General features: G+C 68.6%; 54 protein-coding genes (1 of these 54 cut by a window edge). 22 read left to right on the top strand and 32 right to left on the bottom strand.

Features of this window, described 5'->3' with window-relative positions; translation table 11 throughout:
- From LADH09A_RS09540 to LADH09A_RS09480, 13 genes are all read right to left on the bottom strand, one after another.
- Window positions 1-1,491, bottom strand: the 5' portion of a protein-coding gene (locus LADH09A_RS09540) for a non-ribosomal peptide synthetase (RefSeq protein WP_274529282.1). The gene continues 3,591 nt to the left of window position 1, outside the view; 1,491 of the gene's 5,082 nt are visible here — the first part of the coding sequence; it begins with the start codon at window positions 1,489-1,491; the stop codon falls past the left edge of the window.
- Window positions 1,492-1,603: 112 nt separating this feature from the next.
- Entirely contained in the window at window positions 1,604-2,101 is a 498-nt protein-coding gene (locus tag LADH09A_RS09535; protein WP_238644514.1) for a CYTH domain-containing protein, read from the bottom strand.
- A complete protein-coding gene (locus LADH09A_RS09530) occupies window positions 2,085-2,801 on the bottom strand; it encodes an HAD family hydrolase (RefSeq protein WP_238644513.1) in 717 nt (238 codons plus the stop codon). The genes LADH09A_RS09535 and LADH09A_RS09530 overlap by 17 nt, the downstream gene beginning before the upstream one ends.
- Window positions 2,798-3,463 (bottom strand): hypothetical protein, encoded by a 666-nt coding sequence (locus LADH09A_RS09525; protein ID WP_238644512.1) that lies wholly within the window; start codon window positions 3,461-3,463, stop codon window positions 2,798-2,800. Before LADH09A_RS09525 ends, LADH09A_RS09530 begins: the two co-directional genes overlap by 4 nt.
- The gene (locus tag LADH09A_RS09520) at window positions 3,460-4,110 is read right to left on the bottom strand and encodes an MOSC domain-containing protein (protein WP_238644511.1); all 651 of its coding nucleotides are present in this window, start codon (window positions 4,108-4,110) and stop codon (window positions 3,460-3,462) included. The genes LADH09A_RS09525 and LADH09A_RS09520 overlap by 4 nt, the downstream gene beginning before the upstream one ends.
- Window positions 4,107-5,078 (bottom strand): nucleoside-diphosphate kinase, encoded by a 972-nt coding sequence (locus LADH09A_RS09515; RefSeq protein ID WP_238644510.1) that lies wholly within the window; start codon window positions 5,076-5,078, stop codon window positions 4,107-4,109. The genes LADH09A_RS09520 and LADH09A_RS09515 overlap by 4 nt, the downstream gene beginning before the upstream one ends.
- A complete protein-coding gene (locus LADH09A_RS09510; RefSeq protein ID WP_238644509.1) occupies window positions 5,075-6,052 on the bottom strand; it encodes an acetylxylan esterase in 978 nt (325 codons plus the stop codon). Before LADH09A_RS09510 ends, LADH09A_RS09515 begins: the two co-directional genes overlap by 4 nt.
- Window positions 6,039-6,257, bottom strand: coding sequence for a (2Fe-2S)-binding protein (locus LADH09A_RS09505; protein WP_238644508.1), 219 nt, complete (start codon window positions 6,255-6,257; stop codon window positions 6,039-6,041). The genes LADH09A_RS09510 and LADH09A_RS09505 overlap by 14 nt, the downstream gene beginning before the upstream one ends.
- On the bottom strand, window positions 6,254-7,225 hold the full coding sequence (locus tag LADH09A_RS09500; protein ID WP_238644507.1) for a nucleoside-diphosphate kinase: 972 nt from the start codon (window positions 7,223-7,225) through the stop codon (window positions 6,254-6,256). The genes LADH09A_RS09505 and LADH09A_RS09500 overlap by 4 nt, the downstream gene beginning before the upstream one ends.
- A gap of 19 nt (window positions 7,226-7,244) precedes the next feature.
- Window positions 7,245-8,516, bottom strand: coding sequence for a hypothetical protein (locus LADH09A_RS09495; protein WP_238644506.1), 1,272 nt, complete (start codon window positions 8,514-8,516; stop codon window positions 7,245-7,247).
- A gap of 151 nt (window positions 8,517-8,667) precedes the next feature.
- The gene (locus tag LADH09A_RS09490; protein ID WP_238644505.1) at window positions 8,668-8,907 is read right to left on the bottom strand and encodes a hypothetical protein; all 240 of its coding nucleotides are present in this window, start codon (window positions 8,905-8,907) and stop codon (window positions 8,668-8,670) included.
- Window positions 8,908-9,169: 262 nt separating this feature from the next.
- Window positions 9,170-9,439, bottom strand: coding sequence for a hypothetical protein (locus LADH09A_RS09485; RefSeq protein ID WP_238644504.1), 270 nt, complete (start codon window positions 9,437-9,439; stop codon window positions 9,170-9,172).
- 52 nt (window positions 9,440-9,491) lie between these two features.
- Complete coding sequence (locus tag LADH09A_RS09480; protein WP_238644503.1) at window positions 9,492-9,629, bottom strand: hypothetical protein; 138 nt, start codon at window positions 9,627-9,629, stop codon at window positions 9,492-9,494.
- A 253-nt stretch (window positions 9,630-9,882) separates the two neighbouring features.
- Here LADH09A_RS09480 and LADH09A_RS09475 point away from each other — a divergent pair, with 253 nt between their 5' ends.
- A complete protein-coding gene (locus LADH09A_RS09475; protein ID WP_238644502.1) occupies window positions 9,883-10,365 on the top strand; it encodes a GNAT family N-acetyltransferase in 483 nt (160 codons plus the stop codon).
- Between the two features lie 323 nt (window positions 10,366-10,688).
- Here LADH09A_RS09475 and LADH09A_RS09470 read toward each other — a convergent pair whose 3' ends face one another.
- On the bottom strand, window positions 10,689-11,198 hold the full coding sequence (locus tag LADH09A_RS09470; RefSeq protein ID WP_238644501.1) for a hypothetical protein: 510 nt from the start codon (window positions 11,196-11,198) through the stop codon (window positions 10,689-10,691).
- Window positions 11,199-11,376: 178 nt separating this feature from the next.
- Between LADH09A_RS09470 and LADH09A_RS09465 the strand changes: the two genes are divergently transcribed.
- Window positions 11,377-11,631 (top strand): hypothetical protein, encoded by a 255-nt coding sequence (locus LADH09A_RS09465; RefSeq protein WP_238644500.1) that lies wholly within the window; start codon window positions 11,377-11,379, stop codon window positions 11,629-11,631.
- Window positions 11,632-11,917: 286 nt separating this feature from the next.
- Here LADH09A_RS09465 and LADH09A_RS09460 read toward each other — a convergent pair whose 3' ends face one another.
- The 5 genes from LADH09A_RS09460 to LADH09A_RS09440 all read right to left on the bottom strand — a co-directional run bounded on the left by LADH09A_RS09460 (window position 11,918) and on the right by LADH09A_RS09440 (window position 17,306).
- A complete protein-coding gene (locus tag LADH09A_RS09460) occupies window positions 11,918-12,673 on the bottom strand; it encodes a hypothetical protein (protein WP_238644499.1) in 756 nt (251 codons plus the stop codon).
- A 106-nt stretch (window positions 12,674-12,779) separates the two neighbouring features.
- Complete coding sequence (locus tag LADH09A_RS09455) at window positions 12,780-13,400, bottom strand: DUF4240 domain-containing protein (protein ID WP_238644498.1); 621 nt, start codon at window positions 13,398-13,400, stop codon at window positions 12,780-12,782.
- A gap of 285 nt (window positions 13,401-13,685) precedes the next feature.
- The gene (locus LADH09A_RS09450; protein ID WP_238644497.1) at window positions 13,686-14,189 is read right to left on the bottom strand and encodes a hypothetical protein; all 504 of its coding nucleotides are present in this window, start codon (window positions 14,187-14,189) and stop codon (window positions 13,686-13,688) included.
- 964 nt (window positions 14,190-15,153) lie between these two features.
- Complete coding sequence (locus LADH09A_RS09445; protein ID WP_238644496.1) at window positions 15,154-15,651, bottom strand: LURP-one-related/scramblase family protein; 498 nt, start codon at window positions 15,649-15,651, stop codon at window positions 15,154-15,156.
- 41 nt (window positions 15,652-15,692) lie between these two features.
- Window positions 15,693-17,306: an FAD-binding oxidoreductase gene (locus LADH09A_RS09440; protein ID WP_238644495.1), complete on the bottom strand. Its 1,614-nt coding sequence runs from the start codon at window positions 17,304-17,306 to the stop codon at window positions 15,693-15,695.
- 162 nt (window positions 17,307-17,468) lie between these two features.
- Here LADH09A_RS09440 and LADH09A_RS09435 point away from each other — a divergent pair, with 162 nt between their 5' ends.
- Window positions 17,469-18,731 (top strand): glycoside hydrolase domain-containing protein, encoded by a 1,263-nt coding sequence (locus LADH09A_RS09435; protein ID WP_238644494.1) that lies wholly within the window; start codon window positions 17,469-17,471, stop codon window positions 18,729-18,731.
- Between the two features lie 72 nt (window positions 18,732-18,803).
- Here the strand turns inward: LADH09A_RS09435 and LADH09A_RS09430 are convergent, their stop codons facing one another.
- The 5 genes from LADH09A_RS09430 to LADH09A_RS31620 are packed head-to-tail and all read right to left on the bottom strand — an operon-like array spanning window position 18,804 to window position 26,577.
- Window positions 18,804-19,880, bottom strand: coding sequence for a DUF5682 family protein (locus LADH09A_RS09430; protein WP_238644493.1), 1,077 nt, complete (start codon window positions 19,878-19,880; stop codon window positions 18,804-18,806).
- The gene (locus LADH09A_RS09425) at window positions 19,864-20,979 is read right to left on the bottom strand and encodes an ATP-binding protein (RefSeq protein ID WP_238644492.1); all 1,116 of its coding nucleotides are present in this window, start codon (window positions 20,977-20,979) and stop codon (window positions 19,864-19,866) included. Before LADH09A_RS09425 ends, LADH09A_RS09430 begins: the two co-directional genes overlap by 17 nt.
- Window positions 20,976-25,706 carry a hypothetical protein gene (locus tag LADH09A_RS09420; RefSeq protein WP_238644491.1) on the bottom strand — a complete coding sequence of 1,577 codons (4,731 nt, stop codon included), beginning with the start codon at window positions 25,704-25,706 and terminating at the stop codon, window positions 20,976-20,978. Before LADH09A_RS09420 ends, LADH09A_RS09425 begins: the two co-directional genes overlap by 4 nt.
- A complete protein-coding gene (locus tag LADH09A_RS31625) occupies window positions 25,703-26,206 on the bottom strand; it encodes a DUF4132 domain-containing protein (RefSeq protein ID WP_308194517.1) in 504 nt (167 codons plus the stop codon). Before LADH09A_RS31625 ends, LADH09A_RS09420 begins: the two co-directional genes overlap by 4 nt.
- Window positions 26,128-26,577 carry a DUF4132 domain-containing protein gene (locus LADH09A_RS31620; RefSeq protein WP_274529277.1) on the bottom strand — a complete coding sequence of 150 codons (450 nt, stop codon included), beginning with the start codon at window positions 26,575-26,577 and terminating at the stop codon, window positions 26,128-26,130. Before LADH09A_RS31620 ends, LADH09A_RS31625 begins: the two co-directional genes overlap by 79 nt.
- Window positions 26,578-26,894: 317 nt before the next feature.
- Between LADH09A_RS31620 and LADH09A_RS31615 the strand changes: the two genes are divergently transcribed.
- Window positions 26,895-27,029 (top strand): hypothetical protein, encoded by a 135-nt coding sequence (locus LADH09A_RS31615; protein WP_255473660.1) that lies wholly within the window; start codon window positions 26,895-26,897, stop codon window positions 27,027-27,029.
- Window positions 27,030-27,221: 192 nt separating this feature from the next.
- Here the strand turns inward: LADH09A_RS31615 and LADH09A_RS09410 are convergent, their stop codons facing one another.
- From LADH09A_RS09410 to LADH09A_RS09400, 3 genes are all read right to left on the bottom strand, one after another.
- Window positions 27,222-27,992 (bottom strand): alpha/beta fold hydrolase, encoded by a 771-nt coding sequence (locus tag LADH09A_RS09410; RefSeq protein ID WP_238644596.1) that lies wholly within the window; start codon window positions 27,990-27,992, stop codon window positions 27,222-27,224.
- Between the two features lie 97 nt (window positions 27,993-28,089).
- Window positions 28,090-28,659, bottom strand: a complete 570-nt coding sequence (locus tag LADH09A_RS09405) for a DJ-1/PfpI family protein (protein ID WP_238644490.1) — start codon at window positions 28,657-28,659, stop codon at window positions 28,090-28,092.
- A gap of 91 nt (window positions 28,660-28,750) precedes the next feature.
- On the bottom strand, window positions 28,751-29,494 hold the full coding sequence (locus LADH09A_RS09400; RefSeq protein ID WP_238644489.1) for a GntR family transcriptional regulator: 744 nt from the start codon (window positions 29,492-29,494) through the stop codon (window positions 28,751-28,753).
- 438 nt (window positions 29,495-29,932) lie between these two features.
- Between LADH09A_RS09400 and LADH09A_RS09395 the strand changes: the two genes are divergently transcribed.
- The 8 genes from LADH09A_RS09395 (at window position 29,933) to cspE (ending at window position 38,965) form a co-directional block, all read left to right on the top strand.
- Window positions 29,933-31,318 carry an extracellular solute-binding protein gene (locus tag LADH09A_RS09395; protein ID WP_238644488.1) on the top strand — a complete coding sequence of 462 codons (1,386 nt, stop codon included), beginning with the start codon at window positions 29,933-29,935 and terminating at the stop codon, window positions 31,316-31,318.
- A 38-nt stretch (window positions 31,319-31,356) separates the two neighbouring features.
- Entirely contained in the window at window positions 31,357-32,265 is a 909-nt protein-coding gene (locus LADH09A_RS09390; protein ID WP_238644487.1) for a carbohydrate ABC transporter permease, read from the top strand.
- Entirely contained in the window at window positions 32,265-33,176 is a 912-nt protein-coding gene (locus LADH09A_RS09385) for a carbohydrate ABC transporter permease (RefSeq protein WP_238644486.1), read from the top strand. Before LADH09A_RS09390 ends, LADH09A_RS09385 begins: the two co-directional genes overlap by 1 nt.
- Window positions 33,176-34,243, top strand: coding sequence for an ABC transporter ATP-binding protein (locus tag LADH09A_RS09380; RefSeq protein WP_238644485.1), 1,068 nt, complete (start codon window positions 33,176-33,178; stop codon window positions 34,241-34,243). Before LADH09A_RS09385 ends, LADH09A_RS09380 begins: the two co-directional genes overlap by 1 nt.
- Window positions 34,243-35,319, top strand: coding sequence for an ABC transporter ATP-binding protein (locus LADH09A_RS09375; RefSeq protein WP_238644484.1), 1,077 nt, complete (start codon window positions 34,243-34,245; stop codon window positions 35,317-35,319). The genes LADH09A_RS09380 and LADH09A_RS09375 overlap by 1 nt, the downstream gene beginning before the upstream one ends.
- A 245-nt stretch (window positions 35,320-35,564) precedes the next feature.
- Window positions 35,565-37,025, top strand: coding sequence for an NAD-dependent succinate-semialdehyde dehydrogenase (locus tag LADH09A_RS09370; RefSeq protein ID WP_238644483.1), 1,461 nt, complete (start codon window positions 35,565-35,567; stop codon window positions 37,023-37,025).
- 153 nt (window positions 37,026-37,178) lie between these two features.
- A complete protein-coding gene (locus LADH09A_RS09365; RefSeq protein ID WP_238644482.1) occupies window positions 37,179-38,438 on the top strand; it encodes an iron-containing alcohol dehydrogenase in 1,260 nt (419 codons plus the stop codon).
- Between the two features lie 323 nt (window positions 38,439-38,761).
- Window positions 38,762-38,965 (top strand): transcription antiterminator/RNA stability regulator CspE, encoded by a 204-nt coding sequence (gene cspE, locus LADH09A_RS09360; protein WP_013283833.1) that lies wholly within the window; start codon window positions 38,762-38,764, stop codon window positions 38,963-38,965.
- 106 nt (window positions 38,966-39,071) lie between these two features.
- Here cspE and LADH09A_RS09355 read toward each other — a convergent pair whose 3' ends face one another.
- Entirely contained in the window at window positions 39,072-39,926 is an 855-nt protein-coding gene (locus LADH09A_RS09355) for a serine hydrolase domain-containing protein (protein WP_238644481.1), read from the bottom strand.
- A 67-nt stretch (window positions 39,927-39,993) separates the two neighbouring features.
- Here LADH09A_RS09355 and LADH09A_RS09350 point away from each other — a divergent pair, with 67 nt between their 5' ends.
- From LADH09A_RS09350 to LADH09A_RS09340, 3 genes are all read left to right on the top strand, one after another.
- Window positions 39,994-41,286: a serpin family protein gene (locus LADH09A_RS09350; RefSeq protein ID WP_238644480.1), complete on the top strand. Its 1,293-nt coding sequence runs from the start codon at window positions 39,994-39,996 to the stop codon at window positions 41,284-41,286.
- Between the two features lie 118 nt (window positions 41,287-41,404).
- The gene (locus LADH09A_RS09345; protein ID WP_238644479.1) at window positions 41,405-42,292 is read left to right on the top strand and encodes a hypothetical protein; all 888 of its coding nucleotides are present in this window, start codon (window positions 41,405-41,407) and stop codon (window positions 42,290-42,292) included.
- A gap of 198 nt (window positions 42,293-42,490) precedes the next feature.
- Window positions 42,491-43,357, top strand: a complete 867-nt coding sequence (locus tag LADH09A_RS09340) for an aminotransferase class IV (protein WP_238644478.1) — start codon at window positions 42,491-42,493, stop codon at window positions 43,355-43,357.
- Window positions 43,358-43,655: 298 nt separating this feature from the next.
- On the opposite strand, the gene LADH09A_RS09335 is transcribed toward LADH09A_RS09340, so the two are convergent.
- On the bottom strand, window positions 43,656-44,612 hold the full coding sequence (locus tag LADH09A_RS09335; protein ID WP_238644477.1) for an SdrD B-like domain-containing protein: 957 nt from the start codon (window positions 44,610-44,612) through the stop codon (window positions 43,656-43,658).
- 530 nt (window positions 44,613-45,142) lie between these two features.
- On the opposite strand from LADH09A_RS09335, the gene LADH09A_RS09330 reads away from it, so the two are divergent.
- From LADH09A_RS09330 to LADH09A_RS09315, 4 genes are all read left to right on the top strand, one after another.
- Window positions 45,143-45,418, top strand: coding sequence for a hypothetical protein (locus LADH09A_RS09330; RefSeq protein ID WP_238644476.1), 276 nt, complete (start codon window positions 45,143-45,145; stop codon window positions 45,416-45,418).
- Complete coding sequence (locus LADH09A_RS09325) at window positions 45,412-45,885, top strand: hypothetical protein (protein ID WP_238644475.1); 474 nt, start codon at window positions 45,412-45,414, stop codon at window positions 45,883-45,885. The genes LADH09A_RS09330 and LADH09A_RS09325 overlap by 7 nt, the downstream gene beginning before the upstream one ends.
- A gap of 186 nt (window positions 45,886-46,071) precedes the next feature.
- Window positions 46,072-47,169 carry a hypothetical protein gene (locus tag LADH09A_RS09320; protein WP_238644474.1) on the top strand — a complete coding sequence of 366 codons (1,098 nt, stop codon included), beginning with the start codon at window positions 46,072-46,074 and terminating at the stop codon, window positions 47,167-47,169.
- Between the two features lie 136 nt (window positions 47,170-47,305).
- On the top strand, window positions 47,306-47,764 hold the full coding sequence (locus LADH09A_RS09315; RefSeq protein WP_238644473.1) for a hypothetical protein: 459 nt from the start codon (window positions 47,306-47,308) through the stop codon (window positions 47,762-47,764).
- A 206-nt stretch (window positions 47,765-47,970) separates the two neighbouring features.
- Here LADH09A_RS09315 and LADH09A_RS09310 read toward each other — a convergent pair whose 3' ends face one another.
- From LADH09A_RS09310 to LADH09A_RS09300, 3 genes are all read right to left on the bottom strand, one after another.
- Window positions 47,971-50,190, bottom strand: coding sequence for an ATP-binding protein (locus tag LADH09A_RS09310; protein ID WP_238644472.1), 2,220 nt, complete (start codon window positions 50,188-50,190; stop codon window positions 47,971-47,973).
- A gap of 83 nt (window positions 50,191-50,273) precedes the next feature.
- Window positions 50,274-50,741, bottom strand: a complete 468-nt coding sequence (locus tag LADH09A_RS09305) for a hypothetical protein (RefSeq protein WP_238644471.1) — start codon at window positions 50,739-50,741, stop codon at window positions 50,274-50,276.
- Between the two features lie 166 nt (window positions 50,742-50,907).
- Window positions 50,908-52,434 carry an FAD-dependent oxidoreductase gene (locus LADH09A_RS09300; RefSeq protein WP_238644470.1) on the bottom strand — a complete coding sequence of 509 codons (1,527 nt, stop codon included), beginning with the start codon at window positions 52,432-52,434 and terminating at the stop codon, window positions 50,908-50,910.
- Window positions 52,435-52,521: 87 nt separating this feature from the next.
- On the opposite strand from LADH09A_RS09300, the gene LADH09A_RS09295 reads away from it, so the two are divergent.
- From LADH09A_RS09295 to LADH09A_RS09285, 3 genes are all read left to right on the top strand, one after another.
- Complete coding sequence (locus tag LADH09A_RS09295; protein WP_238644469.1) at window positions 52,522-53,196, top strand: TetR/AcrR family transcriptional regulator; 675 nt, start codon at window positions 52,522-52,524, stop codon at window positions 53,194-53,196.
- 490 nt (window positions 53,197-53,686) lie between these two features.
- Entirely contained in the window at window positions 53,687-55,369 is a 1,683-nt protein-coding gene (locus LADH09A_RS09290; protein ID WP_238644468.1) for a hypothetical protein, read from the top strand.
- Window positions 55,370-56,028: 659 nt separating this feature from the next.
- The coding region (locus tag LADH09A_RS09285; protein ID WP_238644467.1) for a glycoside hydrolase family 5 protein at window positions 56,029-57,076 on the top strand (1,048 nt) is incomplete at its 3' end.

Genomic DNA, 57,076 nt, shown 5'->3' with positions numbered 1-57,076 from the left:
CTTGCCGTTGGGCGTCAACGGCAGCCGGTCGAGGTTGACGACCGTCCACGGAACCATGTAGTCGGGCAGCGCCTTGGCGAGCAGTGCGCGGGCCTCCGCCGGCTCGGGCAGGTCTCCGACAGCGCCGACCAGGTACAACACGATGCGCCGGTCGCCGGGGCGATCCTCGCGAAGCAGGGCCACCGCGCGGGTGACGCCCGGTACAACCGTCGCGGCGGCCTCGACCTCACCCAACTCCACCCGGAAGCCGCGGATCTTGACCTGTGTGTCGGCCCGGCCCACGAACTCGAGATCCCCGTCCGGACGCTGCCGCACGAGGTCGCCCGTCCGGTACATCCGGGTGCCCGGCGCGCCGTTCGGATCCGCCACGAAACGCTGGGCGCTCAGAGCGGGTTGCCCAAGGTAGCCACGAGCGACGCCGGTACCGCTGATGTAGAGCTCACCGACGACGCCGACGGCGACCGGGGTGAGCTTCTCGTCGAGCACGCGGATTCCGGTCTGCCGGATCGGGGTGCCGATCGGCACCGTTACGTCGTGCAGTTCGAGCGCGTCGTCCAGCTTGCGGGCGGTCGACCAGATCGTCGTCTCCGTCGGTCCGTAGACGTTCGTCGCCTCCGCCGCGGCAGCTCGTAGCCGGCGCGCCAGCAGCGGCGGCAGAGATTCGCCACCGACGAGAACCCGGATGCCGCTGAGATCCGGTTCCGCCGCGTCGAGAAGGCTCTGCCACATGGCCGGCGTCGCCTGGGCGACCGTGATGTCCCGCGTGAGAAGCGACGCCAGCGCGATCGGATCGCCCTGTTCCTCCTGCGTGGCCAGCACCAGTCGCGCGCCACTCATCAGCGGGGCGAACAGTTCGAGACCTGCGATGTCGAAGCCGATGGTGGTGACGGCCAGGAAGCGGTCGCCGGTGGTCAGGGCGAGCCGTGCCACGAAGTCGTCGAGGAGGTTCATCAGATTGCCGAGGGTGTTGACCACCCCCTTGGGCACTCCGGTGGATCCCGAGGTGTAGAGAACGTAGAAGGCGTGCGCTGCGGACACGTCCGGCCGCGGCGGCTGCCGTACCAGATCCTGGTCTTCGCCAGGCACGTCGATCAGGACGCGTCGCGCCTGATCGGCGAACGTGATCGTGGTTTCGGTGCCGCTGTCGGTCACCAGCAGCGACGGCCGCGCGGCCTCCACGATGCGCCGGTTGCGAGCGCTGGGGTGCGCCGGGTCCAGCGGCAGGTACGCGGCGCCGGTCTTGCCGATGGCCAGCAGGGTGACGACCAGTTCGACGGTGCGCGGCAACGCGACCGCGATCAGCCGCTCCGGGCCCGAGCCGGCGGCCGCGAGCCGGGCGGCGAGGTCGTCCGACGCTTCGTCGAGCTGCCGATAGGTCATGCTGCGTCCACCGCAGACGACAGCGAGCGATGAGGGCGAGGACCTTGCCCACTCGGAGACGAGGCGAGCCGGTGTACGCCGGGTCGCTCGGCGATCAGGCTCTTCGGTCATTCCAGCCCCCTTGTCGGTTCCCATGAGTCAGGTCGGACAGCGCGCAGGTGGGGCCCCGGGCTCTCGGCCCCGATGTGGCCGATCGACCTACCCTCCGAGGCGTCCCACGACCTCATGCGCCTGAACGACAACCGGATGGCTCGCTCTGCGGCAGACCGGCGTGAGCGAGCGTGCGGTTCTTGTACGCCTCCGCGCCCGTGATCTCCGGCCCGAGCCAGGACGGTGGCCGAAAATCCTCCGCCTCCGACTCGGATCCGAACTCGATCTCCGCGGTCAGGAGTCCCGCCAGCTCACCGCGGTACTGGTCGATGTAGAACACCGCGCCGTCGCGGCTGACGACATGACGGGTCTTGCAGAGCCGCGTGCCCGCGGTTGCCGGCCACAGGTCACCGAACTCCTCCTCGCTGATCGGAAGTTCGACCTCCACGCGGGACATCGCTCCGACCTTGCGCTTCACACCCAGCAGAAGCTCCGATCCGCTGCGGCGCAACCGGACCTCGATGCCGTTGGCACCCGCCGCGAGGTAGCCCTGTTCGAGTTCGATGCGAGCGCAGCCCGCCGGCGCGACGAAGTCGTCGATGAGGAACTTGCGCTCAATTTCGAGAGCCATGCACGCTCTCCCGCCCTGCGGACGCCGTGACCAGACGGGGCAGATCACGCATGTCGGTGAACACCGTCGTGCCCGGCTGCTCGAGCCAGTCCGCCGGGGTCAGGCCACCCGCGTAGCCGAAGCAGCGCATCCCGGCCGCGGCGGCCGCCTGCACCCCGTAACGGCTGTCCTCGATGACGACACATCGCCGCGGCTCCACGCCGAGGCTGCGCGCGGCATACAGGAAGAGGTCGGGCGCGGGCTTGCCCTGCCGGACCTCGTGCGCGCTGAAGATCCTGCCCTGGAACCTCGGGTAGAGCCCGGTGCGGCCGAGGGTGTGGCGCATCTTCTCCTGGCTCCCGCTGGACGCGATGCAACGACGGTCGGCCCCCAGTCCCATCGCCTCCAGGGCGTCGAGCGCCTCGTCGATGCCGTCCACGATGGACAGGTCCGCATCGACGGACTCGGCGTGTCCCACCCGGAAACGCTCGTCCCAGTCGAGCGCGACCGCCTCGCCCAGCCGCTCGGCGATCTGAGCATTGATGGAGGTGGTCGAACGGCCGATGAAGAGCTGGACGACCTCGTCGGCGGTGAGCGGCCAGCCCATCTCCGCGCCGATCGCGACGTGTGTGCGAACAGCGATGGGCTCACTGTCGACCAGGACGCCGTCGCAGTCGAAGATCAGGAGGTCCACCGGCTCCTGAAGCGTGGCCTGGGTCACTTGATGACGTCCTGGCTGATCAGGAGTTGCCGGATCTCCTCGACCCGTTCCGCGCCGAGACGCCGTTTCGCCTGGTCCTCCGGCTTCTCCGCCTTCTGCCCGTACTGCCACCAGGCCTCGCCGGTATTCCGGTTCATGACCAGGAAGCGGTCCTTCGCGGCAGGGCCACGGACGATGAGCGACGTCGTGCCCGGAGGCGAGGCGACCGTGTGCACCATGGTGTGGCGGATGAGGTAGCCGGAGCCGGCCTTCTCCTCGCGCACGAGGGCCGGCGTGCCGATCCGCGTCTCGGGGGTGAGCTCCTCGTAGTCACCGAACAGGTAGTGGTGGTAGCTACCGTGCAACAGGCGGCTACCGAAGCTCCACCGGTGGTTGTGCGGCCGGTCGAAGTCGCTGCCGGTGAAGAGGTGCAGACGTACGCGAACGTCGCTGTTCTTGTCGCTGACCAGCACCACCCGGTCGAGTTCCTGCAGCCGCTCACACTGGTTGAGCAGTTCCGGAGTGCGCAGCACGTGGTCGAAGGCATCGTTGAGCCAGGTCGGGGAGCTGGCCAGGTCATCCAGAAGCTCCTCCATCGGACCGAGCAGCTTCGGCATGTCCGTCCAGTCCAGTGCGGCCAGGCGGGCGGGGTCGATCAGTGGAGCACCGGTCGTCTGTGTCATGCGCCTATCTCCTTCTTCTGTGCGGCCAACCAGTGGCGGGCCTTCTCGTGGTGTTTGGGAAGCATTTCCGGAGCGTTGAGGAACAGCGGGAGCAGGTGCCTTTCCGACGTCAGCGCCCGCAACATGATGTTGATGGTCACGCCGTGTCCCGGCTTCTTGACGATGTCGATCGGATCCCCGGCACCGACCGTTCCCTCTCGGAGAACACGCAGGTAGGCGCCCGGCGCACCGTTCGCGATGAAGCGCTTCACCAGGTCCGGAACATCCCAGAAGCCGGCGAAGACCTGACAGGGTTTGCGTGCGCGAATGACTTCGAACACCGCTTCGCCGATGGCCCACTGCTCACCCACCTCGGCGTTGGTGATGTCCAGGCCCTCGGTGCTGAAGTTCTCTCCGAAGTTGCCCGGCGGAATCGGGCGTTGCAGCTCTTTCTCCCAGAAGACCGCGTCCTCCCGGGCGAATGCGTAGACGGCCTTGTTCGGACCACCGTGCACCGCGAGGTTCGCGACGAGGTCGCCCTCCAGACCGTGGGTCCGGGCCATGACCCGATGCGGCACGGGCCGCTTGTCGATGCCGCTACGGCCGACGCCGGTCCAGGCGCCGCGTCGCTCGACGCCGAGATTGAGGGTGGAGAGGATCGCGCTCATGATGCGGCTGAACCTGTTGCTCTGCGACGCCACTCCTCGGTGACGTTCGGCACCGTGGGCGTCACCCCGGGGATGTTCATGTCACCGAGCAGGTGCGTGACCACCGTGAGCAGATCCCACCTCCCGGGCGCCTCGACGGGCACCGCACGAGTGAGTGCCAGCAGCTCGTCCAGCGACGGCGTGTCGCCTCGCGCCCGACGCTGGGCAGCCTCGGCCGTCGGCCCCTCCCCCGCCGCCAGCCTCGTCCAGCTGCGCTCGATGTCGAAGTCGTGCGGGGGGTGCCGCGCCTCGAGATCGGCGAAGATCTCCAGCACCTCCGCACGCGCGTCGTGGTTCGCCAGGATCCGTTCCCGGGTCTGCGTGCGACGCGCCTCGTCACTGATCACGGCCAACTCACGCATGACGTCGGCGAGTTCGTCGGAGATGTGGGTGAAGTTGAACAGGCCCTGCACGACACCGAGCTGGTGACGCAGGTGGGTGGGTTGGCGTAGGGCGGGATCGGCGGGTCCTTTGAGGGCGTTGAGCCGAACCGCCGCCGGCACCGCCCCGGGCGTCCAGCGCTCGTCGCGCAGGACGAGAGCGACCGTGTCGATGCTGGGCAGGATGGCGTCCATCGCCTCGACCCGATGCCGGGTGGCGATGTTGAACTGGTAGCGCCACACCTCCCGGATGGTCATCCGGTCGTGTCGGAAGCGAATGGCATCGACCGGGCGGAATCCCGCCTGCTCGAGGGCGCGCAGCGCGGGAACCAGCCGGCGACCGGCGGTTGCCTCCGCCTTGAGCATGCACAGAGAGATGCTTCGCATCTCGGCGACGATGTCCCCGAAAGCCCAGTAGGCCTCGCGGAAGTAGTGGTCGACCGCGTAGAGATCGGCCTTCTCGCTGGACCAGGTCACCGCGTGGCGGACATCGCGCGGAATCTCACTGAGCCGGTCCACCGGTGACCCCTCCTGACGAAGCGCCGTCATCGAACATGTCCTTCCTGCGCGAGAATCGGAGGGCCGGCACTGTCGCGCCGCTCGGAGAGAACCTCCGCAAGGAAGTCGGCCTCGGCCAGCCGCAGCGGAGTGTTCGGGGCGGCGTGCTCGGCGAGCGGCCAGACGTGCAGGCGTTTGTCCGCGGTGTAGGCAGCGTGAGCCGCCCGGCCGGTTTCCGGCGCACAGCGTTCGTCCCGTCCGGCGACGGAGAAGAGGGCCGGGCACCTGCCGTACGCCGCCAACGTGGTGACATCGAAGAATCCGAGTGTGTTTGAGGCCCTGGGCAGCAGGTCCGGATAACTTCCGGCGAAGCGAAGCATCTCGCGGTACGGCTGGCGGTCCGGTAGCCGGTTCAGATCCCCGACGTCGGAGAGGAAGGGCGATTCGATGAGAGCCGCGGCGACACCGGGGCTCAGCACCGCCGCGGCCAGTGCCAACTGGCCACCTTGGCTGCACCCGGCCGTGCTGATGCGGGTCGGATCGACCTGCGGCTGCCCGGCTGCCCACGCCACCGCCCGGTAGGCATCCAGGTAGGCGTCGCGGTAGTAGTAGGTCGCCGGTTCGAGGATGCCGCGCGTGGTGAACCCCGGCATCTGGGGATGAACGAGTCCGACCGGATCGGGGGTGGCACCCGCCCGCCCCGAGGACCCGCCCTGACCCCGGGTGTCGACCACGAGCGTGGCGTAGCCCAACGCGGGCCAGAACAGGCGGTCCACCGGATGTCCCCGCCCCTCGCCGTAGCCGAGGAACTGCACCACGCACGGCAGAGGCTCGGCCTGACCTGTGGGCACGACGAACCAGCCACTGATGCGGTGGCCGTGAGCGCCCGCGAACGAGATGTCGTAGACGGCGTGGTGCGCCAACGGGCTCGCTACCGCGACGCATGACGCGTCCAGGGGAATTCCGTCTGTCTGCTGGACAGCCTCTCGCCAGAACTGCCGCAGCACGCCGTCAGCGGGAGCCAACCGGTGCCTCCGGCGCGGGCCGCGAGGCCGCCTCGTCGGTCTGAAAGTCCTCGATCAGCTCTTCGAGCGAGTCGTGGCAGTCGCTGCAGCCGGTGCCGGCGTCGCAGTACTCGCCGAGGCCCTCGATCGTGACGACGCCGCGCTGAATCCAGCCGACGATCTCGTCCTCGGTGACGCGGTTACAGACGCAGACATGAGTGCTCACGACGCCTCCTGCCAAGCTTCGAGCAGGACGTTCGGATAGATCCGTTCGATATCCGGAACGTTGAAACGCACGGTGTCGGTCAGCACCGTGAGCAGGTCCCAGAATTCCGCCCGCCGCGCGTCCGGATGGTGAGCGGCGGCGAGCAGGTCCACCGCGCTGATCCGCTCGCCTGTGCGCTGCCTGCGTGCCAGGTCACCGACCGGGGCGTCGGATTCGGACAGCCGCTTCCAGCTGTTGCCGATGTCCAGGTCGTGCGGTTCGGTGACGGCCTCGATCGCGGCGAAGGTCTCCTCGCACTCGGGGCCCGCGTCGTGACGCGCGCACACCCGCCGGAGAACGCGTTCCCGGTCTTCCGGCGGCAACAGCACGCTCAGGTCCCGCAGCACGTCCAGCGGTTCGTCGGTGGTGTGGATGAAGTTGAACAGGCCGTTGATGGCACCGAGACGTTCCCGCAGGTGCTCGGGCCGGCGGAGTCGAGCGGTGGCCGGGCCCTTGAGAGAGGCCAGCCGTACGGCTCCGGGCACACCGCCGGGCCGGTGACGTTCGTCTCGAAGAACCAGCAGCACACAGTCGAGGGACTGCAGGTACAGGTCCATCGTGGCGATCCGGTGCCGGTCGGCAAAGTTCAGCTGGAATCGCCAGGTCTCGCGGATCGTCAGCCGGTTGTGCCGTACCCGAAGGACGTCCACGGGGGTGAAGCCGTGTTCCCGGAGGGCCTGAAGCGCGACGCCGTACCGCCGGCCCACGGCGGCGTCCGGCTTGAGCACGCACAAGGCGATGCCGAGGACGTCCTGGATGTGGTCCCCGAAGGTCCAGGTCGCCTCCCGGAAATAGTTGTCGGCCCCGAACAACCGAGCCTTGACCGGCGAACGCGTCAGAGCTGCCAGCAGGTCTGCCGGGATGTCGTGCATTCGCGATGTCGCGTTCCCGCCGGTATCCATGGTCACTTCGTTCATCCCTGCCCCCAATCCACGGCGCCGCGCGGCTCTAGATGAGCGCGAACCGCTGCCGCTTCGCGTCCACGAAACAGCCCTTGTCGAACGGCCCGGCGTTTAGGTCGAGCTCGGGGAAGAAGGTGCGATAGGCGGTGAACGACACGAGGTGCCAGATGTCGGCCTCGGGGATTCCGAGCGCGCGCACGTTCTCGATCTGCTGATCGATGGGCTGGGTGCCGGCCGCGACGACGCCCTGCTCCTGGTACCACAGGTCGCTGCCGGGCTCCTGGTGTAGATCCTGGCCCGCCAGACGCGCGACGTCACTGCGGTCGGTCATGAGCATCATGTTCGACGGGCCGACAATCTCGATGGCACGTTTGGCGATCGCGAAGTCGACGTGCTCGCCGTCGAAGTTCAGGCAGGCCGCGATGCGCCCCTGGTGGGCGCCCCGCATGATTGCCGCCGGCACGGGCCCGACCTGCTCGTGCAGATCGGCCAGGTTCCACGACGGGAGGTCGTATGCGGCCAGAAGCTGGTCCCGGTTCGCCCGGGCCCTGGAGGTCCGGAAGGCATGCTTGATCAGGAGCGGCATCTCGTTGAAGAGGTGGTCGGTGACGACCCGGACCCCCGAGTGCGGGCAGTCGGCCGCCGCGGCCGCGGCGAGGACCTCCTCGATACAGTCGGCGCCCAGCTGCGGATTCTCCTTGGCGAAGTGACCGAGCGCGGGACGCACGCCACTCTCGACGAGCCGGGTCACGATCCACTCGAGGGACGGGTGCTCCGGAGTGAACTGGGCTGCCAGATACGAGCTGGACTGCAGGGCGTCGGGCGACAGCATGATGTAGACCAGACCGAGCGGGCCGCAGCCGGCGAGCTTCTCCCATTCCTCCTTGGAGGGAGCCCAGACCGACGAGGCCGGCGTGCCGCCGAAGCTGGCGACGAGCGGGCCTTCCAGCGCGATGGCCGGCACGAACGGGAGTTTTCCGTCCGCCTTCAGGGCCGCGAACTCTCGCATGAACGCGACGAATCCGTCGAGTCGCTCCTGACGCAGATACAGCGTCGGGATGCAGAGAAGACCCTCCGAGGCGGCGTGCCGATCGACGGCATACAGATCGATCTCGGCGAAATTGGAGAAGTCGACGGTTCCCAGCCCGTGACAGTGCACTTCGACCGGCAGAGACGGAACCAGATACGGCTCGTCGGCGCCCAACTTCCGAGCCTCGTACTTGTCGATGTTGATCAGGCCGTCACGTCGTTCCGCGAATGCACCGAATGAGCCAGCAGGATCGATCCAGGCTTTCGAGGAAGGAGTGAAATCAGACATTGCCACACAGGCCTTCCATGGGTCGCAAGCAGGGTGAGCCGCCAAAAGGGCTCGCTGAAATGCCGGCGGCGACAGGCGCATGATGAGGCCCGGACGATCCAGGCCAGGTCATGCGGGTCGGGCCGAGAAGAGCCGAAGACGGGGTGAACTGTCACCCTCGACGGAGAATCACCGGAACCAGGTCAGCCCATCGGCCGAACTCGCGGCTGCCCGCATCGGAAGAAATCCGCAGACACATCCATAGTTGTACCCCTCCCCCGTTGATCGCCGACCGCCCCAGCAGGACGGTCGACGGTCGGCCATGCTCCAGGCGAGAAAGCCCGCCGGAACTACGCCGTGGTTCAATAGCCGCACTCACCAGCGAATGCAGCACCTGGATGATGGTGATCATCCGAGGCATGGGAGCGACTCAGGCATTCACCGTCGCCGACATCCATGATCAAAATAGACGGACTCGAATCCGCTGTCAACTGATCGCTGCCGATTTCCTTTTTGCGACCCCCGAAAATCAAAAACGAGGATTGCCCGTTTCGGGAGCATCGCGAAGAGCGCGGCATTTACAAGATCGAGATTTGACGGGGTGATGGGTTCCGGGGAAGCCACGCGCCGTCTTCGGCAGCGGCAACGACGCTCTCGTCCGTCGCCGCAGCGGGTCATCCCTCAGCGTTGGGTCGGCTGTGCACCACCAGCTCATTGATCTCCAACCGGCCGATGCGCAGCTCCCGCACGACCGCTCGGCGGATCGCCAGCCGCCCGATGACCAGCGCCCCGACGGCCACGGCCCCGACGGCCAGCGCCCCCACCGCGAGGGCGCCGAGCGATGCCGCTCCCGCAGCCCGCGCGCCTGTCGCCGCCGCGCCCGTCGCCACCGCGCCGTTCGCGCGCGTCCCCGTCAACCGCACCAGGCGTGCCTCTCGCTTCATCCCCCCATTGTGTGCGTACCACCGGCCCCCCGCTCCCCAGAGATCCCGGATGTCACCCACTGCCCCGACCCTTGCTCTGCCGCCCCGCGCCGACCTCCACCAGGTGCCCGCCCCCAGCAGTCCACGCCGTCACGTGCCGGGCGGGGCAGGCGAACACGACGCCGGAGACGCGCCGCAGGCGCTCGTACATCGCCGAGCTTGCGGTAGCAGTCGGGCACGCTGAAATGCAACGACGGTTGCTCTTCGAGACCTCGTCCGCAGCCGTGGCGGCACGCCGCGCCGTGAATGCGGTTGCAGCGCCCCGTAGGATTCCGACCATGAGTTGCTTCGCTGCCTGTCGCACCCGCCACTGAGGGTCGGCTCGCCGCCGTTCCGGCCGCTGGCTGACCATCTGATGCCCGTTTTGTTGGCTTTCAGACCCTCAGCTCGGAAGGCACACTCACATGCGTATCCGCTCGTTTCTTCAGCATGACCTTGCCCGGCTCACCGAACTGACCATCGAGACGTTCAGGCCGTTCTATGAAGAATCCTTCCGCCCTCTCGTGGGCGAGAACGTCTTCGCCAACCAGCACGGCCGGTGGCGCGACGACTACGTCGAGCAGGTTGCCGGGCTCCACGACCCCGCCGAGCACCGGTACGTCGCGGTCGCTGAGATCGACGGCGCCATCGCCGGCTATGTGGCCTGGTCAGTAGACCCCGGGCGCCGAAATGCCAGTGTCACGATCCTCGCCGTGTCCGCGGAGCACCGCCGGCTCGGCGCGGGCACCGTGCTCTGCGACTATGCGTTCGCCGCGATGCGGGACCTCGGCGCCGAGGTCGTCACGATCGGCACGGGCGGGGACGAGTTCCATGGGCCCGCCCGAGCGCTGTACGAAGCACTGGGGTGCACGCCGCTGCCGATCGCCGTCTACTACCGGGAGCTCTGATCTGACCGGGGCGGGGCGCGTCACGCGCCCCGCCCCGGGGCACACCAGCTCGACGGGCCCGTGCCAACCGTGCGTCAGGCGGGATCGGGTGCTGTTGGCGCCGCAGCCCGTAGGCCCCGCCAAGTCGACCTCTGCCGCCTCGGGGATGAGAGCGGACGGAGGGGCGATGACGACAGCTGTCGTCATCGCCCCTCCCCTGTGCCACCACCCCAAGGTGCGCGGCCAAGGTCAGCTCTTGAAGACGGTCTGGTCTCCACGACCCTCGGCTTCGAGCTGTTCGTCGCCGTCCTCGCGGCCCGCCAGGGTGGCCTGGCCGGTCGTGACTACGGCAGCAACCACGGTGCCGCGTACGACCCAGTGGTTGCCTCGGTCGAGAACGCCCAGCCTCCCGCTGGCGCGCTCTGCAGCCGGAAGTAGACGCTGGCGACGTACGCCGAGCTGACCGGGCGGAAGTCGACCTCACTACGCCAGGTCTGCCCGTTCGGGGCGCAGAAGTCGGACAGGCTGTCGGTGTCGGTGGTGGTCACCCCGTTCTGGTAGACCACGACCATCTGGATTCGGACGCACTCGCCGGAAGCATTGTTGATGTAGAGGCGCCCGACGAGCCGGGGCTCCCACCTGCCGGCAACGAGGTCCCACTCCAGCCGGCCGTCGGACTTGGGTCTTCCGGAGACATTGCCCAGGTCGCCGTCGCCGAAATCGAAATGCTGCTCGGTGATGGAGAACCGGTCGGTCCGCTGCACCGCCGCCTGAGCCGGGTTCGCCCCGATCAAGCCCAGTACACACACCCCCGCCAGGATCACGATCCGTCGCGCCATCGCGCTGATCCGCATGGTTCCTCCTCGATCGCGCCGCGGTCGTTCCGCAGCGTCCTGGCACCGAGTCTTTGCCGGAGGATCAGTGTCAGGTCACAATCCGATCAGCACGGCGACAGCGCACGCCGGTCGTCGCGCCCTGACGACCGATGGCAGTCGGCACGTGCGGGCTCCGCCCGGAGGAGGAAGAGTGCCGATGAGCCGCTATTCGATGGACGAGCGCGAGGCCTTCGTGGCCATGTCCCGGTTCGTGTGGCAGTTTGCGAACCGCGCCGGGGACGACCTGCTCACGCTTCTGGGAGACATCGGCGTCGAGGCAGACGGAGGGACAACGGACCCCGCCGCGTGGAACGACTGGTTGGCCTGCGTTCGCTCCGTGGTAGGCGATGCAGAAGACCCGGCCGGTGGCTCGGCCGAATGTCCCGGCATGAGCCGCATACGAAGCCGGTGACGGCCACTCAGCCCGAGAATCGGATTGGCGTGCACGGCGGGGAGTGACGCCATCGCGCAGCGTCGGTGTCTGTTCGGCCCGTCGAGTACACGAACCTGACCGGCGTTGACCGCTGCATCGGACAGGCTGCGGGCACGGCTGGCCGAGCGCCTACGCTGACGCCCGTGGAGGGCATCGGGGCTGGAGTCATGTTGCTGTGTGGCGCGCTGAGTTGCCTCTTGTTCTGCCTCATGCTGTGCGCCGTCGCTGCGGCATGGGCCACTCGGCCCGACCGTAAGCGCTGACCCTACAGCTCGACCTCTGCGTTCCGAAGGAACGACCGCCCGTCCTTTACCTGGGAAAGGAAGGATCGGGCGGCCCGCTCACCAGCACGGTTGCGGGCCCACACTGCCCATCGGGCACCAGCGCCGGGAAACACGGCAGCGAACGTCTTCCAGACGTGTAGCCGGAAGCCGTCTTGCTCCCACCAGCGCTCGGTGTATCCACACGCCTCGCGCATCAGGGTCAGGCGCGCCGCGTGTGCCTCGACCGCTGCCAGACCAGGCGCGTCGTCCAGCGATACCGGGATCCACGTTGCGCACTCTTGGTAGAGCGCCTCGGCTTCGAGCAGGGCGTCGACGTTAGGGAAAACGGGCACCAGCGGCGGCGATTGGGGACCCGCGAAGCAGTACACCACGGTGCCGCCGCCACGCAGCCAGATCGCGTACGGGTGCGCGACGTCGTGCTCAATGAGGTCGGCCATCGCGTCCCGGTCCTCGCGGCCGTAGTCGTCTGCTGCCCACGGGACCGGTACGAACGTGACGGTCTCTTCGAACGACCAGGCGAGGCTGCGATAACGCAGCCCCCCGTATCGAGCCGCGGTTCGCCGAAACAGGGCCAGCGTCGCCTCGACGTCCACGCCTGGCAGCCGCCGCAGCAGCGGCCGGAGCTCGTCCGTCGTAGGTCCATCCGACAGGTCGATCGACGTTCGCTCCGCGGCATGTCGGAGGAAGCGGGTGGCTCTCGGCGACAACCCCGAAGGATCGTCCAGGACGTGACGCATAACCTCAATGATCGAGTACACGCGCCCGGACCTACGTGACACTCTGGTGTCAGGACCTGCGTGACGTTCTAGGCCGCACAACGCCTCGTCACGGCCGGTACAGGGACTACTTCGGCGCAAGCCGGTGGGCGAGGAACAGAGAGGCGAGTCTGGGTAGACGGCGTCGCCACTCGTCTTCGTCGCGAAGATCCCAGCGGTCGTCCGCGGGCTTCGGGTTGCCGGTCGGCTCAGGGAATTCCGACTCCACAGCGTCGGCGGCGTCCCAAAACGCGTCATCGTCGCCGGTCCGACGCGCATATGCCTTCTGCGCCGCGAACAGAAGTTCTTCATCACCGATCCAGAGATTCTGCCCGTTCGAAGCACTGATCTCTCGAACCGCATCGTGGTCGGCGAGTGAGTCCGGTCGGCTGACCACTGCCTCGAAGGCGCTCCTGCCTAGGCCGACGAGGCCTGCCCGGAAGTCGGAGAACCCGTCGTCGGACAGAAACCCATGCTCGATGACCCAACATGCCGCGCAGGTGTCCCAGTTGTCGACCTGGTCGAGCACCTCGTCGAGCAGACGATCGAAGGCGATTATGTCCGGCAGCGCAAGCTGGCTCAGCTCTTCCACAAGCATCTCAGCCACCGCGCTCGGCTGACCATCTTCGCGGGCTCGGTCTGCCGCTGGGCCGGCCGCCGTTCGTGCCCGCTCCACAACCTGCCAGAACCCATCCACGTCCACGGCCATCAGTGTCCCCTCCCACTGTGACAATCGGGAACATGCCCTGAGCTGGGGGCCTCACGGTGACGCGGGTGAAGGGAATCGAACTCGCACTGTCAACTGGGGAATCTGCTTGATCCCCGCGCGAGCAGTAACGGCGGCCGGCTGACGAGCGGCGAGTGTCAGGCTTTCGCGGCTGCTGATGTGCCGGTGATGGCTATGTTGGCTACTGGTTCGGCATGGATCGAGCACAGCCAGCGCCTCGGTCCGAACCTCAGAGACTGCAGCGCCTGTCCCGGAAGCCGGGACCTGTCATTCCCACAGATCGACACGCTTGTCGCCGGCCGGGTCCGTCTCCCCCAGAGACTCATGGAGCCCCCCGATCTCACGGCCCGTCGGATTGCACTCCGCGTCGGTCTCGACCAGGTGCCAGCCAGGGTCGCTCTCTCGCGCGTTCGGGTCGCCGCCCTCGTCGAGGATGCACACTGCGGCGACGACCGCCTCGTACGCTCCAACTCGCGCGACCAGCAGCACATCGTGGGGATCCGCGCCTGCCGCAATCAGCCGCCGCGCGGCCGCCACGTCGCACAGAGCACTGGCATCCAACCACGGGGATATCGCGTCCCGCCACAGGGCACGCAACACCATGAACCGAGCCAGCTGCGGAATGTTCTCGCTGATCTCCGACCGGGCCCACTCCTCCGGGTCGTGGGCTCCAAGCTCCTTGAACCTCTCCGCGAGGGATGCAGCAGAATCGCGGACGTCCGGCGGCAGAGTCCTCAGCCACTCATCCCACGTAGGCCAGGAAGAAGTCACCACCTGATCCTGCCCCTGCCTCGTCCACTGACCAATCCAGGGCCCGGCACGGTGTCTCTGATGCCGTCGAGGGACATCGGCCCTTGCTCGTGCCCGTCGTCACCCAGGTTGTCCCCATCTAGAACGTCGATCCTCAGCGAACACGTCGCCACCACCACGGTCAGGTCAGCGGTGCGGTGGGATTCGGCCAGCTGATCGCTCGATACTGGCGGTCCAGGGGAGCGATGAGCCGGATCAGCGCCCCCGCGAGACCACGCCGGCATTTCCTCCAAGACCCAGTCCAGTCGGTCACGCGGATCACTGGGCCCACAACAGGGGCAGCCATAGTGCGGACTGTCCGTGCTGTACGCGCCGCGCTTGTAGACAGACGATCGCCACGATCGATATGCGGAGGCGAACGACCGATCCAACCTGCGTCGTCGAAGCTCTGCGGCCACCCTGGGCGGCATGTCCGGCAGCCGGATGCGGTCGGCGAGCCTCTGCTCAGGCGCTCCGCCAAGGGCGCGCACAGCGCCCGGACGCCTACGCCCCATCGGCCTTTCTGCTCTCAGCCATGATTCAGAGCATCACGCCCGCACTACACCATGTCCAGGCGCTCAGGCGAACTGCCAGCCTGGACACCATCAGCGGCAGACCTGCGCACGGACCTCTGCGACCGCGTCGGCAAGGGCTTCCACTCCCCCGGGCGATGGTGCGTTCGGTGAGGGTGGCGTAGCCGAAGATCAGCGGGCCGGGTCCGGCGGGGTGCAGCCGGTACCGGGGAGACGCCCTGCACGACCAGTCCGCGCCGGGCGGAGGCCACGACCGGGGCCTCGTCGAGGTCTCGCGGGAGCCAGGTTACGACGTGTTGACCCGCCGCGACACCGACCGGTCCCACCTCAACCACAACAACCCGCCCCACAGCCGGTAACGCCGCAGGCTGCTCCGGGCCGGCCTGTCGAGGCCGTCGTCGGCCGCCCAGAGGTCAGTCCTCGTCGTTCTTCTTCTTGTCGCGGTCCATCGCCAGGTCGAGCGCGAGGACGCTGCCGATAATGAGCAGCGGGTCGACGCCAGCGGCGACCCGCACGGCGTAGGTGTCCCGGATCGTCAGCCACCGCTTGGAGACCGAGGCCACCTCGGTGCCGTCGCGTTCGATCACGTACTCGTGGTCGAGCAGGTCACCCTTCATCTCCAGGTCACCGGGCCCCGGCACGTCGATGGTGAACTTGTCGCGGAACGGCGTGAGCAGTTTCTTGCGGACCTCTGCGGCCTTCTCGCCGCCGATCCGGATCTCGTAGGTGGGACGCAGCGCCACCAGGTGCCGGTGCAGCGTGGCGACCTCATGACCGCCCGCGTCCTCGATGACGACCTTGTTGCGCACGCTGAGCACCTTGCCGTCGACGTGGAAGACCTTGGTGCCGTGCTCGTCGAGCACGTCGAAGTCGTCGCCGATCGAGAAGAACCGCTCCTTGATGACAAACATGAGTCGATTCTCCCCCACCCCGCCCGAACGTGCCGACCTCGTCAACGTCGAGCGGCGGGATCGACGAGGACGCCGGGGTTGAGGATCCAGGACGGGTCGAGCGCGCTCTTGGCGGCGCGCAGTGCGAGCGCGACCGGGTCCGGACGCTGTCGGTCGTACCACGGTCGGTGGTCGCGGCCGACGGCTTGGTGGTGGGTGATGGTGCCGCCGGCGGCGAGCAGCGCGTCGGAGACGGCCTGTTTGATCTGGTCCCACTGGGCGACGGTGGAGCCCCAGCGACCGGTGGCGTACACGCCGAAGTAGGGCGCGGGGCCGTCCGGGTAGACGTGCGTGAAGCGGCAGGTGACCACACCGGTCGCGGCGACGGCGCGGAGCGCCTCGCCGGCCGCGTCATGCACAGCAGCACGTAGGGCGGGGAATTGGCTCCAGGTGCAGGCGGTCTCGAACGTTTCCACGATCATCGACCGGGCGGCAAGCGCGTCACGCTGGTACGGCATCCGCAGGAACGCTGACCGCCAGGCGGCGGCGGGCCCCTTCCGTGGGCCGGTCCGGTCGTCGCCGCGGGATGCCTCTGGCAGGGTACCGCCGTGGTCGCGGCACAGCTCGACGGCGCGGTCCAGCCCCGGGGCGACCGGATGGTCGGCGGACTCGAACCCGAGAACGAGCACACCACCGGTGGTGGCGACGCCGGCGTTGAGGAGCGCCTCCGCCGGGTCGAGCAGCCGGCAGTTGCTCGGGTACAGACCGGACTGGGCGATGACCCGTGTGGCGGCCACCGCTTCGTCGTAGTCGGAGAAGTGCACCGTGGCGCCCGCCCGCCAGCGGGGCCGGTCCTGCAGCCGCATCCACGCCTCGGTGATGACGCCGAGTGCGCCCTCGGACCCGAGGAACAGTCGGTCCGGGGACGGCCCGGCTCCGGAGCCGGGGAGCCGCAGCGACTGGCTTGTACCCGCCGGGGTTACCACCCGCATGGACTCCACCAGGTCGTCGATGTGGGTGAGCACGGTGGCGTAGTGGCCGCCGGCGCGGGTGGCCAACCAGCCGCCCAGGGTGGAAAACTCGAACGACTGCGGGAAGTGCCGCAGACTGAGGTCATACGGCCGGAGCTGGTTCTCCAGCGCCGGGCCGAACACGCCAGCCTGGATGCGGGCCGCCCGGCTGGTCGTGTCCACCTCCAGCACCCGGTCGAGGCGCCCCAGGTCGAGACTGATCGCCGCTGGATAGGCATCACCGAGCCGCGGCTCCACACCGCCGACCACTGACGAGCCGCCGCCGTAGGGGATCACCGCGACGTTCCGCCCCGCGCACCAGTCCAGCACGTCGAGGACGTCCTGCTCGGTCACCGGCCGGACCACCAGGTCCGGTGGGTCGCGGACATCCCCGTGCAGATTGCGGACGACATCCCGGAACGCCTTGCCGTGGGTGTGCGCAGCCCGGTCGGCCGGGTCCACCGAACACAGCCGGGCGAGCGACGTGGGCGGATCGATCCGCGGCGGGCGCAAGCCGAGTTCGGCCACCGGCGGCGCGAGGTGTTCGGTCAGGTCGGCGTTGGGCAACAGCGGACGCACTCGGTCTTCGAGCGCCGTGGCCTCCGCGCCGATGACCGCGTCCTCGACGTTCCCCCAGCCCCACCACGATCGGTGTTTCCCGGCCACGCGGCCTCCGTCCACCATCGCCAGATCGACTCGCAGCCAACGTACTCGATGGTCACGACCGCGCCAGGACGCCTCGCGCACCTATTGCCGCTCGTCGATTCGTGGTAGAAATCTTTCGTGCTGTCCGCTTCTCGGCTAGGTTTCTTTCTTCAGGGGGTGGCGATGACGAGGACCGTTGCCGGGTGTCTGGTGGGTCTCACCGTTGCCGCAGGGCTCGTGGCGCCGACCGTTCCGGTTGCCGCGGCCGCGACGATCGCGCAGGCCCCGACCGCTGTGACGCTGTCGGCCGCCGGCCCGCAACCCGGCACCTTCACCGGCCGAGGATTCGACACCTGCACCGCCCCGTCGCAGGCCGCGATGGACACGTGGCGGGCCAGCTCGCCGTACGGCGCGATCGGCATCTACATCAGCGGCGACAGCCGCTCCTGCGCCCAGCCCAACCTCACCGCGACCTGGGTTGCCAACCAGACCAGTAACGGATGGCGGCTCCTCCCCATCGAACTGGGATACCAGGCACCGTGCGGCACCCGCGCCCCCAAGATGTCCGCCGACCCCAGAACCGCCCGGTCACAGGGCGTCGCCGCGGCGAACAGCGCCGCGACTGCCGCCCAGGCCCTGGGCATCGGCAGTACGAGCACCATCTACAACGACATCGAGCAGTACCCGTCGAACACGTCGTGCCGAGCCGCCGTCCTGTCGTTCCTGTCCGGCTGGACCGAGCAACTGCACGTACGCGGGTACCTCGCCGGCATGTACTCCAGCGGCACCTCCGGCATCAAGGACGTCTGCGACGCGTACGACAACCCGAACTACACGCGACTCGACCAGATTTGGATCGCCTGGTGGAACGGCGTGGCTGACACGGACGCCGGAAGTTACTGCGCCGACGATCACTACGCGAACCACCAGCGCCTGCACCAGTACGCCGGCAACGTCACCGAGACGTGGGGCGGCGTGACGATGACCATCGACCGCAACTACCTCGACGTGACAGTCACCCCGACCCCGCCGCAGCAGTGGACCGCGACCATCGACAACAGCAGCTCGGGAGGGTTCACGGCGAGCAGCGACTGGGGCACGTCGGCCTACTCCGCCCAACGGTTCGGCACCGACTACCGGTTCGCCACCCCAGTGACGTCCAGCGACGTCGCCTGGTACCGGTCGACCATCCCGACGACCGGAAGCTACGAGATCTCGGTCTGGTACCCCGCCGACGCGGGCTACAACAACCAGACGCCCTATGTCGTGGCGACCACCACCGGAAGCAAGACCATCTCCGTCAACCAGCGAATCAACGGCGGCCGGTGGGCGTCGATCGGCGTATTCACCCTGGCGGCGGGCACGGGCAACAGAGTCGGTGTGAGCCGCTGGACCAGCGGCACCGGGTTCGTCGTCGCCGACGCGGTGCGGATCACCCGGGTCTGAGCCCGCTCACTACGCGACGCGATTGAGATCGACCTGCCGAAGTTGCCGCACACCGTCGACATCGAGTCGAGGTCACCCACGCGATTGCCATGACCCTGCGGTTGCGGCTGCCGTCGCAGCGTGGTGATAGGTCGCAGCGGTCAGCCAGGCCACCGCGAGACTGGTGGAGTCCTGCTGGTTCAAGCGGCCGAACGCATCGCGGCTCCGTCGGTGGCCCGCGCGCCGTAGTTCGCGCAGCACGAATGCGGCTGTCGGCAGTTGGGCATCCAGCAGCAACTGCGCGTCCCGGTCGACGTCCGGCACCAGCGCGGCGCGGCCAGCGGCGACAACCCGTTGCAGGTGGTGGGCGAGGAGATGCAGCGGCGGTTGCGGTTGGTCGGTGCCGGAAGGCTCCGTGGTCGCGGCGTCGGGTAGGTCTGCGCGCTGCAGGTGGTCGATACCAAGGTCGACGTGTCCACCGAAGCGGTCCGACAGCCAAGGCGCGGCAATGGCGAGACCGTGCACCTGGCGGGGTCCGTAGAAGCGCCCGATCATCCGGACCGGCAGGCCAGCGGCATGGGCGGCGAGCAGACGCAGGTTCGCGACATACGGGAGCACCGGATCGTCGTGCGGAGCGAGGACGACGACTGGCTCCGGCAGGTGTGGTGTCCGCAGGAGTGGACCTCGTTGGTCGGCGGTGACGACACCGTCGAGAAAGGCGAGGTCGTGTCCGGCGGGACGCTCGGGTCGGGGGAGGCGGAGGGTCTTCAGCCAGCGGGCAGCCTGGTCGGGGATCGGCTCCCGCCAGAGGGCTGCGGCGGGTTCCTCATGCCACGAGCGGCCTTCCCACCGCAGCGCGGCCAACTCGGGGGAGAAGTCGGCGAACGGGTAGAACGCCAGCGGGCCGCCCTCGCCGCCGTCGGCGGCGGCGAGCGCGACCGGGGCCTGGGTGTCGGGGTGCGCCAGCCAGGTCAGCCACGGCTGCATGTCGGCGGGCAGCTCGACCAGCACCGCGTCCGGGGCGGCCGCCTCCAGCAGGGCGGGGATCGCGGCGGCGAGCACCGGCGAGTGGTGCCGCACCCCGATCAGCGTGACCCGGCCGGTGTCGGTGAGACGTGCGACGGCGGCGCGCGGGTCGCCAGCGGCGCCGTCGTCAGTCACGGAGGACATCGCGTTGCTCCCACAGCTGCCGCCACATCCGTCCGCCGGCCTCGGCGCGGCGGCGCAGGGCGCCGTCCCAGTACGCCAACAGCCGCGCGTGGTCGGCCGGGTCGTCCTTGCGCACGACGCCCACCAGGTGCCCGGGGAGCAGCGACAGAGGGTCCGGTCCGGGCAGGTACGCGGTGGACAGGCCGATCGACGCGGCGACGGCGACCGCTTCGGCGGTGCTCATGACCGAGGACGGGCGTTCCACCTCCCAGCCCTCGACGCTGCTGCCGGTGCGCAGGTCACGGAAGGCGGTCACCAGTGTCTCCAGCACCGCCTCGTCCACCGTGTACGCGGCGCCGACCCGTTCCACGGTGGCGCGGGCCTGCCGGGTGACGAGAGCGACCTCGGCGTCGAAGTCGGCGATCGGAGGCACCACCTCGAAATTGAACCGCCGCTTCAGTGCCGCGGACATCTCGGACACGCCCCGGTCCCGCAGGTTGGCCGTGGCGATGACGCAGAAGCCGGGAGCGGCGTAGGCGACCGGGTCGTCGGCGAGTTCGGGAAGGACCAACCGCCGGTCGGACAGGATCGACACCAGCGCGTCCTGCACCTCGGGCAGGCAACGGGTGATCTCCTCGACCCGGGCGACCGCGCCGGTGGTCATCGCGGTGAGCACCGGTGAGGGCACCAGCGCCTCCCGGGACGGTCCCTTGGCCAGCAGGAGCGCGTAGTTCCAGCCGTAGCGCAGCTGTTCCTCGGTGGTGCCGGCCGTACCCTGCACGGCCAGGGCGCTGGTGCCGCACACGGCCGCGGCGAGCAGTTCGGACAGCATCGACTTGGCGGTGCCCGGTTCGCCGACGAGCAGCAGGCCCCGCTCACCGGCCAGGGTCACGACACACCGCTCGATGAGGGCCCGCTCCCCCACGAACTTCGGCGCGACGGTGACCTGCCGCCCGTCGGGCCCGTGCACGGGGCGGCCGGCGGAGCCGGCGATGAACGTCACCACCGCCTGTGGAGTCAGCTGCCAACCGGGCGGGCGGGGTCCGTGGTCGGCGGCAGCCAGGAACTCCAGCTCGTCGGCGTACAGGTGCTCCGGCGGGTCGATCTGTCGGGCGTTCACGCCTTCTCCTGCAGGTCGAGGTAGCGGGGGGTGTCACCGGCGGCCACGCGGTCCCATGCCGTGCGGAACAGCTCCGGCGTCGTACGGTTGACCAGGGTCAATCCGTTGAGGAACAGGTACAGCGACTGCTTCCAGGCCTCTATGGGCAGGTTGGGGCTCTTCGCCGCAAGCCAGCCTCCGGGCAGGAAGACGCCGCGACCGGCGCGTTCCCGCTTGCCCGCCACCACCAGTCCGGAGTCGAGCAGAGCCGCCTGGGCGTGCTTGAGGGTCGCGGGCTTCCATGCGTTCCACGCCCGCACGTTGACATCGGTGGGGTTCGGCAGGGCGAGCAGCTGCAGGTAGTAGGCGGCCGGATCCCGGTCGAGGCCGGTGTGAGCTGCGACGATGTCGACCAGGTCGGATGCGCTGACCCGGGGGTCGCGGTGGTCGCCGCTGGCGCCGTCCGGGGTGGACAGGACAGCGGCGATGTCCGGTGAGAGCACCAGCCGCAGCGTGTCCGCGACCGGGCCGGAGATGAAGCTGACCGCCGGGTCCTGCGGTCCGCTGAGGCGGGCCGGGGCGAGGTGGTGCACGACCATGTCCCGGAAGGTGTGCCCTGCCACCAGCGCCGGTCCCACCTGGGGTGGCTCGTCCACCTCGTGTCGCCCGGCGCCGATCAGCAGCCGCGGGTTGCGCAGCCGCTGCCGCAGCAGCTCCAACGCTCGGGGCAGAGCATCGCGCATCGGGTCGCCCCAGGGCAGCTGGTAGGCCAGCCACAGCAGTGCCACCGTGCATCCGTACAGGTGGTTGCCGTCGAACGGGGTTCCGCTCGTGGCGGTGGTCTCCAGTCGGCCCCAGTCGCCGGGCTGGCTCTCCCCGTCGGTGGTCAGCCAGCTCTCGGGTGCCGGGTCGGCGATCGTCTGGAGGATGTCGGCCGCCCGGTTTGTGGGCAGGACGCGGGTGGCGTCGGCGAGCAGTTGCTCGCCGATGACGACGCGGGCGCCGCGCAGGGCCAGCCATCTCGCGGCGAGGCGGTCGATGTCCGGGCCCTTGCGCCACAGATCGGCCGGGTCCTGCGGCATCGCCGCGTCCACCAGCGCGATCCGGTGCCCGTAGGACAGGGCCTTCAACGCGTCGCGGGCGGCGCGCGCCAAGGTGCTGGTCACCCCGAGGGTCCGCCGTTGGTCGGCGGTGAGGAAGTTCGCCTGCCAGTCGTCGATGCCGGGGAGGCCAGCCAGCAGGAGGGCGGCCTCGGCGCGGGTCATGCCGGTGCGTTCCACCAGGTCGTCGACGCATTCCGCGCGCCAGGGGGCCGGGCCCTGCTCGGTGAGCAACCGGCAGAACGCCCTGATGCGATCAGTGCCCCGCCAGCCGGCCGCGACGGTTTCCAACTCGACCGTGGCACCGGACGGCGGGGTGAACCGCCCGTCCGGGGACAGCTGCACGGCCGTGCGGTGCCACTGCTTGCTCCGCGCGGCGTACCAGGTGGAGCCGCGCTCCGGCAGCAGCACCGTGACCTGCGCACCGTCGCGCTGAACGACCCGGTGGCCTTCCGGAGGTTCCTCCTTCCACGTCACGGCGAGCACCCGCACCGCCTGTGCCGGGTCGGCCAAGACGGTACCGGCCAGGGTGGACAGCAACTGGGTCAGCGCAAGGCGGTCCTGCTCACTGGTGACCGGCGCGGCGGCGCGGACGGCCAGGGCGCCGAGCCCTCCGAGCGCACCCACCCACGTCGGGCTGGCCTGCGGTACGTCCTCGACCGTCCCGGCCGCGAGGAGGTCGGCGACCGCGCTGACCTGCCGGAGGATCTCCCGCCGCGTCTGGGCGTTACCGCTGTAGTAGGTGAACCGTTCCGACGGCAACACCCCGGACCAGGCGGTGCGCAGCACGTCATCGGCGACGGCGTCGACCGTGCCCTCGTCGACCGCTTCGGTCGCCAACAGCTGCGGCAGCCCCTCCAGCCGCCGACGTAGCCGTACCGCGCGCACCACCTTCTCCGCGAGGGCGGTACGGAGCACCGGGTCGGTCACCTCCGTCAGCACCTCGGTCACGATGGCCAGCGCCACCGCGTTGATCTCGGTGGACTTCGTGACGGTGTCGTCGATCGCCATCAACCGGGCCGCGTCGGCGGCGTCGAGCCGTCGCAGCCGGGCCGAGCCCGACGCATCGCGCGGGCCCAGTGCGTGCCACCAGGCCAGCGGCGGAATGTGTCGGGTTGCCCGGCACCGGTCCACCGGCTCTCGGCCGTCGGCACTCCAGACGGTCAGCTCCAACTCGCCCCGGTGATGGGGCCGCCCGGTCACCGGTAACACGACGTCGCTGCCCGGTAGTCGCAGGCCGGCAACCAGCGCGTCTCCGTGGAACGGGTTGCGGCTGGCCCGGACCACGCTCGAGTGCCAGGACACCCGCCGCCCGTCGACCCCCTCCCCCACCTGCGTGCCGTCCGACAGGCGGGTCACCCGCCACCCGACCAGCCCGTCGTGCCAGCCCAGCGGCGACGAGGCGAACCGCGCCGGTGCCGGCCGCAACTCGCACAGGTCAGCGAGAAGGGTCCCGCCCGGGGGCAGGTCGGCGGCGAAGAACGCGGGCAGGCTGTGCCGGCCGCCCTCGCCCGTCGCCGGGTCGTACTCCCGCCAGCGCCGATCCTCGGGCGTCGGGTCGGTGGGCCGTTCACACCGCCAGAACGAGACCCCGTCACCAGCGACCGGATACGACGCGGCCGGACTGCGGGTGTCCCCGGCGTGCCAGGGCCGACTGCCCGTGGTCGTCGCACCATCGGGCAACGGGATCGGCAACGACCGGCGGCCCCACAGGGCGTGGTCCGTCAGTTGGCCGGGCTCGATCAGCTGGTCCGGGTCGGCCGACCAGTAGCCGACGAGCCGGCCGTCAGTGCTGTACCAGGTGACGAGGAGTTGCCCGTCGACCAGCCGGCAGGTGGTGTCGGCGTAGGACCTGCGCGCGTGTGGGCTGTCCGAGGGCGGATACCGGAAGATGTGTTCGCTGGTCGGGGCGTCAACGTCGACGATGTGCGCCGTCCGGTTGTCGTGCACCACCAACTGCGGCCACGCGTCGCCGAAACGTCGGCCGAGCTTGTCCTCGGCCACCTGCTCGTAGGCCGGCCAGGACAACTCATCAACCAGGCCGGCTCGCAGTGACCGGGCGAGTACCGCAGGCACGTCGACCGCCGCCAAGGCACCGAACGCGTCCGGCGCCAACGCCACACCGGCGGGCGACCACACGGCCGCCAGCTGGGACAACGCCTCGTCCAGGCCGATCAGAGTCCCCTCCGGCACCCGGGCAGCCCGTTCGACGAGCAGCTCGGACAGCACCTCCCGCAGCCCGGCCGTTCCCAGCGTCTCGGTGACCAACCGCGCCGGCAGTGGCCCCGACCCCTGCCTGTTGTGCAACTCCGACAGGGCGTCGGCGGCACCCCGCGCAAGCAGGACCCGGCACCTGGGGTCGGCAGCCACGGCACGCAGGTCCCGCCGGCCGGGGCCGACGTCGTGCACCCAGGGAGACACGTTGAACCCACCGCCGTCGGTGTCGATCACCACCGGTACCCCACCAGCCAGGCACACGTCGAGAACGTCCAGGTCGGCCCGGTGGGCGAAGCCGCTCCACAACGTCACCGGCCGGCCCTCCGCCCGCAGCCGCGGCACCAGGTCCGCCACTACGCGGATGAGCCGCTCACAACGACGCCGGCTGCGCCGTTCCCGCAGCGCCATCAGCCGCTCCAGCCACCGCGCCGCGGACACCGTCGCCGCCTCGTCCCGCAGCAGATCGAGCGTGCCCGCCGCGTCCAGCAGCTCCAGCCAGAAGTCGGTGACGTCCGTGGACCAACCGGGCGGCTCGGGGAAGATCTCCACCAACCGCGAGCGCACCGCCGGGTCGTGCCCGGCCAGCCGCACCAGGGGTTTGCGGTACGCCTTCCACACCGCCTCGCTCGAGCGCGCCATCGCGGGGAACGCCAGCAACTGCCGCACCACCGCCTCGGCCTGTTCCTCGACGTCCACGCCGGCGGCCTTTGCCAGCCGCCGCAGATCCTCCGCCATCCCGGCGTACGGCGGCAGCCCGCCAGCGACGCGACGAACGGCAAGGGTCCGCACCAGGTCGTACGCCTCAGGCGCCGGCCGCCGCGTCGCGACCGCACGGGAGTACTCGGTCAGCATCTTCGCCGTCAGCGCACCCGCGAAGGCGAACTCCAGATGCACCTCCCGCAGCCGCTCCTCGTCCACTGGCAGCCCGTGCACCTGCTCGGCACGCCGGGCGTCGGCGAAGCACCCGCCGGCCATCCGGGCATTGTCGGCGGCGCGGAACGCCCGCCCGGCTTCCTCCCAGAACGTCGGCAGGAAATGCGGCGCCGCCGCACCCAGCCGGGCAGCAAGCTGCTGATAACCCTCGCGGGCGTTACCCGGCTTGGAAGCGGCCGTTCGCGCGAGCCGAGCCATGTCCTTGACCATCGCCAGCGCATGCCGGCCATTCGCCGGATCATTGATCAGAGCCCAGGCCGGGAAGCCGAGCGACTGCCGCCGGGCCGTGCCGACCGGGGTCGGCTCGGCGGTACGGCCGAATCCGAGGAACTCCATCGAGAGGTCCTCAGCCTCGCCCAGGGTCGCCCCGGCCAGACGGACGACGGTCCGACCGGTGAGAGCCGGATGGGTGTAGCGACGCGCGGTCACCACATCACGTCCGGTCTGCGCCTCACCGCCAGGCAGGATCGCCCCCGCCTCCAACAGCGCCTCACTCACGCCCGCTCACCGTCCTCGTCGACAATTCGTCCGGCGTGAAGATTCGCCGCCATCCGCATTCCTTCCGACCACGCCACCGGCCCCACCGCCGCCAACGCCACCGCCTCGCCCTCCGGACCGGTGAAATGGACTGGGCCGGTCTCGGTTTCGTACAGCGGATCGCCCTCGCCGATCCACACCGACGCGACCACCGGGACGCCGTCCTCCCACACCCGCACCGACGCGGCGCCACCCTGCACGCGGTAGCCCGCCGACGTCGTCCGCGCCTGCACATGGCGCAACTCCTTGTAGCGGGCCCCGGCGTAACGAGACAGTTCGCGCCGCCGCTCGTCGTGTGACTCCGGCTGCGCCCACACCTCCCGGAACAGCTGTAGCGTCTCCTGGCGCACCCCCAGGTCCGCGGCGAACTCCCGCAGATCTGTCAGGTCGGGCAGGCGAACCGGGTGCGGTAGGACGACCTGCACGGCGGTGAGCCGGCCGCTCTCGCCGTCCAGGTCCACCACACCGAGACCCTTCTCAGGGTCCGCGTCACGCAGCAGCCCGGCGCGGTCGGTGTCCCATCCCCCGCATCGTCGATCGGCACGACGACCAGATCACGCAGCGACGTCCGCCATGCCTCGTCTGCCCACACCTCGCAGATCACGGTGGTCGGCACGGGCAGCGACCGCACCATCCACTGCTCGACCTCCCGCCGGCAGGAAACTTCGTGCCGCTTCAACCACTCCGAGAGCTGCCGCAAGCCGACCACCGCGTCGGTGTCACGCAACGCTTTCGGTAGGCTTTTGAGCAGCCTGCCCTGGCGGTTACGCGCGATCACCTTCCCGCGTTCCAGGCTCACCTCATAGTCGACACCAGCCGCCAGCCAGCCCATGTTGATCTCCTCCCGCCGGGCAGTGAGCGGGATTGTGCCATCCGCGACTGACATCCGGGATCACCGTCCGCCGGGGTGCACCCGACCGGACCTATCGGTCGGCCAGATGCCGCCGCAGCAGCCACCGCCGTGGCCCAGGTCCATCACGACCCGCCTACCGGCGGTCCACTTCTCAACGTCGGTAAGAGCTGGAAGAGCGTAGGGTCGCTGTGCAGTGAAGACCTCGCGCCCGCCGCGCGGGTCTTCCGTCACCTGCGCGCCGCAATCAGGCGAGTAACACGCTGCACGTTCACCGACCTGCTCCAGGAGGTTCGATCATGTCCAAGGACTCGACGACCAAGGCGAACGTCAAGAAGAAGGGCAAGACGATCAAGGAGAAGCAGACTGCGAAGCGCCTGAAGCGCGACGAGCAGAACGGGCATTCCTCAAACATCGTGCCCACCGGGCGCTGACGCCGGCAGCATCGCTCGACGGTCCGAACGGGAATCTCATCTGCCGTTGCGGGCGTCGGGCCGCGGCAGGGCCGCTCAGTGGTGCACAGCGGGCAGGGTGCCCGGCAAGAACCTGCACGAGTACGGACGTGAGTGCGACAAGCCGTGAGCCGCGGCGCACCAACTCACAGCCCTGGCCGGCGTTCTCACTGGTCAGGGCTTCTCGTCTGTCTGGGACGGCCGGATTCGAACGTCCTGGCGGAGGAAGCACGACAGCAGTTGCCTGAACTCGTGCGGGTGCTCGATCGCCGGCACGTGCCCGCATCGGCCGAGCACGTGCAGACGGACATCGGTCAGGTGTGCGAGCAGGGGCTGGGCCGCCGTCTCGAGCGGGGTGACTCGGTCCTCGGCGCCGTGAACGAGCAGCACGGGCGCGCGCACCGCCGCCAACGTCTGCGCCGAGAGGGTGAGCTTGTCTACCCATCGTGCCCTGGGTGGAGGAAACAACGACGCGAAAGCGCCCTCCCCCGCTCGCATCGCAGCCGCACGGGCATCGACGGCCGAATCGGTCACGAGCGCCTGGTCGAAGACGAGGCGACTCAGCATGTCTCGTGCCCCGAGCGGGCCGGCGGGGGCGGCCCAGACCGCGTCGAGCTCGGGGGACAGCGGCGCCCCGGGCGCGCCCATCGTCGCGACCGCCACGACACGGGTGACCTGCTGGGGGCGTGCGGCCGCCAACGCCAGCGCCACGGCACCGCCCATGGAGTGACCCACCACGGCGTAGTACTCGATGCCGAGAGCATCCATCAGGCCCGCCGCCTGCTCCGTCCACAGCCGGAGCCCACCCCTGGAGCCCGCCGGGACAGGTGTACGGCCAAACCCCGCCTGGTCAGGAGCCACCAGGCGCCAGGACGTGCCCAGCGCCTGCGCCGTCGTTGCCCAGGCGCCGGACCCGGTTGTGCCGGGTCCGGAGCCGTGCAGCATCAGCACCGCGGGCCCGGTGCCGCCTTCCAGGACCTGGACGGGAGAGCCGTCGACTGTGACGGTTCGCAGTGCCGTCACAGGGGCGGGCCAGGTGTGCTCATGCCGAGGTGGGGCTGACGGACTTCGAGAAGAGCTCCATCATCGCCCTGCCGAACTGCGGCATGTCGGGCCACCCCCGACAGGAGACGAGGTTGCCGTCCACGACGTCCGGGGCGTCGATGACCGTCGCGCCCGCGTTCTCCATGTCACCGGTGATGGGGGGAAAGCACGCCGTCTTCCGACCCTTCAGCAGCCCGTACACCGCTGGCACCTGCGCGCCGTGGCACACCAGCGCGATGGGGAGGTTGCGCGCGAAGAAGTGCTCGGTGATGCGCCTGACGTCGGCGTCGACCCGGATCCACTCGGGGGCACGTCCCCCGGGAATGATGAGGGCGTCATAGCGCTCGACGTCGACCTCGGCCCAGGGCACGTCGACCGGCAGCTTCCGGCCGTTCTTCTCCACGTAGGCGTCGGAGTTGGGGTCGAACTCGTGGATGACCAGTTGCACGTCACGCATCGTCCGTGACGAGACGTCGACGTCCCAGCCGCCCTCCTGCACGCGGTAGTAGGGATACATGGTGTCGAGCTCCTCGGCGGCGTCGCCGGTCAGGAGCAGCGCTCGGGGCACCTGCTTCTCCTCGCATCTGGGGGGCGTGGTGAGGTGGATCCAATCCGATCCGATCAGGATTGCGTTAGCATTCCTCGGCCCAGCGTGCCCGTCAAGCCTCTACCGCCATTCCGTCCGCGCCCTCGACCTCGTCGAACAACCGCCGGAAACGCTCGCCGGACCGCAGGATGTGCCGACGCATCGCGTAGGCGGCGGCGTCGGGGTCCCGAGCGGCGATCGCGGCCACCACATCCTCGTGCTCGGCCATGGCCAGGTGAGTGACCTGGGTGTCGTGGTGAAGCCGGAAGAGGTGCACGTGGCTGTGCAGGCGAGCCAGCGCTTCACGGATGACCTGGTTCTCCGCGCTCAGGGCGACGAGATCGTGAAAGGCGGCGTCGCGCAGCCCGAAGGCGCCATAGGCGGTGGGCCCCTTGCCTCCCTCCAGCTCCGCCATCTCCTCCAGCATCCGTCGCAGACCGGCCACCTGCTCCGAGGATGCGCGTTCGGCAGATCGGCGCGCCGCTGCCGGTTCGAGGAGCAGGCGGACCTCGAGCATGTCCTCGAATCGATGACGGGTGATCTGGGGGGGAATGCGATAGCCGGCATGGGGCACACGCACGACCAGACCCTCGGCCTCCATGCGGTTCAGAGCGTCTCGGATCGGCGTCTGCGAGACCCCCAGCTCACGCGCCAGGACGTCGATCGTGACGCGGGAGCCAGGCTCGATCCGTAGCGACATCAGCTGTCCGAGCAGCGTGTCGTACACCTCGTCGGCCAGCCGGCCACCAGATCTTCCCGGCGCCGTTCCGCCCGCCACGGCCCTACGGCCCCGCGCGATCATCGCTTCGTCGTCCATCGTGACGTGAGGTCCTCTCTTGCGCCTTCGGGAACCTATTGACATCAGTCACCACGCTGCGACATGCTGACGCCCCCCACCCGATCGTATAGGAAAAGTGACGGACGCCCGCCATCCTGCACCGTCGCGGGGCCGCCCGCCATCGCTCCGCTTCGATCACCTGAAGCTCCATGAGCATGCTCGACGTCCTGCTCGGTTCGTCACCGGGCCGCAGACGGACCGACCGACCTCTCGATGGCATGAAGACCCAGCACACCGCGGCGTACTCGTGACGCCGGTCCTCGGATCGGCCCCCGCGACGCCCGGCAACACGCCTGAACGACCCAGCAACTGCTTGGCGAAGCACATAGCGAGGCCTTAGAAGTCCCCACCCAGAAGGCAGGCAGGAATATGCGGCATCCACAGCGAACAGGACGAACATCCGCTCCCGGTCGAAAGGTGCGGCTGGCGACGGCGGCCATGCTGCTGGTGGCCACCACCATGACAGCTTGCGGCGGTGACAAGGACGACGGCGCGAAGGCGAGCGCCCCCAAGGCGCCGGCGACCATCCCGGAGCTCACCAAGGACCCGCTGACCCTCAGCTTCATCTGGTTCGACTGGCCCCCCGCCAAGGCGCTCGAGACCTTCGCGAACGCGGAGTACAAGAAGGAGCGGCCGAACGCGACCATCAAGGTCAACACCGTGCCCAACGCGAACTGGCACGACGCCATGTTCACCCAGTTCGCGGCACGCAAGACGGACTTCGACATCGCGATCCTGGACTCGCAACACATCGGTGAGGCCGTGACGAACGGCAACATCCTCGACCTCACCGACTTCGTCAAGAAGAACATCGACGTCGAGGCCTACAACCCGTACCTCCTGGCGGCCTACGGCCAGTATCCCCAGGCGGAGACCGGCAAGCGCGACGAGAACGCCAGCCTGTACGGGCTGCCGCTGCTCGGCGACACCTGGACGATGATCTACCGCAAGGACCTGATCGGCGACAAGCCACCGCAGACCTGGGACCAGATGATCTCAGCCGCCGAGAAGTGCCAGTCGGAGAACCCCGGCGTCAGCGGGCTGGCATTCCACCAGGCCAACGGCTCCGACGCCGCGGCCGTCACCTACAACACGGTCAACGGCGTCTACGGCGGCAACCTCTGGGACTCCAAGACGCGAAAGATCGATGGTGTCCTCAACGACGCTGCGGGCCAGGAGGCGATGGACGTCCTGGTCAACAAGATGAAGCCGCTGACCGCGAAGGGCTCCGGCAACTGGTTCATCGACGAGGTGAACGCGGCGGTCGCCCAGGGCAAGGCATGTATCGCGTTCAACTGGATCGCCGCGAGCGGCGGCCTGCTCGATCCGAAGCAGTCGACGCTCGGCACCACGCGGGAGCAGATTCTCGACAAGCTGGGTTTTGCCACCCTGCCGAGTCAGAAGACCAACCTGGTCCCTCTCGGCGGTATGGGAATGCACGTGTCGGCCTACTCCTCCACGGCAAACCAGGCCGAGGCACTGAACTTCATGGAATGGTTCGAGCGCGCTGATGTCCAGAAGAAGTGGGCAGCGGCTGGCGGTGTGCCATCGCGTACGGACGCCCTGGAGTCGCCCGAGTTCCTCAATGCCGGGCCGTTCAACCAGGTGTACACCGACTCGGTCCCGCGGATGCGGGACATGTGGAACGTTCCGGAGTACGCGCGCCTCGTCAACATCGAGAACACCAATGTGAACGCGGCTCTCAACGGCGCGAAGAAGCCGAAGGATGCGCTCGACGACATCGCCAAGGAGCAGCAGGGCGTCCTCGACTCGAGTGGCCGCAAGGGCGGCGGCGGACTGTGAGTGACCACGTCCCTCTGACGACCGACCGTCCCGGGCAGGTGGCGTCTGCGGCGCCACCTGCTCCGGGCCGGTCCCGCCGGCTGGGCGACCGCGGGCTCGCCGTGGCCTTCATCTCCCCCGCGCTGCTGCTGTTGCTCGCCATGTCGGTGTTCCCGTTGCTGTGGGCGTTGTACCTGTCTTTCACCGACTACTCGGCCACCCGCGGAGGGCCCGCCAATTTCGTCGGCTTCGGGAACTACACGGCCATCCTGACGTCGGCGCAGGTCCACACGAGGGCCCTGACGACGTTGATCTACGTGGTCGGTGCGGTCGGCCTGCAGACCGTGCTCGGATTCGGCATCGCCTACCTGATCTCACGGCGCACGCACGGGCGAGGAGTGCTGACCACCCTGTTCCTGGTGCCGATGATGCTGTCGCCGGTCGTGGTCGGGCTGTTCTGGCGATTCATGCTCGACGCGCAGTTCGGTGTGGTCAACAGCATGCTCGGCTCGGTCGGCCTGGGCCAGGTGGAGTGGCTCACCCGACAGCGAACGGCACTGCTCTCCCTGGTCGTGGTCGACACCTGGCAATGGACGCCGTTCATCATGCTCATCGCACTCGCGGGCCTCACCGCGGTTCCCAAGTACCTGTACGAGGCCGCCTCGATCGACCGGGCGTCCGAGTGGTTCCGGTTCCGCACCATCACTCTTCCGCTGGTATGGCCACTGCTTCTCATTGCCGTGATGTTCCGGGCCATCGAGGCCTTCCGGCTGTTCGACCTGGTCTACATCCTCACCAACGGCGGCCCGGGTGTCTCCACCGAGACGTTGTCGTTCCACATCTACAAGGTCGCGTTCCTGGGCTTCAACACCGGAACCGCTTCGGCGTACGGGATCCTCATGGTCCTCGTCGTCATCGTCCTCACGCAGTTCTACCTGCGCTACCTGAACAAGCTCAAGGAGGGCTGATGGCCGTCTCCGTCGACGAGGCCGTGGCCACAGGTCCTGCCCGGGATCACACGCCCCCCGCACGCCGCCGTGGCGGCCGAGGCCGCTCCGTGCTGGAGGTCGCGCTGCTGACCCTGCTGGCCGTCGTGATGCTCTTCCCGGTGCTGTGGATGATCGAGACGTCCATCAAGGAGAACCGGGACGTCTACGCCATCCCGGCCAAGTTCTTCGACTTCACGATCACTCTGGACCATTACAGGGACGTGTTCGTCGACCCCGACGGCGGTCGCTCAGCCCTGTCCGTCTCGTTCCTCAACTCGGTCGTGGTCGCCGGAGCTTCCACGGTGCTGGCAACCGTGCTGGGGGTCCCGGCGGCCTGGGCCTACTCACGCTTCGCCGTGAAGGCCAAGAAGGACCAACTGTTCTTCATCCTCTCCACGCGCTTCATGCCGCCCGTGGTGGTCGTGATCCCGATCTTCCTCATGTACCGCCAGGTCGGACTCATCGACAACAAGCTCGGCCTGATCCTCATCTACAGCGCGTTCAACGTCCCGTTCACGATCTGGATGATGAAGGGGTTCGTCGACGAGGTGCCCGCGGAGTACGAGGATGCCGCCATGCTCGACGGCTACACCCGTTTGCAGGCGTTCCGGCGATTCACCCTTCCCCTGCTCGTGCCCGGCATCGCCGCGACGGCGGTCTTCGCACTCATCTTCTCGTGGAACGAGTTCGTGTTCGCCACCTTCCTCACCTCCAGCGACGACGTCCGGACGGCCCCACCCGCCATCGCCGGCCTGATCGGCGGCACCACCACGGACTGGGGTCTCGTGGCCGCCGCCTCCGTGGTGTTCGCCCTGCCGGTGCTCGTCTTCGCCTACCTGGTACGCAAGCACCTCATCGCCGGTGTGACGCTCGGGGCGGTGCGACGCTGATGGCCGGCATCGAGGTGACCGCCCTGCACAAGCGCTACCCGGACGGGACCGTCGCAGTTGATCACGTGGACCTGTCCATCGGTGACGGCGAGCTGTTCGTGATGCTCGGCCCCTCGGGATGCGGCAAGACCACCACGCTGCGGGCCATAGCCGGCCTGGAGAGGCAGACGGCGGGTGATATCCGCATCGGCGAGACGCTGGTCAACGACCTGCCGCCCGCCGAGCGCGACATCGCCATGGTGTTCCAGTTCTATGCCCTCTACCCGCATCTGAAGACCCGCGACAACCTGGCGTTCCCCCTGCGGGCCGAGGGACTGCCCAAGCCGGAGGTGCACGAGCGGGTCAACGAGGCCGCCCGGCTGATGCGGCTCGGTCCGCTGATGGACCGGCGACCACGCCAGCTGTCCGGCGGTGAGCAGCAGCGCGTGGCGCTGGCTCGCGCCCTGGTGCGACGCCCGCGCGCATTCCTCATGGACGAACCCCTCACCAATCTGGACGCGGAGCTGAGGGCGGACATGCGCACGGAGATCAAGCACCTGCAGGGTGAGCTGGGGGCGACGATGGTCTACGTCACCCACGACCAGGTCGAGGCGATGTCGCTCGGTCACCGGATCGCCATCCTCAACAAGGGCCGCGTCGAGCAGATCGGCACGCCGCTGGAGGTCTACGACCGTCCGGCGAGTCTCTTCTGCGCCGCATTCATCGGCTCGCCGCCGATGAACCTCATCGAGGTCGAGGTGGCCGACGGGAAGCTGCGCAGTCAGGGCGGGCTGGTCCTCACGCCACCGCCAGGCCTGCCGCGCGACCGTCGCCTTGTCGCCGGCGTACGGCCGGAGGCGCTGGAGGTCGCAGAACCAGGGGCGGAAGAGTCGGTCCCGGCCCGCGTGGTCTCGGTGGAGTGGCTGGGCGACGAGATCATCTACGTGGTCGACCACGGCGGCCAGCGCGACGTACGGGTGCGGATGCCACCGACTGTCCGTTTCGCCACTGACGCAAAGGTCGGGCTACGGCACACCGGCGGGACCCCGGCGGTCTACGACGTGAGCACGGAAGAGCTGGTGGCCTGATGGGAACCGTGGCAGTGCAAGGGCTGCGCAAGTCCTTCGGGAAAGTCCAGGCCCTGGACGGGGTGACGCTGGACGTGCCGGACGGCTCGTTCTTCGTCGTGCTCGGGCCGTCCGGGGCAGGCAAGACGACGACCCTGCGAGCAATCGCCGGCCTGGAGAAGCTGGACGCCGGGTCGGTGCATCTGGGCGGCAGGGACGCGACCGGTGACGCCCCGGCCGCCCGCGACCTGGCGATGGTCTTCCAGAGCTACGCCCTCTACCCGCGACACACGGTGTACGAGAACATCGCCTCGCCGCTGCGGGCACGCCGCTGTTCGTCGAGTGAGATCGCCGCTGCCGTCGAGCAGATGTCGAGTCTGCTGCACATCGAACGTCTGCTGCAGCGTCGTCCCGCGCAGTTGTCGGGCGGTGAGATGCAGCGGGTCGCCCTGGCCCGGGCGCTGGTCCGTCGGCCGCGCGCGTTCCTCATGGACGAGCCGCTGACGAATCTCGACCTCAAGCTGCGCGTCGAGATGCGCACCGAGCTCACCCGCATCCACCGGAGCCTCGGAGCGACCTTCGTCTACGTGACCAACGACCAGGTCGAGGCCCTGTCCATGGCCGACCAGGTCGCCGTCCTCAAGGAGGGAAAGGTGCAACAGGTCGGAACACCGACCGAGGTGTACGAGCGTCCCGCCAACAAGTGGGTCGCGGGATTCGTCGGGAGCCCACCGATCAGCCTGCTCGCCTGCCGCGCCGAGGGAGATCGTCTGGTCGGTGCGGAAGGCTGGACGCTGCCACGGCCCCGCTGGACCACGGCCGAGGACGGTCGTGCGCTGCTCTTGGGCCTGCGCGCGGAGGACCTGTCCGTCGAGCAGCGTGGGGACGCGTCGTTGTCGGGTGAGCTCTACGGGCTCGAGCCGCTCGGTGACCGGACGGTGGTCGACGTCCGGGTGGGAACGGAGATCGTCAAGGTCAAGGCACGACCCACCGTCACCGGTACGCCGGGCGAGCGGCTGACCGTCACGGTCGACCTGGACCGTGCGCACCTGTTCGACGCGGGCACCGGGCTGTCGTTGTCCGAGGCTGGGCGGTAAGCGGGACGGCGGCGACGGCACCATGCGCCCCCGCGAGGCTCGGCGGGCCAGACCTGACGGCGCCGAGACGGCCGTGGCCCGAGAAGGCGATCGGTGGCGCGGGCGTCGCCCTACGGACAGGGCCAGGGCCACATTCGACCCGCTCGGCAACCTCGTTCCCGACGAGGGCGGGTGACCCGTCCACGCGCACAGCTCGACGGCTGAGGCCCCCGGACATCACCAACAAGATCACAGGAGGCGACGCGATGAGTGACCCGATGAACGTCCTGGCCCCCGAGCACCGGCGGCTTCGGATCGGCGACGCCTGGCGCGACGCCGCAAGCGGAGCCACCTTTGCCGTCGAGGACCCGGCCACCGGCAAGACCATCGCCGAGGTGGCGGACGCCGACATCGATGACGGGCTCGCCGCTCTGGACGCGGCGAGCACGGCAATGGCGCAGTGGGCGGCCACCCCGCCGCGGAAACGGTCAGAGTTGTTGACCGCGACGTATCGGGCTCTGACCGAGCGATCCGAGGAGGTCGCCCGGCTGATAACGCTCGAGATGGGCAAGCCGCTCGCCGAGGCTCGGGGAGAGGTGGCCTACGGCGCCGAGTTCTTCCGTTGGTTCGCCGAGGAGGCGGTGCGCGTCGAGGGGCGCTACAGCACCGCTCCCGCAGGTGGATACCGCATCCTCACCGTGCCGAAGCCGGTCGGGCCGTGCGTCTTCGTGACGCCCTGGAACTTCCCGTTGGCCATGGGTGCCCGCAAGATCGCTCCCGCGCTGGCTGCGGGCTGCACGACGATCACCAAGCCAGCAGGCCAGACGCCACTCACCATGCTGTTCCTGGCCCGCATCATGGAGGAGGTCGGCGTTCCCCCGGGCGTCGTCAACGTGGTAACCACCAAGCGTTCCGGCACGGTGGTCTCGGCACTGCTGGCCGACAGTCGGACCCGCAAGCTGTCGTTCACCGGGTCGACCGAGGTCGGGCGCGTGCTGCTCCGACAGGCCGCGGACAACGTGCTGCGTACCTCGATGGAGCTGGGCGGCAACGCGGCCTTGATCGTGTGTGCGGACGCTGACCTGGACGTGGCGCTCGACGGCGCCATGGTGGCCAAGATGCGCAACATCGGGGAGTCCTGCATCGCGGCCAACCGGATCTACGTCGAGGAACCGGTGCGCGAGGAGTTCACGGCGCGCTTCGCCGAGCGGATGGGCGCGCTTTCGGTGGGCCATGGTCTCGACGACGGCGTGGACGTCGGGGCGTTGATCGACGAGGCCTCGGTCGCCAACATCGACGAACTCGTCGCCGACGCGGTCGGTCGCGGCGCCCGGGTCCTGGTGGGCGGCGAGCGCCCGGGTGGGCCGGGCCACTTCTATCCGCCCACGGTCCTCGTCGACGTGCCCGAAGACGCCCGGATGCTCAGGGCGGAGATCTTCGGCCCGGTGGCGCCGATCATCTCGTTCACTTCCGACGACGAGGTGCTGGCGAAGGCCAACGACACCGAACACGGCCTGGTCGGATACATCTTCACCCGTGACCTCCAGCGGGCGCTCCGTTTCACCGAGGGGCTGGACACCGGGATGGTCGGCATCAACCGTGGCCTGATATCGGACCCGTCAGCTCCGTTCGGAGGCGTGAAGCAGTCCGGGATCGGCAAGGAGGGGTCGCACGAGGGCATCCTCGAATACCTCGACCTCACCTACGCGGCGATCGACCTACCGTGACCGGCCTGCTGCGGCGGGCACCCGCCGAGAATCACCGCGCCCTGTGCACACACGACCTCAGCGGCCTCCACCCGCCGACGCCGTCCCGGTCTCGCAGGTGACCTGGACGTCCGCCCAGCACATCCCCGCCGACGTTCCGGAGAGGCACCGACCATGCTTGAGACCGTCCGCGGACCACGCCAGCTGATAGTGGGCGAAGGGGTCGCGCAGAACATCCCACGAGTGGTGGCCGAGAGTGGCTCGCGAGTCCTCATCGTGACCGACCAGGTTCTTCTGGGGCAGCCGGGCGTGGCCGACATCGTCGCCGCCGTGCGGCAGAAGGTCACGGCCGTCGAGGTGTTCTCCGACGCGACTCCGGACGTGCCACTCGCCGACGTCGCCCTGGCCGTCTCGGCGGCCGCCGAGGTGGACGCCGACGTGATCCTCGCCATCGGGGGCGGCACGGTGATCGACCTCGCCAAAATCGTCGGCGTCATCCGCCGCCACGGCGGGACGCCGCGCGACTTCTACGGCGAGTCGAAGGTGCCGGGGCCGACGATGCCTCTCGTCGCGGTCCCGACGACGTCAGGCACCGGCTCCGAGCTCACACCGGTCTCGGTGTTGACCGACCCGGACCGCGAGCTGAAGGTGGGGGTTTCCAGCGTCCACATCGTGCCCGACTTCGCCATCGTCGACCCCGAACTCACCTACACCTGCCCCGCGACCGTCACCGCCCACTCCGGCATCGACGCGTTGTGTCACGCGGTGGAGAGCTACACCGCGCGACCCCGGGCCCACGGACCGCGCGACCCGGTGGAGCAGGTGTTCCTCGGCCGCAACGCCATCACCGACCATTACGCGCTCCTGGCCGCGGAGAGGATCGCCCGTAGCCTGCGTCGCGCTGTCCGGGACGGAGGCGACACGGAAGCGCGCGCGGACATGTCCTACGGGTCCATGCTGGCCGGGCTTGCCTTCTCCCACGCGGGCAACGCGGCTCCGCACGCTCTCCAGTACCCCATCGGCGCCGCCACGCACACGCCGCACGGCCTGGGCGTCGGCCTGCTGCTGCCCTACGCGCTGGACGCGGCAAGGGATGCCATCGGCGACCGGTTGGCCATCCTCGCCAGGGTGTGCGGGCTCGACGTGACCGACGCCTCGGACGCCGAGGCCGCAGACACGTTTCTCACCTGGCTGGACGGGCTCCTCGCCGACATCGGCATCCCTCCCACCTTGGCGGACATCGGCGTGGCACGCGCCGACCTCCCGCGCTTCGCGGAGATGGCCAGTGGCGTCACCCGCCTGATCCAGAACCATCCAGGCCCGACCGACACCGCCAGCCTGACCGCGATCCTCGAAGCGGCCTGGACCGGGGACCGGACCCGACACGTCCTGACTCCGAGCAGAGACAGTGACCGGCCCTTCACGCGTAACTGACCGGGGCATCGGGGCCATCACCCACGCCGGGCATTCGCCCTTCCTCCGCAGACTTCCGGCCACGCACCCGGAGATGCTCGGGCTTCCGAATCGAGGAGTCGCGGTATCTCCGGGTCAGCCCGCGGGCTCAGCCTGCCGACCGCACTGTGCTACGGTAACCCCGTTGCAGTTTTGATTTCCGTAGACGTTTTCCGGCGCCTGATGGGGCATCTGAAACCCATCCAGGCGCTTTTCGTTTTTCGTGTCGTTTCGACGCGGGTAATCAACGCAGCGGCGTAAGGGTCCGCACAGTGCGGCCTCTGACAGCCTGCGAAGGAGCAGACATGACTACAGGCACCGTGAAGTGGTTCAACGCCGACAAGGGCTTCGGCTTCATCAGCCCGGACGACGGCGGCGCCGACGTCTTCGCCCACTTCTCCGCGATCTCGGCGAGCGGCTTCCGCAGCCTCGACGAGAACCAGAAGGTGGAGTTCGACATCACCCAGGGCCAGAAGGGCCCGCAGGCGGAGAACATCCGCCCGCTCTGATCCACGCTCTGCGAACGGCGGTCCGACTGATTCAGCGGGCCGCCGTTCGGCGTTCCATGCGCTCACCACGGCATCTCGACCGGGGACCCCGTCGCACTGAGACTGGTCAGCCGCAGATGGCCTTGTCCAGGAACGCGTCGATGGCATCGTCGGGGTCACCGCGGAAGTTGGGCGTGAGCGCGACAGTTACCTGGCGACGCCTGTCCTCGGTGGAGTACGACCAGGACTGGTAGGCGAGAGCGTCGCCGTCGTTGCCGTACACCCGGACCCCGCACGAGGTGTCCCGCCACCAGGCCAGTCCGAGCCCGTACCTCGCGCCAACCACACCCTCCGTCCTCATCTCGGCGAGCAGGCGGCCCGGCAGGAGGCGCCCACCGAGCAGTGCGGCGAAGAACTGGTTGAGGTCACTCGTCGTGGAGATCATCTCGCCACCCGGGCCCAGTACCGACGGATTCATCTTCGTGTAGTCGACAAGGTTCGAGTCGGCGTCCTTCGGTACGTAACCGTAAGGATGCGGCCCGACGATGCGGGGCGTCGTCCTCGGCATCACGGTGCCGGTCAACCGCAACGGCCGGATGATCCGGCGCTTGATCTCCTTGCCGTACGACCGGCCGGTCACCTTCTCGATGATCTGGCCGAGCAGGATGTAGTTGGTGTTCGAGTACGCGAAGGCCGAGCCCGGCGGCTCGAACGTCGGAGGCTCGGCCACCGTCTTCGTGATGCTGCCCACCCGGAACCGGCCGTCGACCGGGACGGCCCGCGTCGTGTCCAGTTCGGCGACACCGCTGCTCCCCCGCCACACGCCGTGCTCGTCGCGCACCTCGGCCAGCCCGCCGACCGCGCCGGCGGCGACGATGTCATCCAACCGGCTCTGCAGCCCGACGCGATCCGGTGTCTTCGCCGAGGCAGCGGCAGCGGCCGGCGAGACCATCACCGCCAAGGCTGTCGTCAGAGCAGACATTGGCAGATCTCGATGAATTCGGGTTCACGCCTGGTGGGTCCCCGTGGGACTGCTCTACCGTCGACACATGGTTTCGCGTCGATCGATCCTGCGGGCGGTCCCTCTTGCCGCTGCCGCCCTCACCGCCGCCCCAGCCGGTCCCCGTTGGCTCGGCCCGTCGTCCGTTTCGACGGATGCGGGCCGCGTACCACCCGACCCGGCCACCATGCAGGCGGCCGCAACCGCCGTTCGTGGCCTCACGGCCGACCTCTACCGCACGGTGGCGTCGAGCCGGGCAGGCGGCAATGTGGTGTGCGCGCCGTACTCGGTCGGGCTGGCGCTCGCGATGACCAGGGCGGGCGCCGGCTCGACCACGGCGGACGAGATGGACGCGGTGCTCCACGCGCCGCATCCACGCCCCTGCGCGCTCGACAGGGGGCTCAACGCCGTCGAGCAGACGCTGGCGGGCCGGTACCAGGACGGTGACGGAGTCAAGCAGCCTCGGCTGACCACGGCCAACGCGCTGTGGACACGACTCGACCTGCGTCTGCGGCCCCGGTTCCGGGACACCCTGGCCGGCTACTACGGTGCCGCGCCGCATCCGGTCGACTTCCGCGGCGCGCCGGAGGCCGCCCGCCAGGAGATCAACACCTGGGTGTCCGATCGGACCAACGCGAAGATCCCGGAGCTGTTGCAGTCCGACGCCGTGAGCACCGACACCAGCCTCATGCTGACCAACACGATCTACCTCAAGGCGGCCTGGAAGTACCCGTTCACCGCGACGGCCACGGCGGTGGGACCGTTCACCAGGGATGACGGCACCGTTGTCGACGTCCCCGTCATGAGAGGGCCGTTCGACAGGATGGGCTACCTCGAGGGGGACGGGTGGCGCGCAGTCGACGTGCCGTACGCGGGCGACGGGCTTGCCATGGCCATCGTCATGCCGACCCGCGACGACCTCGCCGCGGTCGAGGCGAGCCTCGATGCGACCTGGCTCGGCGCGATGCTGACCGGGTTCCAGATCACCGACGTCCAACTGCGCCTGCCCCGGTGGACGTTCCGCCTACCGGCCCAGCTGGGTGCCGCGCTGGGCAGCCTCGGCATGCCCACGGCATTCACACCGCAGGCCGACTTCAGAGGCATGAGCACCGAACCGTCCCTGTGCATCGACGACGTGGTGCACGAGACGTTCATCGCGGTGGACGAGAAGGGTACCGAGGCCGCAGCCGCGTCGGCCGTCATCGTCCGGCCACCGTCGATTCCGCAAGGACCGCAGTTCTTCGTCAACCGACCATTCCTGTACGTCATCCACGACCGGCTCACCGGCGTACCGCTGTTCCTCGGCCGAGTCCACGACCCTCTGGTCGAGGGCCCAGCCTGACCGGACGGGGACGTCGGACAGGTTGGACACGTCTGCCGTTCGCCCCAGCGATTACCGTGAGCGGCCGCAGACGCGCTGGGCGTCCCTGGGCAGTGGCACGGCCGGTACGCTCGCCGCTGTGACCAACGCGCCAACGATCGGGAGCGGTGACGAGGTTCCCAGTACAGCGCTGGTGAAACGTGTGCTGGCCGAGGCTGGTGCCGTACTGATCATCGAGGCGTCGGGCGACGAGCTCGACCGGCCCGATGCGGCTCGAACTGTGGTGTCGGGCACGGCGGTCGCAGAGCTGGCTTCCCTGCTCGCTGTCGTTGACGGCGGCACCGGAGATCACTGCCTGTGCATGGGGTGGCCGACAATCCTCGTGTCGGATACCGCCGGGCGCGAGATCGCCCGTTGGACGCTGCATCATCAAACCTCTATCAGGGGCCTCGGACGTTGCGACGCCGACCTCCGTGATGCCCCCGCCCTGACCAGCTGGCTGGCTGACCGAGGCCTGACCGGATCGCGCGATGTCCAGCAGTTGTTGGCCGGTCAAGCGGCTGAGGAGAACGCGCGTCGCGTCCAGTGGGTGACGGCCGCGCCGCCAGCTCTCGCCGAGGCCGCCGAGGCTGCGTCACGCCGTGAGACCGACGCGGAGGAGAGGCTTGCCGACCTGGTAGCCCGGCGATACCCCGATGCCAACGAGCGGATCCGAACGCTGGTGGCGTGGGCCGGCTTTCCGCCTCGCCACACGACCACGACGGGTGGCACCCCGTGGTACGAGCTGGTACCCGAGCGGATGCTGCTGACCGAGCCAACCGAGTCGATCTTCAACGCGTTGACGTCGACAACGTTGACCTCAAGCCAGCTCGACGGGGCCGCGGAGCTGTTCACCACCCTCGAGTGGGCCGCTTCGCAACGCGCCGACATTCCCGACTCGCTGAGGTCTGTGCTGATCACGCACGTGCGGGCGACCGGGACCGATCCGATGAAGTTCCGGATGCGCCACGGATACGGCGCGGAATAACCGGAGGGCGTATCGGTGCTGCCCAGGGCCTGGCCACTCCCCACCATCGGAACCGTGGGCCGGGAAGCTATCTCGGTCATCGTTGTGCTGCCGCCGAACTTGTGCTGCCGCCGAACACCGACAGGAACGAACCGCCGGGGCCACGGCCAGGGCGCACTCGTGCGCGATTCCGTGCCGGCAGCCTGGCACGATGACCCGGTGACGCATGTGGAGCTCAACGGCGGTCCGGCGGATGTCGATGCAATGCATCGGGCAGCGACCTGGAACTACGGCCATTTCACGTCCATGCAGGTGCGTAACCGCGCAGTGATCGGCCTGGGTCTTCATCTTTGCCGCCTGCGTGAGGGTTCGGCCGCGCTCTTTCCCGATGCTACGTCGCCCTCGGACGACGAGATCAGGGCGTTCATCGGCCACGCGCTGCGGGATGAGCAGGATGCCTCCGTGCGGGTCACTGTTCTTCCGAGTCTGACGAACGGTGCCAGTACCGACGTCATGGTGTCCGTTTCCGAGCCGACCCTGGAGACTCCACGCCCGCCGCTGCGGGTTCGAACCGTTCGGTACGAGCGGGAGTTGCCCCACCTCAAGCACATGGCGACGTTGGGCTTGACCTACCACTACCTGCAGGCTCGCCGGGCCGGATTCGACGACGTGCTCTTCGCCGGGCAGGACGGCTTCCTGCGTGAGGGCTCGGTGTGGAACATCGCCTTCTGGGACGGTGACCGGGTCATCTGGCCTGAAGCCCCGATGCTGACCGGTATCACCATGCAGGTGCTTCGGCTGGGCATGCGAAAGCTCGGTATTCCCGACGAGACACGGCGCTTGACGCGCGAATCACTGAACGGCATCAGGGCCGCTGCTACGACCAACTCACACTGCCCGGCGCAGCCGGTCGCTGCCGTGGACGAGACAGCGTTCCCCGGCGATGACACATTTACCAGCCTGCTGCACCGGGCCTGGCAGGAGGCTCCCTGGGAGCCGGTCCGCATAGAGTCGCGCACACCGCTGGCCGCCGTCGGTCTCCCGACGCCTACTCCGTCCAGCACCGCCAGGACCTCGGTGGGCTGAGCACGCCGGAGGGCACCATGAGTTGGGACGTTCTTGTCTTCAACGCCCCGGCCGACGCCAGGTCGGTTGACCAGCTTCCGAAGGACTTCGATCCGCCGCCGTTGGAACCGGGCAGGATGTCAGGCGGTGGCTACGTGAGAACCTCCGGGCAGTCGGAGGAAGGGTTTCGCGTCGCGGCCGGGAGTCGCGGCGCCGAGGCTCCAGCGGGATGCTGGGGCCTCGGCGCCCTTTGCCGTGCTCGACAGAGGGGGAAAGCTACAGCCTGCGAGGGCTCGGCCGCTGGAGCGATCCCGGCCGATCAGGCCTGCAGGTGTACGCGGCGACGCCGTGCGACGAGGACCATCGCGATGCCGACCACGACGGCGACCGCAGCCGCGCCGACGAGCAGCATGGTCTTGTCGCCGGTGATCGGCAGGGCCGGGCCGTCGCTGTTGTCGCCGCTGACCGGCAGGGCCGGGCCAGCGCTCGCCGACGCCGACGCCGACGGCGAGACGGTCGGCGAGCTCACGGCGACCTTCTTCGCCGGCACGAAGATGCTCGGCTCGTCGCTGTCGTCGGCGCGGACCTGCGCCAGAGTGTGGTCGTCCTCGCCGTTCTCGCCGGCCAGGATCTTCCAGCCCGTCGGGGCGGTGAAGGTCAGCAGGACGTCGCCGGCTGGGAGGCGGGCGAAACGGAACAGGCCCTTGGCGTCCGTGATGGCCTCGGCGTACTTCGTCTTGCCGTCGGCACTGGTGGCGACGACCTTGACACCCGGGACGCCGGGCGTCCGGGGCGTCCACTCGGCGCCGGAGGACCCACCCTGGAAGACGTAGCCGCCGAGATCGTCGAAGACGCCCGCCACCAGCAGCCGCACGCTGGTGTTGTTGTCGGCGTCGTTGGCCTCGCCGTTGTCGGCGGCAAGCGAAAAGGCAACGAATCCGTAGCCGGACTGCGACGCCAGGTGGTTGGTCTTGCCGGTGATCCGAACGGTCTTGGTGGCGCCGGCGGCGAGGTCGAAGCCGGTCCGCAGCTCACCGTAGACGACACCGTCGACGCCCTCGCTGTCGCCGCCGGTGTAGTGCACGTGCTTGGCGTCGACGGAGCTCTTGTTCTTCACCGTGACCGTGACGGTGAAGATCTCGCCCTCGGTGTAGTTGGCCTTGTCGGCTGCGGAGGTCACAGCAATATCCGGCTCCGGGGCGGCGGCCAGGGCGGCCGATGCCGGGAGGACGGCCACGAACACGCCCACGAGGGCGGCGGCGGCAAGTGTGCGCATGGAGGTCTCCGTAATAGGGGACGGGAATCAGCGCGATGCTAGCGGCTGGGCGAGTTGCTCCGCTGTCCCATGATCGAGAACGTGATCGGAAAGGTATCCGATCACGGTCAGCTTTCAGGACCGAGGGAACGCCTATCGGCCTGCGCCGATGTTGCCCGACGCATTGCCGGTGGGACTGGCGTTCCATCTGCTAGGACGGTGCCGCCGCCTGAACGGCGACGCACAGAGAGATATGTCTGACCATCGCCGCCATCAACCAAGACGACAAGCGGTGCCCAGAACCTCGCGGCCAACGGAAATCCAACATCGTGGGTTCACAGTGTGGACATCAATCGGGCGGTAACACGGAAAGGGAGGCGTTCCACGAAGCCGCTCGGAACTCCGGTGTCTACGTGAAGGGTCGTGCGATGAAAATCTTGAGGCGACTAGCCATTGCCCTGCTGCCAGCGGCGGTTCTCCTGTCCCTCCCTGCGGTGGGCCACGCCTCCCCCGCGTTGGCGCCCCCGCCGCCGGAAGGCGGCAACTACATCGTGAACCTATCGAGGATCAGCAACCTCCGGCTCGGAATCATCCACGTCAGGGACGGCAACTACACCCGCGGCACCTACGACACGTTGCTGGATCATCTGCACCGGAGCAACGAGTACTGGGACAACACCGCCGGCTACTACATCGGGCCCGGCTACTGCGCCGAGGAGTGGAGGCTCGACAACACCGGCATCTTCGACTACCTCCGCGATGTCGGTGCGGGACAGCACTTCATCAGTACCACGCAGACATACGCAATCATCGCGTACCGATGCTGACACCGCGACTGCGGGCGGCGCGCCGGCTCGCGGCGGTGATCGCGGCCGTGCTGATCGGCGTCATCGCGCAGGGCGCCGTCGCGGTGCCCGCCGAGGCCGGGACGTGCCGCACTCGCGGCTGCGGCGGACGAGTGGTCAACCGGTCCGGGATGAACATCCGGATCACCAACGACTGGTGTTGGGGAACCGGGACGGCGTTCTACGTCGGCGACAAGCTCCCGTGCGTGACCCAACCGGGGAATTGGACCGCCAACCACGCCGACGCCGAACTTCCTTCCGGCGGCGACTCCAGCTACACCACCATTTACTACTACGACGTGGACGCCTTCCGGGTGTACCGAGGCTGCATCACCTCGTACTACTTCGGCAGCGCGTCTGACGTCGTCCACACCGACCAACCGACCATTAGTCAGTGGTGGCGGATACAAGGCAAGACGAAGGTGACCATCACGTCCATCCGCTGCTGAGTGACCGACGAGCCGGGGGCCACCGTCGAAGGCGGTGGCCCCCACTGTGGAAACTGGTGGAGCTGGCGCTCCTCTCGCAATGCGAGAAGCGGATCCGCCAATCCTGCTCCCGCGGGCCATGGACGTGCTCCAGATCTGGTGTACGAGTCGGGTCAGGCCGGGGACGAGATCCGTACGATCCTGCACATGCCTGATCCTGCCGCGCGGTTCGCCCAGCTTGGCGACGAGTACGAGTCCCGGAAGCGGTCAGCAACCGCACTCGTTGAGAGCTGGGACTGGTACACCTGGCCGGGCCCTGATCTACGCCCGTTGCGCTTCGAGCGGGACCTGCTCAAGCCCGGACGTCGTCTGGACGCCCGTCCGCCGGATAATCGGGATGTCCTGCAGATCGGGTTCGATGCCCGGCGGCGCCCGACCGTGATCGAGGAGTACAGCGGTTTCCTGCACGGCAAGCTGCACCACGAGACGTTCTTCCGCCACGGCGATGACATTGTCGAGGTGGCGCACTTCGCTACGGACGGCCCGATCTACCTACACGAGTACCGCTTCGAAGACGGGTTGATGCGCTCGGCCACCATGGTCGCGCGGCGCGGCTCGGGGCGAGAATCGTATGCGTACACCGACGGGCGGATCAGCCGCGTCGAGGTCGAGCACAGCGGTGGCCCGCCCGCCGTACTGGCGGCCGAGCATGACGACCGCGGCCTGCTGCGCCTCGTCCAGACCACGGGCAACGAATCGCGGGTGCTGTACACCCGGCCACCGGCGAATTTCGATCTTGACGCGGCCTGCCGCGCCATCGAGGACCTGCTGGTCGCGCTGATCCCGGACGCTGCGGCACGGCTGGACGTCGACGACCGCATCGCCTGCCTCGCCCTCAGCTATGCCCGACCCACGCAGCTGTCGATCGGAATCAGCGTGGCTACCGAGGCTGAGCGCGCGGACCTGAGCGCGATCGATGCCCAAGCTGCCTGGGCGCCGGAAGACTTCGAGACCAACACCGACATCGACCTCGACGACACGGGGCCGTCGCGGCTGGTACGACAGGAACTCGCGCTAATCGACGCGGACGACTATGACGTCGCCGCCGGGTCCGAGATCGGCCGGCGACTGTTCTGCGCTGTTGCGGCTCGACTGAACCTGCACGACTGGTCGGCCACGCTGCCGGTCACCGACGACTTCGTGGTGTACGCGGTCGACCTCGAACTGGTCGACCTGGAACGGAACCTGACCAGCTGCCTGCCACCGGACCGACTCGCCCAGTTCCACGAGAGGGGCCTGCTGTGACCCCGCAAACCGAGCACGATCACCGCATTCGACTCTCGGACTGGAGCGGTGGCGCCGGAGGCTTTCGGATCGGAGCGGCTGAACAAATGGCTGCACGACGGCACCGCCGCCGGAGCGGCTGCAGCATCATGAACGGATGAGCGACCCCACGATACTGGTGCGAGCACGGGTGCGGCACGAGCCTGACCGCTCGTACGCGGTGCTGGTCGAGGGCCCGGACGGCGAGGTGGAGGTAGGCCGAACGGGTAGGACAGCGGATCTCTGGGCACTGGCCCAGGCCGGCGCAGCTCGTCTGTTCGGTGAGAGCCTTGGCGCGGACAACCTCATCCTGCACGTCCCGCAGCCGCCCTACGGCCGCGACGGGCAGTGGGTTCGCATCATCGCCGTGGAGAACCCGGATGACCCCTCAGAGAGCGCCGACATCGGCGTCCTGGCGCAGGCGCGCTGGTTCGGCCACGAAGGCGCCTGGTTCGTGACAGTCACCGGTACGGGTACCGGCATCGTTCCGAGCGAGTTTCTGGACTTCGAACCGGTTGTCACGGATGAACAAGTGGCGGCGTTCCACACCTACCTCGCCGCTACGGCCGCAGGCTGAGGCCGTGCCGCCCACCCGCCGTGCCAACCGTCCACCGTCGACCCACAAACCGATCGCTTCCAGGCAGTCTCATCCGACGCCGACGCGCTGATCGGAGCCGTGGCAGTGGTCGGGCGGTCACGTTCCCGCCGGCGTGAAGAAGGTGTCCGTTGGTGTGCCGGCCCATCAGGGCCGACGGACGCCGGGTGGCACAGCCGGGGTGCTGGTCACGACCGCCGGGGCAGGTCCAGCTCCGAGAGGGAGCTCCGGGCCTCGTCGGCGAGCGTCCGGTTGCCCAGCCTCTCGTATTCCTCGGTCGCCGCCTCGAACGCATGGACCGCCTCGTTCCGACGACCCTGAGCTGCAGCGACCGACCCGAGGGCCTGGTGCGCCGCGCCGACCCCGGCGCCATGTCGGATCCGCAGGAAGATCTCCAGCATGGTGAGGAAGTCCTTCTCGGCGTCACGGTGCCGATCGTCCTCCACGGCAAGCCAGCCACGCTCGTGGAGGCAGTATCCGCGGAGGAACTCGTCGTCCAGCCGGTCGGCGATGCCGAAGGCTTGCCTCGTCAGGGCAGATGCCTCCGTCGGGTGGCCGGCGAGCTTGTGTCCTGCGGCCAACCCCAGGAGCACGTAGCCGTGCAGAGCCGTCTCCGGCGCCGAAAGTAGGGCTGCCGCTCGTTCCAGCATGGGGATGCTGCGCTCGGGACGACGTAGGGTGTTGTAGAGGACGCCCAGGGCGGAGCGAACCTCGATCTCCTCCTCGACCGCGTGCGATCGTTGGAACAGTCGCAGGGCCTGGAGCAGCTGCCCTTCCGCCTCCTGCGGGTGGCCGTGTGCCCGCAGCGCCTCGCCCAGCCGGCGCGTGGTCTGTGCCAGCTCTTCCGGATCGCCGAGTCGCTCGGCGACTGCGACAGCCTCCCGCGCTGTGGCCAGCTCACGCTCGACCTCGCCGGCCAGTCCGTAGGAATGCGAGACCCATCGCAGTGCCCGCACCCGTCTCCGGTCATCGGCTGTCGCCCGCTCTGTCGACCGCCACAGCTGTAGCCGGTACGTGTGGTCGTCGGCTGCGGTCAGCAGCGGGTGAACCGCTTCCACCAGTGCCCAGGCCTGATCGGCGAGTCCCTCCGCGACCGCGGTACGCAGCACGGCCAGGATGTTGTCGCGTTCGTGCGCGATGTTGCCGCCGGACGCGGCCAGGTCCCGCAGCCAATCCAGCTGCCGGATCAGACAGGCAACACGGTCGCCGGGCGTCTCTTTCCGCTCCAGCATCTCGGCAGCGAACAACCGCAGGAGGTCGTGCAGCCGATAAGTCGACGGTGTCGGCGCCTCGATCAGGAAGGCGTCCACCAGCCGGTCCAGGGCATCCTGGACCACCCGTCGGTCAAGTCCGCACCGACGGGCCGCCGACTCGACGCCGAACAACACACCTGGATGCGCCCCGGCTCGCCGGAACACCAGCCGGTCCACGTCGCTCAACTCGTCGTACGTGAACTCGAACGTGGACCTGATCGCCCTGTCGCCCAGCCGCAGCTCGTCGAGCCGACGGTCCTCGTCCGCCAAGCGGTCGGCGAGGGCGGACGGAGTCCACCTGGGTCGGGCCCGGAGCCGGGATCCGACGATGCGCACCGCAAGCGGTAGGCCTGCGCAGATCTCGACCAGCCGTCGTGCGCCCGAGGGGTCGGCCGCGACCCGGTCCGCTCCGATCGTGGCGGTCAACAGTTCGAGTGCCTGCCCGGGCGGTAGCGCATCGAGGGTCAGAACTGCGGCTCCCGGCAGATCGGCGATGAGCCGGCGACTCGTGACCAGGGTGAGGCAACCTGCGCCTGCCGGGATCAGCGGTCGCACCTGCGCCGCGTCGAAGGCATCGTCGAGGAGGACGAGAAGCCGTCGGTCCGCGACCGCTGACCGGAAGCGCGAGGACAACTCATCGAGCGTGCCCCGCCGTTCCTCAGCGTCCAGGCCGACCGCCCGGAGCATCCGGATCAGGGCTTCCTGTGGTTGCACGGGAGTGGCACTGGCGCCACCCAGGGCGACGTACAACTGGCCGTCCGGGAAGTGCTCACGGACCCCATGGGCATACGACAGGGCCAGCGCGGACTTTCCCGTGCCCCCCGCCGCGGAGACAACGACGACCTGCGCTCCCCCGCCGACCAGCTCCGCGACAGCAGCAAGCTCCGCCTCGCGGCCGACAAGTCCGGGCGCGACCGGAAGTTCACTCGGCGGAACCGGGTCGTCCGTCGGCGGGGGCACCGGTGACGCAGAAGGCTGGCTGGTCTGTCCCAGCCGGTGCTGCCACAGGGCGAGACCGACGCCGGTGAAGGTCAGGACGGCGACCGTGGGCCAGGCCAACCATCCGTACGCCGCGACCGGCTCGGGCAGGTCACCGCCGGTCGCGACGTTGACCACGACAGCCAGCACGACGGAGAGCAGACTCGATACCGTCACCAGCAGCAGAGCCACCTGCCGGCCAGGACCGCCGACTCCGGGCCCGGTGACACGACGCGGGCCACCACGGCCTCTGACGCCCCTCAACCGACAGCCACCCTCGCCGCGTCGAGGAATGCCAGGCGGTTCACTTCGAGATGGTCCCGGACGCTTTCACCGTCCGGCAGCCCCTCCCAGACGACAAGGTTGAGATCGAGAAAGTAGGCCCGCGCCGCCTCGTGCACCCCGAGCGGGAACGTCAGCCGGATCAACCGCTCCGAGACCCACACCCGGTTCATCACCGCCTGCGTCTCGACGAGCCAATCGTCGCCGACCGACCAACTCGCCGGACGGTTGAACGCGCACCGCTCCGCCTCAGCGGTCACCTCGATGAACCTCTCAAGCTGGGCGAGGCGTTCCGCGCGACGGCTCTCCGCCAGAGCGAGACCCCGCCGCCGTTCCTCGGCCCGCTCCGCCGAGCGCTGGGTCTGATGCTGCACCCCGAAGGACAGAGCGCCACCGAGGGCCACGCCACCCAGCGAAAGCATCGACACCCAGAGATCGCTCGCCATGCGGCCATGATGCCAGTTCCGCTTCACGCGGAAGCGCCCACTCAGTGGGCTGGGGAGCATGGGTGTCATGGGTTGCCAGCGTGGCGTGCCGCCTTACCGGACCCGTGATGACCGGTTACCACCCTGAGCGATATTCGACTGCCAGGAAGGCGGCCGGGGTGACGGCTCAGCCGATCGCGTCGAAATAGCGCGACACCGCCGAGACGTCACCAGCATCGGAGATCAGCGCGATATAGCCGTCGGGACGGATCAGCACGAGGGTGCGGTCGGCCGCGCCGTAGGCCTTGGCAAGATGACCTTCGGTGTCGACGATGTCGTCGGGGTCCGTCGGTTGTCCGACGGCACGGAGAGTCCTGAGACCAGACGCAGGAGCTGCGACCGCAGGCGTGCTCCCGAAACTCAGCAGCGTGAATTGGCCGCCGCACGTCAGGTCGAACAGCCGGCGTTCGCCTTCCACCGTTGTCAGCTTGGTCGCGTCGGGGGCGCGGTCGCCGGCGCGGAGTGGAGCGGACTCTTCGCGGTCGTCGCGCGTCAAGGCGGAGCCGCGATAGCCGACGCTGAGCTGCGTCGTGCTCGCATCGCGGTTGGTAGGGATGCCCTTCTGCTCGAGCGTCTGCTTGAGGCGCGCGTTCGACAGCGCCAATACGCCGGCCGCTACTGGTCGCCGCTCGGCTTCGTAGCTGTCGAGCAGCGCCGGCGAGGCGCCCTGCGCGACCGCCACCAGCTTCCAACCGAGGTTGTACGCGTCCTGAATACCGGTGTTCATCCCCTGGCCACCGGCGGGAGAGTGGATGTGCGCCGCATCGCCGGCGAGGAACACGTGACGCTCGCGATAGCGGTCAACAAGGCGGATGTTGGCGCGCCACAGCGACGACCACGCCGGATCGTGGAGGCGGATGTCGGTGCGGCCGCTGCGATGGTCGAGGACCGATTGCATGTTTGCGAGACTGAGCTCGGTGTCCAGTCCTGGCGCGATGCCGGCCTGGAATTGAAAGGCGTTGGTCGACGGCAGCGGGCAGAGGTTGACGAGGCCCTCCTCGTGGCGCCACATGTGCCAGGCGTCCCGATCGAGGCCGTCGACCTCGACATCGGCGACGATCATCCGAATCTCCTCGCGGGTCTCGCCCTCGAAAGCGATGCCGGCCTGCTTGCGGACGGTGCTGTGGCCACCGTCGCAGCCGACCAGCCAGCGCGCGGTGATCGCCTCGGTCTCGCCGCCGCTGACGACCACTGCGGACACGCCCTCGTCCGACTGCTCGAAGCTGTGGAGCGCGGTGCCGAACTCAACGGTGCCGCCGAGCTCAGCCAGCCGCAGCCTCAGTGCTTCCTCGACCCGCCATTCCGGCGTGATCAGGCTCGCCGGATAGGGGACGTCGGGGCGATCCTTCAACGTCTCGGCACCGCTCAGCGTCACCCGGCCGTCCGGAGCGGTCGAACGGATCGGCATCGCCATCCGACCGTTGGCGATCACGCGTTCGACGATGCCGAGATCGTCGAACACCTCAAGGGTGCGCGGCTGGACGCCCTTGCCCCGCGAGCCGGGCTGCGGGCCGGGGACAGCCTCGATCAGGCGGAACGAGACGCCACCGCGGGCGAGCGCACAAGCCAGTGTCAGACCGGTCGGGCCCCCGCCGACGATCAGCACCGTCGGCGCGTTCCGAACCTGCGGGGACAGCTTCGTCGAGTCGGTCATCTCACCTCCATCCCCAAGAAAGTAATCCCTATCCAACGAGCGTAAGGGCACTTGCTAAGGAAGTAAAGGCTATCTACCGTGGGGTGGGTGACCACCGAGGCACCCAAAGTCGCCCGCCCTCGCCGACACGGCAAACAACTCGAGTCCGCTCTGCTCGCCGCCGCATGGGACGAACTGGTCGAGGTTGGATACGCCCACCTGACGATGGACTCGATTGCTCGACGCGCTCGCACCAGCGAGGCCGTGCTCTACCGCCGCTGGGCCAACAAGGACCAGATCGTGCTCGCCGCGATCACGCATCACCGAAACACCAACCCGGTCGCAGTCCCCGATACCGGCACCCTGCGCAACGACCTGCTCGCCCACCTGGCAGCCTTGAGCGACACTCTCGCCGGCTTCTTCGCCATCGCCGCAGCCGCTGCCTTCTCGGGACTGCTGGCTGACACCGGCCTCACTCCCCACCAGGTCCGCGACAAGATCATGAACGCCCAGCAGCCTCCTCATGGCCGGATCGTCTATCAACGCGCCCACGACCGCGGCGAGATCGATCTCGGGCGGATTCCCTCAGCCGTGCTCGCCATGCCGTTTGAACTGGTGCGACACGACATGCTCATGGACCTCAACCCGCTGCAGCCCGCCCGCATCCAGTCGATCGTCGATGAACTCTTCCTGCCCCTTCTGCAGGACCGGCACTGTCGGGACGGGGGCGTTCTCGGTGAGTCTGCCAAGATCCCCGGACAGCCCCGCCCCTCCACAGCCTGATCCAGGACTTGTCCCGGACCGCTGGCAACGTCCGGGTGGCACACGTCGCTCGCCGTGATCGTCACCATCACCGCGGTTCAGGACCGCGATACCGGACACCGCCAGCGTCCCTTGGGTCCGCAACCCGGGCGAGGGCCTGCAGCAACCCTGGCGCGTCCTGTCCCGACAGCGGCAAAGTTCGACGCTGCACCGATCGCGACTCCTGCGTGACGAGGCGCCTTCGATGGACAGCGTAAGGCCCGGCTACCGCAAGACATCGATCGGCGTCTTGACTCTACGCACCGCCCTGCCCATGATTTACTGCGGCGGTTCAACAGTGAGGGTCAATGTGATGACGCAGGTAGAGCCACCGGCAGGAGACCCCACATCAGCCGCCGCTTTCAGCGAGCCTGGAAAAAATGGCCGACTCGCGCGTGCCAGTTCAGGCACGAGGGACTGGCTGACACGTGGGGCCCATCGGCGGGAACTGAGTGTCGCGAGCCTCGGTTCGGTGCTCCTCGCTGTCGCGATGATCTGGCTGATTCCGCCGTATGCGGTTCGCGTGGTGACTGACGGCGCCAAGACTGTGACGATCGCCGACCCGGCCCACACCATCGTCGGTGACGTGGGTGACCCGACGGCCCAAGCATGGCTGGTGGGATGGGGTGGCCACGCTCTCACCCACGGTCTGCGTGGCCTGTGGGACACCAACGCCTTCTATCCCGACACGTACGGCCTAGCCCTGAACGACAGCCTGCTCGGCTATGCCCCGGCAGGGCTGATAGGCGACGGTGTAGTCGGCGCCGTGCTGCGCTACAACATCCTGTTCGTGCTGGCTTTCGCGCTCGCCTTCCTCGGCGGCTACGCGCTCCTGCGCCAACTTGGCGCGAATAAGGTCGCCGCCGCGGTGGCCGGGGCCGCCCTCGCCTACGCGCCCTGGCGCTACGGCCACGACGGCCATCTGAACATTCTCTCCACCGGTGGTATCACTCTGGCCCTGGCGATGCTGGCGCGCGGCCACGGACTCTCGTTCACCCGCGGCTACCTTGCCGAACGAGTCCGGCCGGGATGGGCGTTCGCTGGCTGGCTGGTTGCGGCCTGGCAGGTCAGCCTCGGCTTCGGCGTGGGGCTGGGATTCGTATACGTCCTCGCCGCCCTCTGCCTGATCACACTGACAGCCTGGCTGATCCACCGCCCACGCCTTAGCCTCCGGCTGATCGTCGGTGATCTGATCGGCGGGCTGATCTTCACCGCGGTGACCGGATACTTCGCGTACGCGTACCAACAGGTGCGCGAGCTCAACCCAAATGTCACCCGGGACTGGGACTACGTCGCGCACTTCTCCCCGACACTGCGCGGACTTCTCGTGGCTCCGCAGTCCTCGCTGCCCTGGGGCACCCTGCACAACGACGCCCGCACCGCTCTTGGTGGCGTACCGACTGAGAAAGTGCTGCTCTGCGGGTTCGCACTGTATCTACTGGCCTTCGCCGGCCTGTTCCTATCCCGCTGGTCACCGGCGCAACGGCTCCTGCTGCTGTTTGGGGCGGTCGCCGGAGTGTTGTTCGCGCTGGGCACGAACGGGCCGATCTACCGCCTGCTCTATCTTTACGTGCCCGGGTTCGATGGATCCCGTACACCAGGCAGGTTGATCTTGTGGCCCACTATCTGCCTGGCCATCCTCGCGGCCGGCCTCGTTACCCACCTGGCCGAGGTGGCTCGCAGGGGCGCCAAGCCGGAATGGTCGGTGGGAGCGGCACGGCTACTCACCGTTCCGTTGCTGGTCCTCGTGCTAGCTGAGGGCCTGCCCGACCTGAACCACCCCCAAACCCCAGCCAAACCGGCCGCGATGGCGCTAGCCTCCGCGCACGCTCCCACCATGGTGTTGCCGTCCAACGACGGCATCGACCTCAACGTCCTACTTTGGTCGACCGACGGTTTTCCCGTCATGGTCAACGGTGCGGCCAGCTACACCACACCCAACCGTCAGGCGATCCGCGACGTTATGGCGACCTTCCCCAGCGAGCTGGCATTGGATCGGTTGCACCAGCTCGGCATCCGCAGCGTCGTCCTGCTGCGCGACCGGGTCCAAGGCACCCCGTACGAACCACTGCTCAACATCCCTGACGTACCCGGCATCACCCGCCATGACGTCGGGCCAGACGTGGTTTACACCATCGACACCAACACGAAGTGATGTTGATCGCCAAACCCGCTCAAGCCCCGGTCGTCTCGGACATCCTCGAGCGACTCGGTGCCGACCGCGGGGCGCGGCGGCGTACCGCACCCGCGATGCCCAACGATGCGCATGAATGACGAACCTAGTTGCCGACCCCGGCAAATGGGGGTTCCCTGTCATCGCTTGGTGAAAGTGGTCGCTGAGCTGTAGAGACATGGCCGAGCGTCCATCGCTCCTTGTCACCGTTCTAACCGTCGCTGGCGAAGGCTCGACCAGCGGCTACTCCCGAGACCTGTTCCCACACTGGATCACCATCAGCGGCAGCTGCAACACCCGCGAACAGGTCCGCTTCGGACCGACGTGATCAGCACCGACACACGGACCGCGCCGACGCCACGTTCCGCGGAACATCTGGAGCGACGGTCGCACCGGGAACCGTGTTCGAATCCGAATGGTCCTGACCGTGTCGGTTCGAATGCTGGCTGCCTGATGTCGTTTCCGATACCGATGTAACCCCAACGACATCAGTCTGGTGTCCGGACGCAGGGAGGCTAGATCTAGTGATTGAACTTGTCACGACACGGAAGAGGTCGTCTGACGGCCGTCTTTCAGGAGCATCGCGGAGTGTCCGGCCGTTTCGTCGGCTGCTGATTGCCCTGGTGGCCGCGCTGACGGCGATGGTTGGCGTTGTCGTCGTCGCGTCGTCGCCGGCTGCTGCCGCCACCAACCAGTTCCGTGGCATGAACTGGGCGGTGCTGGGTGACAACTTCAGTACCGGGCCGCTGGTCGTGCAGGGCCTGAGCTCGTCTGACAGCAACGCGACGGTGCGGGCCAAGGCCAATGCCCTCTACGACGACATGGCCTCCACGATGGGGGTCAACACCGTCCGGTTGCCCATCAACACCCACACGGTCGGCACGGCGTGGTGGGACGCCTACCGCGGCGCCATCGACGCCGCCACCGCCCGCGGATTCAAGGTCATCCTCGCCTACTGGGAGGACGGGGCCGCCTCCGGCGGCCGGATCACCAACCTCGCCGCCTGGAACGCGATGTGGTCCACCGTGACCAACACCTACGGCGCGAACACCAACGTCTACTTCGAGCCGATGAACGAGCCGCACGGTTACAGCTCCGCCGAGTGGCGCACCGTGGCGGCCAACTGGCTCAGCTACCACTACTCGGCCGTTCCCGGTCGGGTACTCATCGGCGGCACCGGCTTCAGCCAGGACCTACGCGACATCTGCAACGACAGCCGCTTCAACGCGACGCTGCTGTCCTTCCACCACTACGCCTTCTTCTACGGCGCGATGACCTACGACGCCTTCCGAAGCCACATCCAGACCCGCCTGGGCAACTGCGCCTCCCGGGCGGTCGCGACCGAGTTCGGCGCGCCCATGAACGACGGCCGCAACTACGCCGACGCCAACAGCACCGACAACTTCGTGCGCTACATCCGCGCCGTCGCCCAGGTCATGCGCGACAACCAGATGGGCGGCACCTACTGGCCCGCCCTCGGCGGCAAACCGGGCACCATCGGCTACGACTGGTACTCCATGTTCTCCCTCACCGGCAGCAACACCAACCTCAACCTGACCATCCGCAACACCACCGGCGCCGACCGGATCCGCTACGCCTGGGGCGACACCATCGGCGGCGACCCCACCACGCCCCCACCCACGACGGGCACGTTCTACCGCATCACCTCCCGGCCAAGACGCAACCACC

This window comes from Micromonospora cabrerizensis, from assembly GCF_022230955.1.
GTDB lineage: Bacteria > Actinomycetota > Actinomycetes > Mycobacteriales > Micromonosporaceae > Micromonospora > Micromonospora cabrerizensis.
Note: the sequence above shows the minus strand (reverse complement) of the source record. Positions and strands in the feature narration are given on the sequence as shown.

Bases quoted from the DNA above. Each gene is read 5' to 3' on its own strand.
- LADH09A_RS09535 (WP_238644514.1), bottom strand. From the start codon at position 2,101: ATGGCTCTCGAAATTGAGCGCAAGTTCCTCATCGACGACTTCGTCGCG.
- LADH09A_RS09525 (WP_238644512.1), bottom strand. From the start codon at position 3,463: ATGACACAGACGACCGGTGCTCCACTGATCGACCCCGCCCGCCTGGCC.
- LADH09A_RS09520 (WP_238644511.1), bottom strand. From the start codon at position 4,110: ATGAGCGCGATCCTCTCCACCCTCAATCTCGGCGTCGAGCGACGCGGC.
- LADH09A_RS09515 (WP_238644510.1), bottom strand. From the start codon at position 5,078: ATGACGGCGCTTCGTCAGGAGGGGTCACCGGTGGACCGGCTCAGTGAG.
- LADH09A_RS09495 (WP_238644506.1), bottom strand. From the start codon at position 8,516: ATGTCTGATTTCACTCCTTCCTCGAAAGCCTGGATCGATCCTGCTGGC.
- LADH09A_RS09490 (WP_238644505.1), bottom strand. From the start codon at position 8,907: ATGATCACCATCATCCAGGTGCTGCATTCGCTGGTGAGTGCGGCTATT.
- LADH09A_RS09485 (WP_238644504.1), bottom strand. From the start codon at position 9,439: ATGAAGCGAGAGGCACGCCTGGTGCGGTTGACGGGGACGCGCGCGAAC.
- LADH09A_RS09480 (WP_238644503.1), bottom strand. From the start codon at position 9,629: ATGTACGAGCGCCTGCGGCGCGTCTCCGGCGTCGTGTTCGCCTGCCCC.
- LADH09A_RS09475 (WP_238644502.1), top strand. From the start codon at position 9,883: ATGCGTATCCGCTCGTTTCTTCAGCATGACCTTGCCCGGCTCACCGAA.
- LADH09A_RS09470 (WP_238644501.1), bottom strand. From the start codon at position 11,198: ATGCGGATCAGCGCGATGGCGCGACGGATCGTGATCCTGGCGGGGGTG.
- LADH09A_RS09465 (WP_238644500.1), top strand. From the start codon at position 11,377: ATGAGCCGCTATTCGATGGACGAGCGCGAGGCCTTCGTGGCCATGTCC.
- LADH09A_RS09460 (WP_238644499.1), bottom strand. From the start codon at position 12,673: ATGCGTCACGTCCTGGACGATCCTTCGGGGTTGTCGCCGAGAGCCACC.
- LADH09A_RS09455 (WP_238644498.1), bottom strand. From the start codon at position 13,400: ATGGCCGTGGACGTGGATGGGTTCTGGCAGGTTGTGGAGCGGGCACGA.
- LADH09A_RS09445 (WP_238644496.1), bottom strand. From the start codon at position 15,651: ATGTTTGTCATCAAGGAGCGGTTCTTCTCGATCGGCGACGACTTCGAC.
- LADH09A_RS09435 (WP_238644494.1), top strand. From the start codon at position 17,469: ATGACGAGGACCGTTGCCGGGTGTCTGGTGGGTCTCACCGTTGCCGCA.
- LADH09A_RS09430 (WP_238644493.1), bottom strand. From the start codon at position 19,880: ATGTCCTCCGTGACTGACGACGGCGCCGCTGGCGACCCGCGCGCCGCC.
- LADH09A_RS31620 (WP_274529277.1), bottom strand. From the start codon at position 26,577: ATGGGCTGGCTGGCGGCTGGTGTCGACTATGAGGTGAGCCTGGAACGC.
- LADH09A_RS31615 (WP_255473660.1), top strand. From the start codon at position 26,895: ATGTCCAAGGACTCGACGACCAAGGCGAACGTCAAGAAGAAGGGCAAG.
- LADH09A_RS09410 (WP_238644596.1), bottom strand. From the start codon at position 27,992: ATGCTGCACGGCTCCGGACCCGGCACAACCGGGTCCGGCGCCTGGGCA.
- LADH09A_RS09400 (WP_238644489.1), bottom strand. From the start codon at position 29,494: ATGGACGACGAAGCGATGATCGCGCGGGGCCGTAGGGCCGTGGCGGGC.
- LADH09A_RS09385 (WP_238644486.1), top strand. From the start codon at position 32,265: ATGGCCGTCTCCGTCGACGAGGCCGTGGCCACAGGTCCTGCCCGGGAT.
- LADH09A_RS09380 (WP_238644485.1), top strand. From the start codon at position 33,176: ATGGCCGGCATCGAGGTGACCGCCCTGCACAAGCGCTACCCGGACGGG.
- LADH09A_RS09375 (WP_238644484.1), top strand. From the start codon at position 34,243: ATGGGAACCGTGGCAGTGCAAGGGCTGCGCAAGTCCTTCGGGAAAGTC.
- LADH09A_RS09370 (WP_238644483.1), top strand. From the start codon at position 35,565: ATGAGTGACCCGATGAACGTCCTGGCCCCCGAGCACCGGCGGCTTCGG.
- LADH09A_RS09365 (WP_238644482.1), top strand. From the start codon at position 37,179: ATGCTTGAGACCGTCCGCGGACCACGCCAGCTGATAGTGGGCGAAGGG.
- cspE (WP_013283833.1), top strand. From the start codon at position 38,762: ATGACTACAGGCACCGTGAAGTGGTTCAACGCCGACAAGGGCTTCGGC.
- LADH09A_RS09355 (WP_238644481.1), bottom strand. From the start codon at position 39,926: ATGTCTGCTCTGACGACAGCCTTGGCGGTGATGGTCTCGCCGGCCGCT.
- LADH09A_RS09350 (WP_238644480.1), top strand. From the start codon at position 39,994: ATGGTTTCGCGTCGATCGATCCTGCGGGCGGTCCCTCTTGCCGCTGCC.
- LADH09A_RS09335 (WP_238644477.1), bottom strand. From the start codon at position 44,612: ATGCGCACACTTGCCGCCGCCGCCCTCGTGGGCGTGTTCGTGGCCGTC.
- LADH09A_RS09325 (WP_238644475.1), top strand. From the start codon at position 45,412: ATGCTGACACCGCGACTGCGGGCGGCGCGCCGGCTCGCGGCGGTGATC.
- LADH09A_RS09320 (WP_238644474.1), top strand. From the start codon at position 46,072: ATGCCTGATCCTGCCGCGCGGTTCGCCCAGCTTGGCGACGAGTACGAG.
- LADH09A_RS09315 (WP_238644473.1), top strand. From the start codon at position 47,306: ATGAGCGACCCCACGATACTGGTGCGAGCACGGGTGCGGCACGAGCCT.
- LADH09A_RS09305 (WP_238644471.1), bottom strand. From the start codon at position 50,741: ATGGCGAGCGATCTCTGGGTGTCGATGCTTTCGCTGGGTGGCGTGGCC.
- LADH09A_RS09300 (WP_238644470.1), bottom strand. From the start codon at position 52,434: ATGACCGACTCGACGAAGCTGTCCCCGCAGGTTCGGAACGCGCCGACG.